We start from the raw sequence: 51,973 nt of genomic DNA on the forward strand, positions 1-51,973 counted from the left end.
CATCGCTAACAAGCATTCGCATTTCCGCCGTGTTTCTCACGGCTTCATGCTCATTCTTGTTGTCGTCGCTATTGTCTTTGCCCTACGGTGAGTAAACTCCCCGCGGGCAAATCCATTGCGACTGGACTTATACATTAAAGTAGCGCTCGGAGGCGGATTTGAAATCGCGCCACCGAAAGATCAGGATTCCCAGGAAAAACAATATTTCCGCGACGATGCTGCAGACCGCAAATACGGGATTGGTATTCCATCCCAGGCAGAGGAACAGGATCTGGACTGCGGAGAGCAGGGTATCCAGCAGAATATACAGTACAAAATCCTGCAGCGCTGCCCGAAGGATCAGTCCTGTCAGGATCGTCCCCGCGATCAGACCGAGGAATATCGCCGGCACGGCCCAGGTGACGGACCAGCGGTGCCACCCGGTAAATTTATCCACGATCAGGCAGACAAAAATTCCGAGATAAAGCTGGACATGAATCGTCTTTAACGCATTGTTTCTGTAATACAAGGTAAAACTGATATCCGCAAAGCCGATCACCGCGCTTATCATGGCCAGCGGAACCCAGGGCAGAGGCCGTCCGGCAAAATATTGCATGACCGGCAGAATAATCAGAACCGCAATCATCAAAAAAAGAGCAGTGCGCAGGATCAGCAGCCTTGTAAATATTCTTTTTTTCAGAATCGGGAACGGACTCTTTTCCGGCGTCCCGGAGAGCGGGCTTCCGCAGAGCGGGCACACCCGTTTGTCGCCCCGGATCTGAACGTGGCATCTCTTGCAAGTCTGCATTTATTCCGCCTCCCTGTCCCAGTCATTGGTCGCGATTTCCACCCGGACACCGAGCTCCGTCAGTCTCCGGAAAAAACTGCAGGCAGTCGGGTGCCTTTCAAAACAGGAGGTTATCCCGAATACCATGTGATCATGAAAGGTACTGATGCATACAAAAATAGTCTTGCACGCCATGAAGCTGCAGAATTTTTCCACATACGGATCCAGCTCTTCCGGGAGAACCACCTTGCCCACATTGGAAACCGAGGTTGTCACCCCGCGGTTCATCATATGAGTGATTCCCATGAGTCCGATTTCCTTCAGCGGAAGAGGTATCAGCTTCACCGCATAATTGTGCTCCAGCTCCGCATAGGAATTCATGGTTGCCTGCACCTTTTCGGGCGTCAGTTCCTTCTGAAACGCAGTATCGATAACGCTCAGAATGCTTTCGAGATTCCCGTCATACTGCCTGGGGTCATACGCAACATTGATGACTCCGAAGAAATTTCTGGCGGTCTCTGACGGGAAAAACTGGCGCAGATTGACCGGAACACTGACAACAACCGGCTTCTCGTACTCTGAATGACGCATCTGTTTCAGAATTGCTTCCACCCAGAGAGAGGTAACCAGGACTCCCACCGTCACATGAAAACGATGCGCAAGCTCCACGACCTGTGCCGCAGAAACCGTTCCCTCAATCAGATGCTCCTGCAGGTTATCGTCCTCTCTCCCGCGCAGGCGGTATGCCGTTACCGGAAACATCTCCTTGAGAAAATTCCGTTTTTTCGATTTTCCCTTCTCATAAAACTGGCTGAAGGCATCCTGCTGCCTTTCCTCCACGGAGGAGCTTCCTGCCTTGATTCGGGACGGGTCGATATGATGCTTCCGTATCAGATAACATGACACGATATGTTCAAAGAACATAAACCCGCCGGTTCCGTCGGAAAGAACATGAAACATTTCCAGGACAATCCTTCTGTCCAGATAGCACAGCCTGTACAGAAGATTCTTTCTCCCGGACCGGTAGAGCGCCTGCAGCGCCGGCTGGGAATCCTTCTGGACAACAGCCTTCGTCTTCAGCTCGTCCAGGTAATACCAGAATACGCCCTTTCTCATGCAGCAGTTCATATAAGGGTACTCCCGGAGAGAATCCTCCAGCGCCTCCTGAAGAACGTCAGGATCGACTTCCTCCTTCAGCTCACATACCAGACGAAACACGCGGGTATCTGCGCCAGTCATTGTGGCCGGAATAATTTTCGCCGCATTATCCAGCCTGTACCACTCTTTTTCCTCTGCCATGAAAATCCCCTCTAAAATACTGATAAAAAAAGACACATAAGCGACCATCTGACCACCTATGTGCCTACAAAAGCGACCCGGATCGGGATCGAACCGACGACCTCCGCCGTGACAGGGCGGCGCTCTAACCAGCTGAGCCACCGGGCCATTAGTCAGCAGATCCCTGACCTGCTGACTCGTCAAGTATAAAGCATTTTCCCCAAATGCGCAAGTTTTTTAGGCTATGTAAAATAAGTGGTTGAAAAGACCGCAAACAGAGGTTTTGTAACAAAACCATCAGGAATGCCATTTGGTTGAAAAATAAAATCCGTTCAGAATATTTTGTAAAATATTTGGTTGAAAATTCCTGGCTACATGCTATAATGTAGTCAGGGATTTTTTGTATAATTTTTGGTTGAAAGCCTGACCGTTACGGCAGCCAAAAAATACCGAAGGAGAACTGAAATGTCTGACGCAACCAACAATAATTCATTCGACTATGTAAATGAGATCTGGAACATTGCTGACTATGTTCGCGATGTTATTAAGCGTTCTGAATACAATAGGGTTATCCTGCCGTTCACACTGCTCCGCAGACTGGAATGTGCTCTGGAGCCAACAAGAGATGCCGTACTTGACGCATTTGCCCAGCATGAGGCCGAGTGGGGCCGCGAAAGCGATAACTACTGCCAATCTTCCCGAAAAGCGTTTTACAATATTACAAATTTCCGTCTGAACAATCTTGGGGCGTCCAATACACTCGATGCTCTTACTGAATACATCAACGGTTTCAGTCCAAATGCCCGGGAGATCCTTGTTAAGTTCAAGATGGAAGAAACTTGCAAGACACTTCAGGAACACGGAATGCTTTACATGGTCTGCCAGAAGTTCAGTGCCTTTGATCTCTCACCGGAAACGGTCTCTGACCGAATGATGTCTGATATCTACGAACATTTGATCCAGCGATATGGTGAAGAGATCGCGGAGGACGCGGAGGATTTCATGACTCCGAAGGATATTGTCCGCCTGGCAGTGGGCTGTGTGTTCGCTAATGATGATGAGTTAATGAACAGCGACAAAGGCATTATCCGCACCTTGTACGACGGCTGCGCCGGAACGGGTGGGTTCATTACTGATGCTCTGGAACAGTTGGACGAATGGCATGCCGACAAGAAAATGAAAGCTCCCGCCCTTATCGTTCCGTATGGTCAGGAGATTGAAGCTGAGTCATGGGCACTCTGTAAAGCATCTTTGCTTCTGCGAAATATCGACAATGCTGACTCTGACATTTATGACTCCATCAAAGACTTATCAGCACATATTGCATACGGGGATACTCTTTCTGACGATAAGTACCCGTCCTCAACGTTCAACTTTCAGCTAACTAATCCGCCATACGGTAAAAAATTCGAGAAAGAAAAGGAGGATGTTGAGGAAGAAAGCAATCGTCTTGGGTTTAATGGACGCTTTGGCGCAGGGCTGCCTCCTATCAGTGACGGCTCTATGCTCTTCCTTCAGAATGTCTGCAGCAAGTTCGCACCTGTATCTGAAGGCGGTGGACGTGCAGGTATCGTACTGTCGGCCTCTCCTCTCTTCACAGGAGACGCTGGGTCCGGATGTTCCAATATCCGCCGTTGGCTCTTTGAAAAAGATTACATCGACTGCATCATCAAGCTCGGGACGCAAGAATTTTTCCGGACCGGCATCAACACGTATCTGTGGGTACTAACGAACAATAAGCCGGAGAACCGCAAAGGCTATATTCAGCTGATCGACGCTTCAGAGATGAAAGTACCGATGCGGAAAAGCCTCGGAAACAAACGTTACGAGATCTCAGAGGAACAGCGGGACTGGATCATCGATACTTACGTCAATGGAAAGGTCAACGAACACAGCGTGATCGTTCCGTATACCGACTTTATGTACCGTAAGGTGACTACACAGCAGCCTCTTCATATGAAGATTGTGCTGACATCAGACAAGATCGACGCATTTCTGAAAAACCTGCCAAAGGGTCTGGCAAAGCTGTCTGATGACAACAAACGAGTTCTGGAGAGTGAACTGACAGCAGCAATGTCTCAGCATTCCGAGAACGCCTATGGATGGCAGGATAAGTTCGCGAAGGACGCCCGCAAAGCTATGACCTCTCCGAATGTAACCGCCGGTGTGCTGTCAAAAGCCATCGTTGATGCCTTCGGTGTAAGAGATCCGAAATTCCCGGCAGTAAAAGACAGGAACGGCAATTATATCCCTGATCCTGAACTGAAGGATACAGAGAATATTCCATTCCTGCAGTCGTTTGATAACTATATGCAGACGGAAGTCCTGCCGTATGCCCCTGAGACCTGGATAGATGAGTCTGTACGTGACAGTGGTCCGTTGCAAGATGGCAAGATTGGAGTTGTAGGAACGAACATTTCCTTCAATAACTACTTCTATCATTATGAAGAGCCTCGTAAGCCGGAAGAAATTGCAAAAGAGATCATCGAGCTGGAAAAAGGGCTTGGATCATTTGAGGAGGAATTTCTTAAATGACGAGAAAAATGAAAAACAGTCGTTTAGGATGGGCGGGCATGATCCCCAAAGAGTGGATATGTAACAAAGCGAAATTTCATGTTCGTATAAACAATGGATCTGACCCTAAAGCAGAAGGGGATGTGCCAGTGTATGGAAGTGGAAATAAAAGTTTCCGAACATGTGGCGAATATAAACTTGGGCCTGCCGTTCTTTTAGGTAGAAAAGGAAGTATTTCAAATCCACGTTACATTGAAGGGAAGTTTTGGAACGTCGATACCGCATTCGATGCATCTGTAATTTCAAACGATTTGCTTCCAAAATATTATTATTACTTGGCTCAAAATTTCGACTATGCACGATATGTTACACAAACAACTCTGCCAAGCATGACACAAACTGATTATCGCAATATGAAAATACCGGTTCCTCCTGTTGAGGAACAACAAAACATCATTGCATTTATTGATAAAATCAGCACTAATATTGATGCTACCATTTCCCTCCATCAGCAGATTATTGAAAAACTGGAAGAATACAGGAAATCCGTGATTACGCAGGCGGTGACGAAGGGGTTAAATCCAAATGTGGAGATGGCAATGACTGGAAATAACAGATTGCCGATTATTCCTAAAGAATGGAAATTAATAAGATTGCCACATATTGTCGACACTCGCCATCCTTATGCTTTGGGCGATGGCGACCACGGTATTATAAAAACAGATATGTATAAAAATCATGGTATTCCTTATATTCGAGTGCAAAATCTGGGATGGGGTACTCCACTAAGTATCGATAATGTCGTTTATATTTCTGAGAACGACAATATGAAAATAGTGAATAGCACTTTACAACCAAATGATGTTTTATTCGCAAAAACTGGAGCAACGATTGGTAAGACAGCTATTGTGCCAGAGACAATTCCTATGTCTAATACAACATCCCATGTGGGCAAAATTACAGTATCACCAAGATATAATCCAAAATATATTTTCTATGTTTTGAGTTCTGAATATGGCTATCATCAGATGTGGATTTATGCTTCACAGAAGGCAACTAGACCCGAATTATCTCTGGATGATATTAAAAATTTTGTACTGCCTATTCCTAAAGAGAGGCAAGAACAAAATAATATTGTACAATACCTTGATAATGTATGCGAAAAGATTTTAGAAAGTATTGCACAACATAAAGTTATTATTGAAAAACTTCAGGAATACAAACAATCTCTTATTTACAATGCAGTTACAGGAAAGATCGACTGCAGAACTGAAGGAGGTGAAGTACAATGAGTAAAGGTGGCATATCCGGATACACACACACGCAGGCACAGCTTGATGATTATGCGAACCAGAATAACCCGAACAATGATGCTTATCAGGCTAATCTGAACAATCACGCCGACCAGTGCAATCCGAACAATGACGAGTACGCAGGCAACAAGGACGATAAATAACTTTGTGGTTGCCGTCTGAGTAGCGGAGCCGGTATCCCGGCTCCCTTGCTGAAACGGTAACCGCCGAAAACCATTAGATTATTGGAGCTAGATCATGAAAGAGACAATTCATCTTGAAGCAAACTTCGAAGATTATATTGCAAGAAAACTGCAGGAACTGGGTAGCACGGACGGCTGGCGTGTCAGCAAAGACGATACAGGCTTCGACCCGAACACAGCCCTGTATATGTCAGATTTCATCGAATACCTTACTGCTACTGCCCCCGATAAGGTGTCAAAGATGCAGAAAAACATGGGAGCCAATTGGGAGAATAACCTTCGGCTTGCCCTTGTCAAATCCCTGGAAAACGACGGAACGGTACTGACGCTGCGTGACGGATTTCCGATGGCAGGATATCAGACCATCGTCTGTTCCGGTCATTATCCGGATGATCCGCGCCTTCCGAAACAGAAGGAACTGTATGATAAGAACATCCTTCGTGTGATGCACCAGGTCCACTATCAGACCGCAGGAAACAAGTCTCTTGACCTTGTATTCTTTATCAACGGCATCCCTGTCGCTACGGCAGAGATCAAGACAGACTTCACGCAGAGCGTGCAGGATGCCATTCTGGAGTATCAGAAGGAACGCCGCCCCATCGAGCCGGGAACAAACCGCAGGAATTATTTGCTGATGTACAAGCGCGGCGCTGTGGTCCACTTCGCCATTTCTGAGAGCGAGATCTACATGTGTACCAATCTGGAACCACAGACTCCGAAGTTTCTTCCGTTTAACAAAGGAAACGACGGACATGCAGGAAACCCGCCGATGCAGAAAGATGATACGGATTATCCGACCGGATACTTCTGGAATGAGATCTGCAGGAAAGAACACTGGATCCGCATCTTCCATAACTTCGTATTTGAGGAAGTTTCCAAAAAAGAAGACCTTTCAGGAAGAATCAGGGAAGTTCGCACACAGATCTTCCCTCGTTTCCACCAGTGGGACTGTGTGACAAAGTGCATCGATGATGTGAAGAAGAATGGTCCCGGACAGCGGTATCTCATTGAGCATTCCGCAGGTTCCGGAAAAACTGAGACGATCACATGGATCGCCCACGAGCTGATCCGTCTGATGACAGATAAGGGAGACCGTGAGTTTTCCTCTGTTATTGTAGTAACTGACCGTGTCGGTCTGGATACAAATATCAAAAAGACCATCAAGCAGCTGAAAAAGACTGTCGGCCTTATTGAAATGGTGGGCGGTGACGGTACGAAGAAGACCGATGGGGCAAAGTCTAAGCAGCTTATGCAGGCAATGCATGAGAAACGCGAGATCATCGTCGTGACCCTTCAGACGTTCCCGTTTGCGATGGACGCGATCGCCAATGACAAGGATCTGATCGGTTCCAATTTCGCCGTACTGATCGACGAGGCGCACTCTTCCCAGGGAGGGACATTCTCTGCAAAGATGCGCGCAGCACTGAAGTTCGCGGCTGATGCCGACAAACAGAAACTCACCAAGGATACCCTTGAAGAGATGACGGATGAAGATGCCATTGACGCGTACTTCCGTCAGATGCAGTCCGGCAGAGAGATGCCTGCCAATGTATCCTTCTTCGCCTTTACAGCCACTCCGAAAGCTGAAACAAAGACGATCTTCGGACGTCCTGGTGACCAGATGGATGACAAGACCGGGCTTCCTATCCCGGAGAGCTTCCATCTTTATCCGATGCGGCAGGCTATTGAAGAGGGATATATCGTTGACGTACTGCGTGGATATATGCCTTACAAGACCGCTTACAGGCTCAAGGAAGAGGTCGTGCCGGACACCCTTGTAGATGAACGTGCGGCTGTCAGGACCATCGCCAGATGGCAGTCTCTGCACCCCACCAACGTCATGAGTAAGGCTGAATTTATCGTGGAGCACTTCATCAAAAATGTGGCAGCTATGCTTGACGGACAGGCAAAGGCAATGGTCGTGACCTCTTCCAGGGCCTCTGTTATTCGTTACAAATATGCTATTGAGGCGTATCTGAATACCCATCCGGAATATGACCGCGACAAGATCGAACCACATCTTCAGTTCAAGGTTCCAGGTGAACCGCTCGTAGCCTTTTCCGGTAAGGTAAAAGGTGAAAAGGCCATCACGAAAGACGATGAGTCTGTCGTAGATGAATTTGACTATCTGAAAGAGAACCCGTTTGCGCTGATCAAACGGGATTATGACTACACAGAAGACAACATGAATGACCTCGGCTATCAGACAGTCGAGAATGCTTTTGATGAAGCGAAGAACCGTATCCTTATCGTCGCGAACAAGTTCCAGACGGGCTTCAACCAGCCAAAGCTGTGCGCCATGTACATCGATAAGAAGATCGCCAACGATATCGAGATCGTGCAAACCTACAGCCGTCTGAACCGCACTTTCCCGGGAAAGGATCACGTATATATCATCGACTTTGTCAACGACCCTGAGACCGTCCTGCGTGCATTTAAGAAGTACGACAACGGGGCGACTATGGAGCACGCTCAGAGCCTCGAAGTCATCTACGAGATCAAGAAGAAACTGGATAATGCGGGTATTTATACGGACAGTGAGTTTCAGGATTATAAGACAGAGCGTGTTAAAGCCGTGGTGTCCATCAGCAAAAATCAGGACAGTTACAGAAAAACTCTTCTCAGCGTTGTATCCGCCCCGGCTGACAGATGGAACGACAGCGTAAAGGCACAGCAGGCGGCTTATTCTACATGGAGCAGCGTCAGAAAGAAAGCTGAACAGGATGGGAACGCCGAACTTTTCAAGCAGGCTGATGTAAAGCTGAAAGATATCGGTGAAGCGCTTGATGAGCTGATGGGCTTCCGCAAAGACCTTCGGAAGTATTGCTCCGCGTATAATTACATCTCTCAGATCGTTGACCTTGATGATCCGGATCTGGAGGCATTTGAGGGCTTTGCAAAGCTCCTGCGCCATCGTATTGCAGGAACTCCGCTCGGTGACATCGACGTAAGCAGCCTTGTCCTTTCTGATTACCGTATCAATGCGCTGGATGTACAGAAAGACGATCCTGAAGGTGCAGCCCTGAAACCGATGCGGGCAGGCGGTACGGGACACAGTTCAAAACAGGAGTCTCTGAAAGAGATCGTATCCCGTATCAACGAAGTATGGGGCGAGGATGTCTCTCCTGTCACCGGAGCGCGTACCATCAACGCCATTGCCGACTATGTATCAGCTGATGACGTCAGCCGTATACAGATCCGCAACAGCACGAATTCAAAGGAAGCCATCATTGCTGACGGCCGTCTTGAAAGTATTATCAAACTGGCGGCCATTGCCCTGAAACAGAACGATATGGGTGCGCTTGCCGATAAGATCGTCAAGGATCCGCAGGCATGGAAACCTCTTGCAGACATCATTTATGACCTTGTGGATACGAACAGGAGACTGGATTTGCCGGATCTCTTAAAGTATCTGGAAGCTCATCCAAAGAAAAAATAAGTCCGTTGCAGAGTACATATACATTGAGAAAAGGGCTTGAAATACAGCCTTTTTCTTGACTGGAGGAAAAGTAATGGCAAGTATGACAACGCCTTTCCAGTTGGAGAACACGAACATCATAGCGATGGAACCCAAGTTCAAAGACGGCATAGAATACAACCAGATAACATGCGGATACACAGGGCCGCTCCAACAGGTCTGTCCGAAATGCGGCGGGAAGATGTATAAACATGGGAGCCGGAAACTGAACATTACGGATACGCCAGTGATCGGAAAGCCTGCCAAATGGACGATCATTCTTCCGAGAATGCGCTGTTCCCAATGCAAGGAAATATGGCAGCCGGAACTGTCCGATATAGATGAAAACCACAAAATGACCAAGCGGGCTTATCTTGATATAGCACAGAGGTCTCTGAAGACAACATTCAGTTCCGTCGCAGAGGATTACCTGCTGACCAAGATGACCATACGGAACATTTTTACCGATTTCATGCAGGAAAAGGAAGGCACGATGCACTTCCGAACTCCTACATTCATTGGTATCGATGAGATCAAGATCAAGAAGATCGGTGAAGTGACCGTCATCACAGACCTTGAACACCATACCCTTTACGACATGCTGAACGGCAGAAATCAGAAGACACTTACCGAATATTTCATGAATATGCCAGACAGAGACAAAGTCCTGTGGGTGTGCTCCGATATGTACCGCCCATTCCAGAAAACTATAGGAGACGCGATGCCGAACGCCAGATGGGCGATCGACCACTTCCATGTAGTCATGAAGGCAAATGAGGCAGTCGATGAAGTGCGTAAACGTGTGCAGGACAGCATGAGTAAGCGCGAACGCATCGATACCAAGAAAGGCCTTGCATACACGCTGAAAATGCGTGAAAGAGACCTGGCGCCGGAAGACGCATCAAAGCTGCGTGCATGCCGAAAGGCCGAGCGCTATAAGCCTATGATGCAGGCTTATGACCTGAAGGAAGAGTTTTTTGAGATCTATGACGAAAATCCAACATCTAAGGAGAACGCTCAGAAAGCGTTCGCAGAATGGGAAAAAAAAGTCCCTGACGATGAATTATTCCATAAATTCAAGGAACTTGCGGGGACGGTACATCACTTCTACGAGCAGATATTCAACTATTGGGATTGTCCTATTGCGATCAGCAACGGTTTTACAGAATGTACGAACCGGCTGATACGTGAGAACAATCTGTCTGGACGAGGCTACTCATTCGATGTCCTTCGGGCGCGTACATTGTATCGAAAAGCTAACCTGAATGCGCTGATGAAGAGTGGAAACCTGCTGATTGGACCTGTCATTCCGGAGAACGGCCCTGTATTCCATATGGACAGCGCCGACGGTACAGAAGGTACTGCGTTCGATCCGGAAACCGGAGAAATCTTAGATTGATACGCGGAGAAGCGAATGGATGATTTCGAGATCTGTTTGAATAAACTGAACAAAGAACAACGGTCTGCCTATGCTATGGCAATGTCAGGAAAGCCGCTGTTCATTACAGGCGGGGCAGGGACAGGTAAAAGCCATACTCTTCGTATGATTGTCGAAGGCTTAAAAAGAAACGGGAAAGCCGTTATCGTCTGCTCGTATACCGGGACAGCTGCGTCTCTAATAGGCGGCTCTACGATACACAAAGTCTTCCGCTTCCCTACCAGTGCATGTATTACCCCGAAAAACAGGAGTATCGTCAAGCGTGCTCCAGCTGAAGTCCAGCTTGCTGACGTGATCATTATTGACGAAGTGTCCATGTGCAGGATGGATCTGTTTGACTCTGTCGTTGCCTCGATCCACAAGGCTGAAGAAAAATCCGGCAGGAAGAAACAGCTTATCGTCTGCGGAGATTTCGGACAGCTGCCTCCGATCCTGAATAACGACCATGGAGAGCGCGATGTGCTGGAGGATTACTATAAAAAGACGATCCGTATCCCATTCGCTTTTATGGGAGAATACTGGTATAAATGCAATTTCCAGACAGCAAAGCTGACTGAAATCGTCCGGCAGGGGGACACAGACTTTCAGGAACACCTGAATGAGTGCAGAATGGGCGATACATCCTGCCTCGCTTATTTTAACAGTAAATCAGCAAGGCAGCACTTCCCGAATGCCGTGCATCTGTACTGCACAAATAAAGCTGTCGATGAAGAGAATATGCGTCATCTCGAGCAGCTCTCGGGCGATATGTACAGATTTGATACCCTCTTTGATGACTCGCTCAGGCGCATGGATATCAAAGACGTACCAAAATCCCTGTATCTCAAGGAACAGGCCAGGGTCATCATCACCATTAACGACAATGACACTGACGTTTCCGAGGATCCGGAGTCGTTCCGAAGGTTTATCACTGACCGAAGGCCGCAATATCACAACGGAAGTACGGGAACGATTGTGTCTATTCAACACGATGAGGAACATCCGGAAAAGGACTATGTTGCTGTCAAGCTCGATGAAGGAGGTTCCCAGATCTTCTACCGGCAGACCTACAATATCTATGAATATGTCGTAGAGAACGACGTTCTGAAACGTCACATCCTGGGAACTTATCGGCAGTTTCCTGTTCGACCTGCATATGCGGTGACTATTCACAAGAGTCAGGGACAGACATACGACTATGTAAACCTCGATCCATACTGCAAGGCCTCCGGGCAGCTTTACGTTGCTCTGTCCCGCGTAAGGAGCATTGATCACTTATATCTTGACCATCGTATTCAGAAATTCAATCTGATGGTGGACCCGTTGGTCATCGAGTTCTATGACCGTCTGGACCATCCCGAAAAGTATCTTCCGGAAACAGAACCGGAGAAATCGGAAAAGACTGCCGAAAAACCTGTCACTGAGGCAAACCTGGTAGTTCCAGAAGCGGAACAGCGACAGCCACAAAAGGTCGTTAAAGTAAAGGCTGCCAAGAAGGAAAAACAGCCGTCAAGAGCTCCGACACCGAAGGGCGGCAGACCGCCGCGCTTTCCATCCGGCAGTCGAAGCATGCGGGTCCCAAATGAGATCAGCGATGTGCTCAATGGTGTGATTGACACACTGTATCCGAAAATCGGTCAGGGGCAGGCTGAGATCGAAAAAGTGAAACAGCTGAAAGAATATCTACAATCACTCATCAATGATGAATAAAGGAGGCGCCATGAGCAGAGTTCACAGTGACCAAAAGTTTGTAAATATGCCAAAACGTGACAGCTCCGTTACAGGCCCATCAAAAATGGTGCGGATCCACTGTGAGGGAGAAGACTACCATAAGGCCGGGACACTGTCATCCTGGCTGTTCATGAAGTACGACATGTCCTATAAGACGTATTCCAGAAAATCCAAGAACAGGAGGGCCGAGCTCCGAAAGGAATATATGCAGGATACGGGTAATAGAGATCCGAGAAATATCGCATTGCCAAATGATGATTTTGATGAAACCGATGCGATGGCATTATTGGCGGAGATCGGCGTCCCGTTCTCCCCGGATGGAACACCGATCGGAATAGGATGGGATGATTAAAAATCGGTATCCGGGCATCATTAAGGCTTCTGCTATGCGGCAGGAGCCTTGTTATTAAGTTGCTTGAGTGTTGGTGTTAGTGCCCGAAATGGGTGTAATGACAAGACCGCCATTGCTGACAGTGATTTTATAATGGTCTCCGGCATGGAAACCGAGCTGCTCTAACCATTTGCCTTGCATATGCAGTACAGGAACTTCGCTGGTGACAGTCCAGCCTGGAGAACGGTATATTTTGAGAATTTTGTCTTTCATCGGTGTGCCCTCCATGATAAAGGACCCGGATACCGATGAAACTATTATATCCTGTCAGCGCGGCAGGCTCAATACTGCGATTATTTTCAACCATATTTTATACAAAAAACAGCGCCGAGATCAGTTCTTGCCAACCTCAGCGCTTGTGAAATTTCAACCAGTTATTTTACAAAAATCACTGAATGAATTTTGACTTTCAACCAATAATTTTACAAAGGCTGTTTTGGCTAGGTTTTGTTACAAAACCATTTTCAACCAGTAAATTTACATAGCCGTTTTTTAAGCCGATTTTATAACGCGTTTCCGATTCCGATTTCCGATTTTTCTTCCACTTCCATTCACAGCCGGGGGATTGCTGTCCGGGCGCTGTCGGATATTATCTGTTCCGGTGTGACCGTGCTTTCCTCCGGACCCATTAAAGATCCTAGTTGGAGAGAATCTTTTTCTTTAAGCCAGTCATTTACTGCCACCTCCCTGTAAGCAGGATAACAATCCGGGGAGATTTTCAGAAGCAAGGGTATGCAAAAGAAAAATCAATCCTTCGTAAACAGCAGATGATTCCGATAAGATTCAGGATTCTCTGTGACATGGAACGAGAGTCAGAAACCGCCTGCCATGCCCCGGATGCCGGCCCAGACAAACAGAGCCAGCAGCAGCGCCGTAAGTATTCTTCCTGCAGTTTTTCCCGGCTTCTTCCTCATTCGCCCTCCTTTTTTATCCGTTCTCTGTTTTCTTTCTTTTCTTATAAAGTATCAGGAATGCCGCAGCAGATGCAGAGAGCATCAGGACATACAGCGGGGGTGCCGACATATCGCCGGTCTTCGGGGCTGAGCCCGGCCCGGATGACGGATTTGCCTTCTTCTCCACAATCGTTACCGACTGATCCGCGGAATTCAGATCCGCATGCGAAGCGACAAGAACATCCTCCTGATACAGATCTTCAAACACGACGACCGTCTGTCCTCCCAGCGCCAGAGAATCAAAGGAAAATGCCATGTCCACCACGCACTCTTCCGCTGAGGCGGTAAAGGTCTTTTCCGCGGTAACCTCCTTGCCGTTCTCCTTCAGTACGGTTCCGTCCGTCTTTTTGTACAGGTGTCCCGTCAGGCGGTAAGTATTTCCGGGAACAAGATTCCTGCAGGTAATATGATCGGTCAGCGTCGTCTTTCCGGAGGCTTCCGCCTGCTTTTTCCCGCCGATATCAGCCTTCGTGCTGACAGACGGATACGATACGGTCTGATCCGCATCATTCAGATCCGCATGCGTGTTCACCTCTGTCTGCTCCAGATAAAGCGTCTCAAATGCGACCACAGATTTTCCCGCCAGCAGTTTTGATGAGAAGGAAAAGACAAGATCCACCTCCATCTCTTTTTTATCTGCCCGGAAGGATGTCTGTGCCGTCACCTCTGTTCCGTCCTCATTCTGCAGCGGCTTCCCCGTATCTTTCCGCACAAGTGTTCCCTTTACCGTGTAGTCTTTCCCTTCCAGAAGATTGCTGCAGACGACATGATCTCTGACGGCCGCCTTTTCTGCCACCATGCCTGTGTGCGTATCCGTCTGGCCGTCTGCCGCTGTAGTCTTGACCCCGGGCAGCCGGACGGTCTGCGCTTCCTCCTCGATATTTTCGTGGGAAACGACCTCCCTTCCGGACTGATAGAGCTTTTCAAATACAACAAGACTCTTTCCCTCCAGCGCTGCCGCGGAAAACGTGAAGGACATCTCCTCCGTTCCCTCCGGCGAAGCCGGTGTAAACGTTTTTTCCGCGGATACAGACCTGCCGTTTACCTTAACCGGTTTTCCGGTTTCCCTGTCGACCAGGGTTCCTTTCAAGGTATATGCGGTATCCGCAACAAGATTGCGATAGCGCACCCGGTCGACGATCTCCGTCTTTTCACTTACCGCCGCCAGCTTTCCTCCCGTTGTACGGTCCGCCGCTTCGGTCCGGATATCCGGGTAGTGCACCGTCTGTTTCTCGTCCTTTATATCTGCGTGAACAGCTGCCGTAATTTCTCCGTCCTTCACGGTTTCAAAGGCAACCGCCGACTTTCCCGCAAACAGGGAGGAATCCAGCGAGAAGGAAAGAACCACCTCTCCGTCCGGTGCCTCCGGCCGGAATACCCGCTTTGCGGTGACCGGTTTCCCCGCGCTGTCCTTCAGTGCTTCGCCCGTCTCTTTGTCCATCAGAGTTCCTGTCAGCGTGTATTTTCTATGCGGATCCAGCCCCCGGTATACAACCCGGTCTGCGACCGTTGTCTTTTCCGCTACAGTTCCCGTGTGTGTACCTGTCCCGCCGTCCGCTGCTACGGTTTTTAGCTCCGGAACACGGATTGTCTGGGATTCATCCGTAAGGTCCGCGTGTTCCGCAACTTCCAGCCCGTCCCAGTACAGTTTTTCCACAACAGCCAGCTCCGTGCCTTCCAGACCGGCGGTATCCAGTGCGAAATTTACCGTTACCGTCCCTTTGGATTTTTCAGGCCGGAACGTTTTTATAGCTGACGCGACAACCTGATCCCTGTCGTCCTTTCTGACCAGTTTTCCCTGCAGCGTATAGGTTCTTCCCGGTGTCAGCCTGCTGTAAGAGACGGAATCCTCAATCGTAACCGAGGCGTCCGCAGGTGCCGTATGTGAGCCTGTGGTTTTTTCCAATGCCGTGGTTTTCAGCACAATGTCCGGATTCATAGCCGGATCCAGCCACACGGTCCCGTTGTTGTCCCGGATATCTGCAGTGGCAAGAACCAGCTCTTTTCCTTTATTTGCCCGGCACTGCAGCTCCCGGATCTCATAACTGTCATACAGAAGCGCTCCTCTCTGGTCATCCAGCGCCTTTTCGCTTCCGAACCAGATTCCCGCTGTGCCGTCGAGCTTTGCTTCCTCGGTAAATGTTTTTCCGTCTGTGTACTTGTCCATGCTGTTCGTGCGGAAGGAGTGCTTCCGGTACCGGGAACTGGTGCTGACCACCCCGTTTTCATCCGAAACAACCACATGGCGCTCCCCGGTCGTCCGGGAGGTAATCAGGAACGGGATTCCCGCCATCAGCTTTCCGTTTTCATCAATCTTCTTAAACTGCAGATCTCCCCGTATAACATCGTCCGCTGCCGTAATTCCGTTTTCGCTGATGGCCTGGTTTTCATAGGTAAGGATGCCCGACAAAGCCCCGCCTCCATCCGTACCCGGCCGGATCTGTGCCAGACATTTCCCGTCTGCCTGTACTTCCCGGCCGCCCTGCCCGGAGCTGCTGAGCGTATAATGATTTCCTAACAGATACCCTTTTGCCGCCCTGGTCTCCTCTACCGTAATGGTTCCCAGCGGAAGCACCACCCGGCCGTCCAGGATAAAAAATCCGTCGCCGGACAGCCTGTAGTTTCTTTGATCGGAGATGGCTGTACGATAGGTTCCGTCCGGCTGCCGCAATGTCTGCAGCACCCAGGTCCTGTCCGGACTCTGCGGCAGATCCTTCTTTGTAAACCAGCCCTTGTAATAGCAGACGGTAAAAAGAGTGCCCTCCAGGGAAGCGCCGCCCTGCGCGTCCTTCCCCTCGCTGTCCTTTTTTTTCACTTCGACCGCCGCCGTATCACTGCAGGGAATTTCCCGCGCCTGCAGGACATACGGATTCTTCTCGGTATACTCCGCCGACAGCTTTACCGGATAAATGGTATCATCCAAAAGGTAACCCGGCGATGCCTGAAGCTCTTTTACATAATACGTTCCAATAGAAGGAACCCTGCAGGAACCTGTATTTCCCTCCTGATCCGTGGTGAGCCTCCCCACCTCCTGTGTGCACTTTTCATCTGAAAAGACTCCGTAAACAGCTCCTTTCAGGGAGTAGCAGGGATTGGACTCCGTCAGATCAGGCCCGGAACTCTGTTTTTTCAGACGAATCCAGGACGGCGGAACAATTTTTACATCCGCCCTGGCCGGATTCGGGTTGGTGATGTCCGCTCCAAGCGCGTGGGAAAATGCCTGCAGCCCGGATGACAGGCGGTACAGCTTTGCCGTGTACTGCGTCTGCCCGGCTCCGGCCTGTACCTGGAAGGAATAGCCTCTGGCCAGCGCTTTGGCGGCAGCCGCGGGAAGAACAATGCGGAAGGTATAGCCGGATCCGTTCTCCTGAAGCTTCTGCACCGTGGCCCCGGCAGGAACATCCCCTGTCAGGGTGACATCGGGCGCCGCCCCGTATCTGGCTGTCAATGTATAGGCATCCGTTGCGTAAAAATTTCCGCTCCCGTCCGCCTTCATGGAGATATCCGCCGGAGAAGCCAGAGTTACCTCCGGCGTGACATAAGACGCCGCGTCCGGATGCGCGTCCGCGTACGCGATGGCGTCCTGAAACAGCTGCATCGCCTTATCCTTTACCCCGTGTCCCGTGGTCAGCTCACGATAATTGATGCTGAAGCCGGCATTGCGGTCGCCGGCGATTCCCTCGGTGTCTACCAGCACCCCGTACTTGTCCAGAACACCCCAGACAGCCATCTGCGTCACGGCGTAATCATAATTTCCATCCCCTGTAGAATAAGCGGCATTCCGTGTTTTTTGCCCCAGCCTGTACTGGCCGTTTCCCAGAACATAGGAACAGGCTGCTTCCGCCCGGCTGTTCCCCCAGTAGTTGGAGGCAAGCGTGTATGTGCCGTCCCTGGAGCTCTTTACCCTTTCCATACAGTAGACAGAGTCCCCGTCTGTCGTTGCGTGTTTTTTCAGATAGCCTCCGTAATACCGGTAGTATGAGGGATCATCCGTGATCCGCACACGAATGGTCCGGTCTCCCGCCGCTATCCTGCGGATGCCCGGAAGCTTCGCCCCGGCAGACGGATCCCGCATTTCCACAAGATCCGTTTCCTCTGTCGTTATTTCCGCGGTTTCTTCTTCCGGGACGCCTGCGGGTGCCTGTTCAACAGAAGAGGATTCTGCCTGCTGCACCTCCGCTTCCGGTCTGGCCACGGTTCCGCTCTCCGCTCCGCCTTCGTCTTCCGGATTCTCTCCGGAAGTCTCTTCTCCGGCTCCGCCCTGTTCTACGGACATTTCTTCCGTATTGACCTGTTCCTCCGCCTCGTCCGTACCGGATGAGGAACGGATGTCCTCTGTCTGCTCCCCTGCAGACGACATGGTACGGACCGGCTCTTCCGCCGCCCATACCGGCGCCGGTGAAACGGTCGTCAGACAGATCACCGCCGCCGCCAGGAAAGCAATTACTTTGTTTCTCATAAATTCTCCTTTCCGCTGCTTAAAATCCAGCCGTTTTTGTACCCACAGAGGCAGTCAGGGGCCTGCCCTCTGCAGGGGAAATTTCGTTTTCCGCATGTCTCCTCCCCTCTGTCTGACATTCCGGACAGCACGACAGGACCCCGCAGACGGGCTCTGTCCCTGTGTGTCATTCCACCGCACTTACGCCGTGCCCGGTATGTATCTTTGGTAACTTTCCGCAGAACTGCGGATCGGATTCAGAAATGACCGCCTTTTGCAGAGAGTGGCGGAGTTCCGCACTCGTCTGCAAACCAAAAAGAAATGCTGCAAGAGCAGTAAAAAATGCGCCTGAATATCCCGGCCGATACCGGAAAAAATAGTAAGTAAAGAGAACCCGAAAAAAACAGGTCAAGAAAAAATAAGAACTAAAAAGAAAAAACAAGAAAAGAAAATAAAAGAAACGACAGGAAACAATTCTCCAGACAGAATCCCGATTTAAGAATTATGTCACCTGCATCTACATCATACCGCTATCCCGCCTGGGATTGCAAGACCGGAGCTGAAAAAAACTAACAATTTGCTAACCACCGGCATAGAAAAATCCCCGGAACCCGCATAAATAAAGGGTATTCCGGGGATATTCCAATGGATCTTCGGGGACTCGAACCCAGGACCGATCGGTTATGAGCCGACTGCTCTAACCAACTGAGCTAAAGATCCGTAGAGCCGATGATCGGACTCGAACCGATAACCTGCTGATTACAAATCAGCTGCTCTGCCAATTGAGCCACATCGGCGTGCAGCACGCCTATTCGCAGCAAACAAAATCTTAACACACATTTTTTTCAAAGGCAAGCAGATTGTATTCCCTCTTTGAAAATGCTATACTTTTGAGAAACGCGGCACGCAGTTTAGATGCCCCGCAACCCTGTCTGTCACAGTGTCTGGGACTGCCTTTGTTACCGCCGGGTTAACGCTTTGCCGGCCGGCCAGTCCGGAATGGAGAATTTAATGTCAAACCCTAATATTACTTTGATGACTGACCTCTATGAGCTTACCATGATGCAGGGCTACTATAAGAACCCTACGGATCAGATCGTGGTTTTCGACGCCTTTTACCGGGTGAACCCCTGCGACGGCGGCTATGCGATATGCGCCGGACTGGAGCAGGTTATAGACTATATCCGGGATCTGCATTTTGATCCGGACGATATTGATTACCTGCGCAGCCTCCATCTCTTTGAGGATGATTTTCTGGAATATCTCCGAGGATTTCATTTTACAGGCGATATTTACGCCATTCCCGAAGGAACGGTTGTCTTTCCGCGGGAACCGCTGGTAAAGGTAATCGCCCCGCTGATGGAAGCCCAGCTGATCGAACCGGCCCTCCTGAATCTGATCAACCACCAGTCCCTGATCGCCACCCGTGCGTCCCGTGTCGTACACGCCGCAAAGGGCGACGGAATCATGGAATTCGGCCTGCGCCGCGCGCAGGGTCCGGATGCGGGAACTCTGGGAGCCAGGGCCGCTGTCATCGGCGGCTGTATCGGGACCTCTAACGTGCTGACCGGAAAGCTGTTCCATGTACCGGTCAAGGGAACCCATGCGCACAGCTGGATTATGAGCTTTCCGGATGAGCTGACCGCTTTCCGCACCTACGCAAAGCTGTATCCCAATGCCTGTATTCTTCTGGTGGACACCTATGACGTGCTGAAATCCGGTGTGCCGAATGCCATCCGGGTATTTCAGGAAATGCGTGACGCAGGCATCCCGTTAAAGGGATACGGCATTCGCATTGATTCCGGAGATCTGGCTTATTTGTCCAAAATGGCCTACCGCATGCTGGACGAAGCCGGGTTCGGAGACGCCATCATATCCGCCTCCAGCGACCTGGATGAATACCTGATTAACTCCCTGAAGGAGCAGGGGGCGAAGATCAATTCCTGGGGCGTGGGAACCAATCTGATTACCTCGAACGGGTGGTCCGCCTTCGGCGGCGTCTATAAGATGGCGGCCATAAAAAATAAAAACGACCGGGAATTCACGCCGAAGATCAAGCTCTCGGAAAACACGGAAAAGGTGACGAATCCCGGCAATAAAACGGTCTTCCGGCTCTATTCCAAAACCACCGGAAAGATCAAGGCGGATCTGATCGCCCTGGAGGGCGAATCCTTTGATCCGGAAAAGGATCTGACCATTTTTGACCCTATCAGCACCTGGAAAAAAACAACGCTCCGCGGCGGCAGCTATTCCGTCCGGGAGCTTCTGGTTCCGGTCTTCAAAAACGGGCTCTGTGTGTACCACTCCCCGGAGGTCATGGAGATCCAGAAGGTCTGCAAAAGAGAACTGGACACCCTATGGGAAGAATCCAGGCGCCTGATGAATCCTCACCAGGTCTATGTGGATCTGTCTGACAAGCTGTATGATATGAAGAAACAGCTTTTTGAGGAAATGAGCCTGAAGGAGCAGCAGGCACACAGAGCTTCTGAAGATTCTGCAGAAAAGCAGAAATAGAGACGTCTGTGTGCCGCGGCTCCCGGCGGTTGCAGGGAGTTACTGTCCGACCGAGAAGGAATCCGTCGCGACGCTCTCCACAATGCTTTCAAAGAACATACTGGATTTTCCCGCCGCACTGCGAATCTGGTGTACGCTGGTCCTGATTTCCGGACGCCCGGAGGCTCCCTGCCTCCGGGCTTTTTCCAGCACCTTCTCTGCCGTCAGCCGTCTGGCAAAGGCTTCCGCCTCGTCGTAATCCTCGAACATCCGGCGGACTTCCCCTTCATAGACCGAATAGCCCTTCAGCTCCGCGCCCTCATATTCCGCCTTCACTCGGGACTGCACGCTGGTTACAATCCGGCTGGCAATGGCTCCCAGGGCGTTCGCCACCGGCGCGTAATTGCCGATCACCGCCCGTGTTCCAAGCAATTCGGCTACCTTCGGAAGAAAAATGTGCACCGGAGCCCCCACACCGATGATGGGAAGATCTGTCCGAATCTGAAAATCCATCCAATCCGGCTTCCTTCCGGCGTAAACCTCCTCAAAGGTACTCTCAATCAGCTTCCGTACTCCCTCCTGCCGGAGCAGACGTTTCTGCTTCGGGTATTTTTGCTCCAGAAGAATTCTGGCAAGGTTGCAGTACATGCGCCGGATTACCATTTTATAGATGGCGTCCGGAATTTCCTCCGCGATTTCCTTTACATTTTCCGCCAGAAAACGGATGGACTCCAGCGCCGCCCGCGGATCATAAACAGGGAAATCCCCCTTGATGACCATCATATCTGTCGGGGTCAGGCCGCTTCTCATCACAATTCCCTCGTCCTCCAGACGTTCTGTCTTCAGGGTGTACATATCCATTCCGAGAACCGACGCCAGTTCCTCCGGCATAAGCGGGCCTTTCTGCAGGGCGCCGCAGATCTGCATCTCCTCGTCCGAATAATTGTCCGGATGTTCCGGATACTTCTGCAGCACATAAAACTCATTCAGCATGCGGGTATGTCTCCGCTCCGCCTCGGCAAGCGTATGGAGCCGGTCCGCAATTCCCGGGTACACCGATGCAAGGACAGAGACCGGAATAACGCGCCGCCCGTCCAGGATCAGTTTTTCATCCCGAAAACGGACCGCAGAATCCCCCCCGAGAAGGAAAGTGTCGATATACATTCCCTGCACCGTCGTCTGCCACTGTCCGATGGAAATCCCGCGCTTATCGGTCACAGGATGCCCGTCACGGATCAGGGCGACATCGGTAGTCGTTCCTCCCATATCCACAATCAACGCGTCGCTTTCCCCCGCCAGGACACTTCCGCCGATCGCGCTTGCCGCCGGTCCGGAGAGAAGGGTTTCCACCGGCACATCCCTTGTCATGACTTCCGACATCAGGCTGCCGTCGCTTCTTACAATGGCAATCGGGATATCCAGATCTCTTTCCTTCAGGACGTTCTTAACCGCCTCCAGGAACTGTGCGATCAGCGGGACAAGCCTGGCATTGAGCAGCGTCCCGGCTCCTCTGCGGAGGACATCCACCTCGTCAAACAGCTCATACGCGGTTGTCACGGAAAAATGCATGGTATCCCTGATGATCTCAGCCGCTTTATTCTCCAGACTTCCCCCGTCTGCCTGCGGGAATACCTGTGTCACACCGACTGCCCCGCAGTCCCGGAACCAGTCCCGGCAGTGTTTGGAGAGCAGATTCCAATCCGGTTCTTTTTCATCCGGAAACATCTGTCTTGGCTTTCCGTCCAGAAAAACCAGCTGGTCCAGATCCCGGAATCCATAGGATGCATAGACCTGTTCCAGATTCCGCATGCGGTCGGGATCCATGCCAATCATCAGGCATCTGGCCCGGCTCCCCTTGTTTTCCAGGCACGCATTGGTAGCCAGAGTGGTGGAAAGCGCCAGAAGCTTCGCCTGCTTCACCAGGTTCTGATCCATCGCGTCCAGCACTCTTGCGATGCAGAGCTCCAGATTGTCCCTTGTTGTCAGTGTCTTGCCGGAGCAGAGCACCTTCCTTGCGTCGCAGTCGTAGACAACTGCGTCTGTATAGGTTCCTCCGGTATCAATACCTATTCCGATCATCGTACACTCCATTCCGCCGCCTTTGGCAGACGGCATAAACTTTGATTAAACTGTGAGAAAAGCCTGCTCTCTTTTTTCTGTTTTCAGAGTAATACACAGACGGCCACAGATCCATTGCTGACGCAACAAATCTGTGACCGTCTGTAAACCCCGGGCCGCCTGAAACCGGCAGACCGGGCGGAAATGCCGCTATTCAGGCCGCCGCATTTTTCTGCCTTTTCTTCATCATCAGCAGAACCGCCAGCAGAATGACAAGGCCGCAGGGAAGGGAAATCCACGCGGACTTCGTCAGCCCGGCAATAATATAAGTGACAAAGGAAACCGCGGCACAGGTCATGGCATAGGGAAGCTGCGTCGTCACATGATTCAGGTGATTACACTGCGCTCCCGCCGAGGACATGATGGTGGTATCGGAAATGGGCGAGCAGTGGTCGCCGCAGACCGCGCCTGCCATGCAGGCAGACATGGCGATAATCATCATGCGGTAGTCCCCGTTTTCAAACACATGGACTACAATCGGAATCAGGATGCCGAAGGTTCCCCAGGAAGTCCCTGTCGCAAAAGACAGGAAAACAGCAATCAGGAAAATAATGCAGGGCAGGAAGTTCATGAAACCGGAAGCGGAGTGCTGCACCAGTCCCGCCACATATTCCTTGGCACCCAGGCTGTCCGTCATTGCCTTCAGCGACCAGGCAAAGGTCAGAATCAGAATCGGGGAAACCATCGCCTTAAAGCCCTCCGGAACGCAATCCATGCAGTCCTTAAAGGAAAGCACCCCGCGGACCAGGTAAATGACAATCGTAATCACAAGTCCGAAAAAGGAACCGAACACCAGGCCGACAGAGGCGTCGCTGCCCGCAAACGCGTCGACAAAATCGGTCCCGGAGAAAAATCCTCCGGTGTAGATCATCCCGATGACGCAGCAGACCACAAGGGCGGCAACCGGAATAACCAGGTCAAAAACCGTGCCCTTTGCGCTTACCTTTTTTTCTGATTCATTTGCATAAGGGCGGTCCGGCGTTGTGTACAGATCTCCGCGTATAGCATTCTTCTCATGCAGCGCCATAGGACCGTAGTCCACATTCAGAGCTACCAGCATAATCATCATAGCAATGGTTAAAAGGGCATAAAAATTGTACGGGATCGTCTGCACAAACAATGCAATTCCGTTTTTTCCCTCCACAAAGCCGGAGACAGCGGCAGCCCACGAGGAGATCGGCGCAATGATGCAGACCGGGGCCGCCGTGGCGTCGATCAGATAGGCCAGCTTCGCGCGGGACACCTGATGCTTGTCCGTCACCGGACGCATGACACTTCCCACTGTCAGGCAGTTAAAATAATCGTCAATAAAAATCAGGATTCCCAGAACAATCGTCGCAAACTGCGCGCCCGCCCTTGTCTTAATATGTCTGGAAGCCCACTGGCCAAACGCCGCGGAACCTCCGGCGCGGTTCATCATGGCGACCATGATACCCAGAATAACCAGAAATACCAGAATACCGACATTGTAAGAATCCGAAAGAACAGAGATCACGCCGTCCTGAAACGTATGGGTCAGCGTACCCTCAAAGCTGAAGCCGGAATACAGCATCGCGCCGGAAAGGATTCCGATAAACAGGGAACTGTAAACCTCCTTGGTCACAAGCGCCAGCGCAATGGCAATAATCGGCGGGACCAGCGCCCAGAAAGATTCCTGGACCGTATCCTGATTGGTGGTCACCGCCCCGGTTACAAGGACAGCGATCACACAGACGACAGCAATCAGCAGGGCGATTCTGTCTCTTTTCACCCGTTTGGCTTCTTTTTCATTCATTTTTCCATCTTCTCCCTCATTTTTTCAGGCTGCAGTGAACATCTGTCTGCCCGGAATTGTAAAAAACATATAAAGTGATTTTATGGCAGACACCCCGGCATGTCAACAAACCCTTCCCTATTTATCCGAAAGTCCGAGCTTTTTCCTCTCTCGTTTCGAGTACATGAAGGCCGGAAGCGGTTTGCCCTCCTTCTGCCAGGCACAGAACTCCGCGGTCGCCGCAAACATGACATCACCGGAAGAATTCAGCATAGTCTCCACACTGTCCTGGACAACGCCGATAATAAAGCCTACTCCCACCACCTGCATGGCAATATCATTGGAGATCCCAAACAGCGAACATGCCATCGGAATCAGCAGCAGCGATCCGCCTGCCACACCGGAAGCGCCGCAGGCGGCAAGCGTAGACAGCACACTCAGGACCAGTGCCGTCGGAATATCCACGGAAATTCCCAGGGTATGTGCCGCCGCCAGGGTCATAACCGTTATGGTTACCGCGGCGCCGTCCATATTGATGGTGGCTCCCAGCGGTATGGAAACGGAATACATATCCTTATCCAGACCCATTCTTTCACACAGCGCCATATTGATCGGAATATTTGCCGCGGAGCTTCTGGTAAAGAAGGCAGTGAGCCCGCTTTCCCGCAGGCATTTGAAAACCAGCGGATAAGGATTCCGCCGCAGATGCAGCGCCGCGATCAGCGGGTCCACAGCCAGAGAGACGACCATCATACATCCCACCAGAAGAAGCAGAAGTTTCCCGTAGACGGTAAAGACAGACAGGCCGTTTGTGGAGACCGTATTGAACACCAGTCCCATGATCCCGAACGGAGCCAGATTGATAATCCACCGTACCACCTGGGAGATGGCATCCGACACATTTGCCATAAAAGTCCTGCTGTTATCCGAGGCGAATTTTTTCATGCCGAGCCCGAACATAACAGCCCAGAACAAAATGCCGATGTAATTGGCATTGATAAACGCGGAAAACGGATTGGCGATGATGTTCATCAGGACATTCTGGAGTACCTCGCCGATTCCCTGCGGTATGGCATCCGCCTGCGCCGCCTCGGTAAAAACAAGGGTCTGCGGAAACGTAAAACTCCCGATCACCGCAACGACTGCGGCCAAAAACGTGCTGAGCATGTACAGCCAGAGAACCATCCCGAAACGCCTGTCCAGACGGCTGCCGCCCTGCGCCAGCGCGCCGGCTACCAGAACGAAGACAAGAACCGGGGCGATCGCCTTCAGCGCGCCGACAAACAGATCTCCGAATACGGCAATCCAGGCCGCTCCTGGAACCAGAAGAGCCAGCACGATTCCGATGCCCATGCCGATAACAATTCGCAGAATGAGACTCATGGAATTGTATTTTTTAACTACACTTTTGAAAAAAATAAGAACAGCCATACCTTTCTCCTCCCTCTGCGGACATTTGTCCGTATATGGAAATATCCTACCACACACGGGAGAAAGAATACAGCATTTCTGTTTGTTTAATCTTCTTTTTGTTCCAGAAGATACGCCAGAATGCCTGCCACCGTCTTGGAATCCTGGATCTCTCCGCTCTCAATCCTCCGTTTCAGTTCCTCCGGCGAATAGCTCTCCAGGCTGATTTCCTCCGCCTCATCCAGTTGCTGCGCACCCTTTTTTTCTACCGGTTTTGCCAGATAAACCGCCGTACTTTCATCACACCAGGCAGTGGCGGTCTGCAGCTTCAGCAGCGGGGTCAGCTGGTCGCAGGTATAGCCGGTTTCCTCCTCCAGTTCGCGCAGAGCCGTTACCTCCGTATCCTCTTCATAGGAATTCTTCGCCCCGGCGGGAAGCTCCAGCGTTTCCCTGCCGATGGCGGGGCGGAACTGGCGGATCAGAAGGATTTTTTCATCCGGCAGAACCGGGACAACGCAGGCTCCGCCCTTTTTCCTGTGCGCGACAAAATCCCAGATCTCCTTTTTTCCGTCCGGAAGCTCCATGACATCATGATAAAAGTCCAGAACATGTCCGCTGGAGACCAGCTTCCTGTCCAGACGGCGCAGATGCCCCTTCCTGTCCTTTTGTTCTTCCTCAACAGGTGCCGGGCACTGTTCTTCCTTTTTTTCCGTGCCTTTGTCCTCTGTTTTTCCGCCCTGTCCGGATTCCTTGTCCTGTTCTGACAAATTCTCTGTTTCCGTTTTTTCTTCGGGAAGCGGAGCATCCTCTTCCACCGGTACGGTCTTCACAGGTTTCCCGTTCTTATCTACGGCACGTACAATCAGGTTTTCGGCAATCTTTGCGTAACGGGCAGGATTTCTTCCCGCTTTCTTCAGGTACCGGTAGCCGAACAGGCTGAAGACCAGCGCGCCGATAAAATTCACCATGAGATCCTTCATGGTATCCAGAATTCCGATATCCAGATAGCCGCCGGAAATGGTGTAGGTTTTCCCGGAGGCTGTGTAAATCACCGTTTTTTCGATGTCTTTTACCGCGATCGGAATCTGGGAATGGGTGGGATCCAGGGTGACAGACTGAAACTGCCTGACAATAAAGTCCTTCTGCATATCCTGTCCGAAGAAAAGATCTCCCGCGCACTCGATGAACTCCCAGCAGACCCCGACTGTCATAGAGAAACAGAAGGCCACCAGACACAGATAGAGCGGGGAGAGCTGAATCCTTTTGCTGTGCCGGTTCAGCAGATCGATCAGGGAAAATCCTACCGCTGCGCAGAGAAACCCGTTAATCGTATGCAGCATGGTGTCCCATCCCGGAAGATTAATGTAAAAGTTATCCACCTCTCCCAGAATTTCCGCGGCGAAAATAAAAAGATAGATGATTCCCTCAAACAGCGGGGGGATTTCTATTTCCAGATTGTCCTCCATGAAGCTTGGAGCAAGAAAAAGGAGCAGGGATAGCAGACAGATCCCCACTCCCTCATAATTCCGCACAAAAATCTGCCGGATCATGCAGAAAAGAACCAGCGCGCGCAGAACCGTATACAGAATAAATGTCCGCCTGTCCAGACGGATCCGGTTTTTCAGATACCTGATATATCTGGCCATTGTTTTACCCCTCTGAAAAATTTATGTGCAGGACCATCTCCTCAAACGCGCAGATCTTATCCGCCAGTGTCACAATCCATGCCTCTTTGCATCTCGGAAGATGCGTAAGGTTCAGCGGCCACATATGGCTGTAGATGATATTCTTCTCCGTCTCGTTCAGATTGAATTTTTCCTCCGCGTTTTTAAGCGCCGTGCCGGCGTGGGAGGTTCCGTGCCGGTAAGCGCCCATGGGATGATCCCGGAAATCGTACAGATAATAATCGTGCAGGACAGCTCCCCGCAGCAGGGATTTCTCATCGACCTTAACGTGAAGCCTTTTTTCTATTTTGTGGCTCATCCTGGCCACATGGCACACATGATTAAAGGTATTGCTGACCGTGTGCTGCCTGAACTGCCTCATGACCCGGATATCCGGATCGTTCTTCATAGCCTCCAGGGCTTCTGTATAGGTATCGTTTTCTTCTTCTTTTTCGTTTTTAACAGATATCGTCATAATCGAAAGCCTTCCTTCTGTTATCTCCGGAACTTTCTGCCGCACATCACCCGGAGGCTGCCGGCAGACTGTTCCGAAAACATATTATACTATGCTTTTTCAGGAAAAACCACATTTCCGGCATTTTCAGCCCGGTTGTCCTGAGGCGGACGTTGTGTTAGACTAACCGGTAGAAAATAAACATTGGAATAGAGCCTTCGGAGAAATGGCATATTCTCCCCAAAACGGCTCTGATCTTCTTCAATGGAGGGATTTGCAGCAGTGATACAACAGAATAATACCCTGACCGGCCTTGACATCGGGGAATCCGGCATTATTACAGCAGTTGGCGGGGAGGGTGCTTTGCGGCAGCACTTTCTGGACATGGGTCTGATCCCCGGTGTAGAAGTCTCGCTTGAAAAATATGCCCCCATGGGCGATCCCATGCAGCTGAAGGTGGCAGGCTATGAACTGACCCTGCGGGTCGCGGACGGCGAAAAAATATCCGTCCGTCCCCTGACCGCGGACGAAAAAAAGGCATCCGCCGCCAGGACGGCGGCGGGAATTCTTTCCTCCGAAGGAACATCCCCAAAAGGGGAGAATCCGGCCGAACCGGGTTCCGCACTGCTGGAGCATCCCGGTCTTGGCGAGGGTGGCCGGTATCATGTAAAAAAAGGGGAGCATCCGCTTCCGGACGACGCCCGGCTGACCTTTGCCCTTGCAGGCAACCAAAACTGCGGAAAAACAACCCTGTTTAACCAGCTGACAGGCGCCAACCAGCACGTCGGCAATTTCCCCGGCGTGACGGTTGACCGGAAGAGCGGAGCCATCAAGGGACATCCCAACACGGAGATCACCGACCTGCCCGGCATCTATTCCATGTCCCCCTACACGGATGAGGAAATCGTCACCCGTCAGTTTATCATCGGAGAAAAACCGACAGCCATTATCAATATCGTGGACGCCACGAATATCGAGCGCAACCTTTACCTGACGATGCAGCTGATGGAGCTGGACCGCCCGGTTGTCCTTGCCCTGAATATGATGGACGAACTGCGCGGGAACGGCGGCTCTGTCCGGGTAAACCTGATGGAGTCCATGCTGGGAATCCCTGTCGTCCCGATTTCCGCGGTAAAGGGGGAAGGGGTCGAGGAGCTGGTCAAGCATGCCCTGCATATCGCGCACTACCAGGAGTGCCCCGGCCGCACCGATTTCTGCGATAAAAATGACCACGGAGGGGCTGTACACCGCTGTCTGCACGCGATTATGCACCTGATTGAAGACCATGCGCTGGCAGCTGACATACCGGTCCGCTTTGCGGCGACCAAGCTGTGTGAAAACGACAAGCTTGTCATGGACGCGCTGAAGCTGGACCAGAATGAAAAAGAGATGATTGAGCACATTATCGTGCAGATGGAGGAAGAGCGCGGGCTGGACCGCACCGCAGCCATTGCCGACATGCGCTTCCAATTTATAAAGAAACTGGTCGCCGCAACCGTTGTAAGGCCGCATGAGAGCAAAGAACATCTCCGGAGCCTGAAGATCGACAAAATCCTGACGGGGAAATATACGGCCATACCGTCCTTTATTCTGATTATGGGACTGGTTTTCTGGCTTACCTTCGGCGTGATCGGCCTTGCCCTGCAGAATCTGATGGCCGCGGGCATCAGCGCTTTGACCGCGCTTACCGACCAGGCGCTGACTGCCGCGAATGTCAATACCGTCCTGCACTCGCTGATTATTGACGGCATTTTTACCGGGGTGGGCTCCGTCCTGTCCTTCCTGCCGATTATTGTAACGCTGTTCTTCTTCCTCTCGCTGCTGGAGGATACCGGCTATATGGCACGGATTGCCTTTGTCATGGACAAGCTTCTCCGGAGAATCGGCCTTTCCGGAAGATCCATTGTGCCCATGCTGATCGGCTTCGGATGCTCCGTGCCGAGCATTATGGCTTCGCGCACGCTTCCCTCGGAGCGTGACCGGAAAATGACGATCATGCTGACTCCTTTTATGAGCTGCACCGCAAAATATCCGATTTACGGCTTCTTTGTCGCCGCCTTTTTCCCGAAATACGCATGGCAGATTGTCATCGGCCTCTACGCACTGGGCGTTCTGGTCGGCATTCTGGTGGCGCGGATTTCCAAGGATACGGTATTCAAGGGAGAGGCTGTCCCCTTTGTCATGGAGCTTCCGAACTACCGGCTGCCCAGCCCGAAAAATGTCGCCCAGCTGCTGTGGGAGAAGGCAAAGGACTTTCTTCAGCGGGCATTTACCATCATCTTTCTGGCATCCATCGTCATCTGGTTCCTGGAAACCTTTGATTTCCATCTGACCATGGTGACCGATTCCCAGAAGTCCATGCTGGCCGTCATCGCAAGCGTCATCGCACCTGTTTTCCGGCCGCTCGGCTTCGGGGACTGGAGAATTTCCACCTCGCTGATCACAGGATTTCTTGCGAAGGAGAGTGTTGTCTCCACCCTGAACGTACTCTTTGGCTCCACCGCCGCCCTCATGGCGTCCCTGGAACCTTCCGCCGCCGTGGCGCTCCTTGTCTTCTGCCTGCTTTACACCCCCTGTGTGGCAGCCATCTCCTCCGTCCGCAATGAGCTCGGAGGAAAATGGGCGGCAGGCATGGTGCTCTTCCAGTGTGTCATTGCCTGGATCTGTTCCTTTGTGGTCCATCTGATCGTCATGGCGGTCATGTAACCTCTTCTGGGGCAGAAAAGAAAAAGCCTGCCGGACACCTTGACGGGCCGGCAGGCAGCAGAAGCGCAGCACTGCTTTATTCTTCCCATTTTTTCCAGGGCGCGTTTCCGGACGCCAAAAGCTTTTCCAGCATATCCATCTCCCGCTTGTTGTCCATGCACTGCCAGAATCCCTTGTGCATGTAGGACATCAGCTCCCCCTCTTCCGCCAGCCGCTCCAGCGGTTCCTTCTCGAAAACTGTATCATCCCCCTCAATATAGTCAAAGATCTCCGGATTCAGGACCATGTATCCCGCGTTGATCGGGGAACTGTCCTGGATATTCTTCTCCCGGAAGGACTTCACCGCGTTGTCTCCCCCGATATTCAGAATCCCCTTCTGCTGTTCCATGATGACAGCGGTAAGCGTCGCGATTTTTCCGTGCTGCTGATGAAATTTCAGAAGATCCCGGATGTTGACATCGCAGACCCCGTCTCCATAGGTCATAAAAAAAGGCTCGTCTCCCACATATTTCCGGATTCGACAGATTCTTCCCCCAGTCATGGTGTGCAGTCCTGTATCCACCACCGTGACCTTCCAGGGCTCACAGTGGGACTCCAGCACCCGCATCTCATTCCTTCCGTTTGTAAAATCAAACTGTACATCCGAACTGTTCAGATAGTAATCCGCGAACCATTTTTTAATAACCTGCTGCTTATAGCCCGCGCAGATAATGAAGTCATTAAATCCATAGTAGAGGTATTCCTTCATGATATGCCAGAGAATCGGTTTTCCTCCGATCTCTACCATCGGCTTCGGCTTAAACTGGGACTCCTCGGATATCCTTGTTCCGAAGCCTCCTGCCAGCAAAACAACCTTCATTTTCCCGTTCCGCCTCCCTGCAAATGCTGATTCCGTCCGAACTTCCGCCTTTTACAGATCCGTCTGCCTGTGATACTCCCGCACCCACAGGTTCAGTGCGGCATCCATATCCTCCGGCACAGACGGCTCCGGAAGAGACCGGATCTGACGCTCCATCTCCTCCCGGTCCGGTTCCCCGACACCCAATTCCTCACATTTCCGCTGAAACGCCTCTTCGCCGTCCTTCATGCGGACGCAGAAAAGATAGCCGTTCCGGGCGGCGGATGTCTGAAGCAGGTCAAACGCCTTTTTCATGCACTCGCACGCTTCCTCCATCTGAAAGAGCCGCGCAAAGACCGCTCCCGCGTTGTAGTACACCGTGCCCCGGAACTGCGCCCCCGTGGAATGCTCCGCGCCTTCCGACAGCTTCAGCGCCTTTTGGTAACAGCTGACCGCCCTGGTGTACTTTTCATATCCGGCAAGCACATCCCCCTTCTGCTTCAGCCGGACCTCCCCCGGCAGTTTTTCCATCTCCTGTATCTTTTCCGACCATGTGTTTTTTTCCGCAGGACTGAGCCAGCCGATTTCCTGAAAAACCGGCAGGATCAGATCCGCAAGCCCCGCGCCTCCGGCTCTCTGCTTTTCCAGCGTCTCCGCCAGGCGGTGCAGACGCAGTTCCCCTCCAAGCCAGTCCGTCATAGCCGGTCCGAAAAAATCACGATCAAGGAGGGCCGGATGTCCCTGCATAAAATAGCAGAGTTCCTCGATGGAATACAGCTTCAGATCGATATCCTCCGCGTAAAAAGGCTGTTCCGCGCGGGGCACCTGACAAAGTATCACTTCACTCATGATTCATGCTCTCCTTTACGGGAATCCTCCCGGATTTTCAGGCTTTCAGTTCCTCTCTCCAGATCTGCCCCGTTCCCGGATACATCTCCCCAAAACCGATATCCTGCACCTCGATCATCATCCGGTGGGCGGACTCAAAGCTGAACCGCAGGTGAAGCCGGTTGGTCTTAGGCGGCCTCTGGGGCAGTCCCGGAAGCTCCATACGTACTTCCCTCCGGTTCCCCCCGTCCATCCCGGTCAGCGTGAAGGTAAGCTCCGGATCCCCGACCAGCAGGATCTCACAGTCCCGTTCCGCCTCATACCAGTTTACGCCGGCACTGATCAGCGGGTAAAACGTCTTTGTCCCCTGCACCGTCATCTGCATGCCGACGTTGTTCCGGATCAGTTCATCTCCCAGGTACAGATAGCCGGCCAGCCGTCTCTCCACCGTCTTTTCTCTTGCGCCGCAGCAGGCTCCCCTGGCAAAAAGGTTGTCTACCACAAAAACCTTCCTGCCTCCCTTGCAGAGCAGGGCGGTGGAGCGGCTCATAGCCGTCTTGTCGAAGGTTTCCCCCATCAGGAAAACAGAGGAGTACAGATTCTGCCGCAGGGAGTCATCCACCATCCGGCAGAACTGGCTGTCCCAGACCGAGGGGTCTCCATTCAGATGAACCGTCATGCCGCTTTCCACGGTTACCGTAACCGGTCTGGTCATGTGGTTGGACGAAAGCGAACAGAAGCTCACATCCCTGTCTTGAAACAGGAAAAAGCCCACATTTCTGGACCAGAGTTCCTTTTTCTGGTAAAGGGTGTGATAGTAAAAGCTCTCCTTGTAATCCTGCAGGAATGCCCGGCTACTGTCCAGCTCCAAGCGCTCATAGACGCCTTGGATCAGATTGACCAGCGCCCGGGACAGAACCGGAACCGTAATCATCATGCCGGATACCTGGCTTCCGGGATCCTCCAGCCCAAGAGTGGCAAGAGCCTGCCGCAGCATTCCGGCCGTTTTATCCGCCAGGATCTCCTGCTCCTGCCGCACGCTCTCTGCGTCCTCGTAAAGATTATCCCCTACCTGCTTCTCACAGGCATCCAGAACTTCCCGGAAGGAGATTTCCTCATTTCCGGCTTTCAGGGGAGCCGTACCGGAATCTCCACGCTCCGTGTCAAAGTAACACAGCTGGGGAGCCGTCCTGTTCAAGTCAATCCCGACTATGAGATTGTGTACACGCATACTCTGCCTCCTGCTTCCTCTCCGGCGCGCCCGGAACAATCATTCCATCAGTGGGAGCAGCTTCCGGACGTATGCATCCTGACTCTGATACTGCCGCAGTGTCCTTGTAAGCTCCGCCTGGTTTCCTTCTGCTCTTGCCTCCAGCATGTGGTTCAGCAGCTTGTACCGGGTAATGCCCCCGGTATCCATCCCGACCAGGGAAACCTGATAGCTATCCGTCTTACGGATTTCTCCGTGTTCCAGAATACTGAGGTAATAGGTCAGCGTCTCTCCGTAGAAAAGAAGAAACTCCCGAACAAAAATCCCTCTGTAGACATTTCGCATCGGCTCTGAGATCCAGCCGCTGTCCCCGCCGTTCTGTTCCTGCAGGCGGTAATGCAGAATCACCCGGCTGTCCGGACGAAACTGTTCCTCTACAAAAACCTTATCCTCGATCTGATAGGCCTGGATCAGCTTCTGGGGCAGTCTGCCGAAAAACTCAAAGCGCATCCCGTTCTCATCCATTTCACGAAGCAGCTGCTCCGCAATTTTTTCCTGTGTCTCTGTCAGAGGGTTTTTCTGACCCGCTGCCGTATTCCCGGTTCCCGGCAGCTCTTCCGCATGCCCTGCTGTTCCGCCCGCATCTTCCGGGGATTCTTTCTCCTTGTCCGGCGCATCTGCCGTTCCGTCCGCAGCCGCGGCAGAACCGGCTGCACCTTGCGGGGATTCTTTCTCCTTGTCCGGCGCATCTGCCATTCCGTCCGCGCAGAGCTCCGAATAGTGCCGGAGCAGCGCAAGCCTGCAGACAATGTCCAGCTGTTCTCCCTGCAGAATCTGCTGCTCGATCCCGGAGAAAGCAAGCTCCGGCGTTTTTCTTCCGCCCAGAAAATACCAGGATGCCAGATAGGTCAGAAAAGCCTGGATAACCCTGCGGCTTCCCTGCTGTCGGATATAAGCCCCCAGGATTTCTTCCCCGCACTCCGGAAACTGCCGGGATGCCATAGAGCGGAGCAGGATTCTCTCTTCCAGGGTATAGGTATCCAGCTGGAAGCCCTCCGCGCGCCTCCACAAACGGCAGAGATGCCGGATGGAACCATCGTAATAATCCCGGAGATAAATCAGAATGACGTCATCATATTTATCCTTGGAAAAGACCTGCCAGGCCAGACTGACCAGAACCGGATTTTCTTCAAAATCATTCTGAAGAATCAGCCGGCTGGTGAGTTTCAGAAGCTGATCCGCGGGAATGCCCTCCGCCCCGTATTTTTCTACAATCCGGAAGGCGTCCTGATACCTTCCGTCACGGATCAGAATGGAAACGGTTCCCGCTTTATCCGCGGAGGCATAGGCTTCCACTTCCTTCGTCGGAACCGCCGACCTGCTGTCCTCCGTGGGGTGATGCAGATAAAACTCCACCAGCTTTCTGCGGATAATATTCCGGTACTCATCCGTGAAGGCCTCGTTTTGGACTGCTTTTCTGTAATCCTCCACACTGGCGCTGTTCACATCCATTTGAAAGGCCTTTTCCCTGCACAGATAAAGCTCCAGGCCGGCGTTCTCCGCGCCCATGGAAAGACATTGCCTGGCACTTTCCCTCTCATCCATCAGGGGCTCCGCCGAATACCGGACCGTTGTGCCGAAACGGCGGTGTCTGTCATCCTCCAGAAGAATGCAGGCGTCTTCCGAATAGATTCTGGGATATGCCACGCCGTCGCGGCAGGGATAGCACTGTTCTTCCTTCAGGGCATTATGGGTGACCACAACCTGGCGGATCCTCCGGTCCGCTGTTATCAGCCTCCTGGCAAACATCACATCCACCAGCTGTTCCGCCTGTTCTCTGGAATCCGGCGTCCGGAAAAATTCCCGGTACAGGACCGCATAATCCCGGTTAATCCGTCCCCTGGCCAGGGACATCTCCGCGAATTCCTTCATATTTCTGCTGTAATTCTCATAACTGGTGAAATCCTCCTCCTTGTGGAGAATGACACTGGCATACAGCCTCGCCCGTTTTTTCTCTCCGAGCGTATTGTTGGTGGCAAAATACATAAGAACCGGAAGCGGCAGCGAAACAGAGGCCGGTTTGTCACAGGTCTCCATGTAATATTCATACAGCCGGGTAATGCGGATCTCCGCTTCCACTGCCCTGGCAAACCACGGAAAGCATTCCTTCCGGAGAGGATCACCCTTAATCAGCTGCTTGCAGATTGCTTCCAGAACGTCCGGGGAAGGATATTTCTCATAACCACTGGTAAGAATCCTCGTTACCGGAGCACTGAAATGCTTGCTGTTTCCGCTGAGAAACGCTGTCCGGAGAAGAAGTCCCTCCGTCAGCATCTGATACCTCTGTGCAAAGCAGAGCACCTGCAGCATAAAGGGCGACAGCCGCCGCAGCAGGGACTCTTCCTGCTTCAGAATATTCCAGGCCTCCAGATACAGGAACGGGCTGGTGCAGCCGGCATTAAAACACGCCTCCAGCTGGGCCAACTGGTCCGCGCGGGAAAACTCCTCGGCATGAATCTCCTTCTGCAACAGATGCAGAATGACATAGCTGTTCGGCTGACGCTCCAGATACCGCTGCAGCGTGCCGGTGATATTGTTTTTTTCCGCAGGAAGCAGGCCTGCCGCCTTTGCGAGAGAGAGGTAAATCGCTCTCTCCTCCCGGTTTTTCAGCTTGATCTTCCCGTCCTTCACCGGCCAGAGGTTTTCCAGCACCCCGGTATTATCTTCCCTGGAAAGATCCAGGTAGGCCGCGTAGAGCAAGGCAAGAGAATCCTCCGGATCCGCCTCCCGCATGTCGTGAACCGTCATCGCGGCGCTTTCCTGCCAGGTGTGGTAATCCAGCCGGTGGAGCAGAAGCCCCAGATAATCCCGCAGCAGCCAGGATATCCTGCGGTTTCTGACCGCGTCCGGGCGGATCTGCGCCTCCCCGTGGCGGGAGACCTCCACCTGATACTCCAGCGTCTGATGAACACTGCGGAGCACAATTTTTCCGAACTGCCTGCCTTCCCCGATTTTATCCGCATGTACGATGTATTCCAGCCCGTATACACGGCCGATAAAATCCTCGGTGGTAATAGTTTTCTTTTCCACCTCCAGGAAATCGCACTCCGTCTCCACCTCGATGCGCACATATCCCCAGGTACTCCGGTACAGATAGAGCGTGTCCTTCTGAGATGCCTCCAGATGAAACACACCCTTCTGCTGCTTATCCAACGAGAGAACAACCGGCTCCTTTTTTCCGGTAGAAACCAGAAATTCCTCCAGATGCTGATACGTGACCGGATTGTGGGACATTCCCTTGTAGAATGCGGTATACGGCCTGTTTTTTCCGTTCAGGATACGGGAAAACTCCGGATTGGTAAACAGGCGGAAGCCTTCCCTGAGGCTCTTCTGGCAGACCTTCGCGAAATCTTCCAGCGTCTGCACCTCCGGATCAAAGCTGTCCTGCCCTTCCACAGAAATTTCCGCGCAGACAGAGACCACCTTTTCCCCCAGGCAGGAAATGATCGTCACCGCCCCCTCAAAGCTCTCCCCCGGCTTCCATCCGGTCAGATCCACGGTTCCGGAGAGCCTGCAGTTTTCCCCTTCAAAATCCGCGGAATCCAGTCGGATTCTTGGCTCATCCGAGGCGGCAAGACCATGAATCCTGCTTCCGTCCGAAGCCGAGACAAAAAACGTAAACGTCCCTGTCTCTCCCTCCGGAACCGTAAGCCGGATTCTCTCCTCCGAAAGCACAAGCTCCGGAAGGTCGTAAACAAACCCAATAGTTGTCCCCTCTTGCTTCGCCATGTATAACCCCTCTTGACTGAAAACCACAGCCGAATTAGACTGAAAATAATTATACCCCACAAGTTAGGCGGATGCAAACAAGGGAAAAGAGGTAATCCAAATGCAGCTGGTATTAAAACACAAAGACCATTTTCACGGCAGCGACCTGGAAAAAATAGAAGAGATCTACGGGATCAAAAAGGAAAAAATTGTCAGCTTCTCGGCCAACATCAACCCGCTTGGTATATCCGGAAAACTGCGCCGCTCTCTCAGTGAGCAGCTGGACGCCATTACCACCTATCCGGACAGGGAATACAAGGAGCTTCGGAAGTGCATCGCCGCCTACGCGGGTACACAGCCGGAAAACGTCGTGGTCGGCAACGGATCCACCGAGCTGATCTCCCTGGTTATCCAGTCCGAACAGCCGAAAAAAGCAATGATTCTCGGCCCGTCCTATTCAGAGTACGAGCGGGAAATCACTCTCACGGGGGGACACACGCTTTACTACCCTCTGCAGGAAAGCAGGGATTTTCAGATGGATGTTTCGGACTTCTGCTCCCATCTGACCGATGACCTGGATCTCCTGATCCTGTGCAATCCGAACAACCCCACCTCCACTTCCATCTGCCGCGACGATATGCGCGTCATCCTGGACGCCTGTCTGCAGCACGGGATTTTTCTGATGGTAGACGAAACCTACGTGGAATTTACGCATCCGGAGGCAAAAATCTCCTCCGTCCCGCTGACCGGCTACTACTCCAACCTTGCCGTACTGCGCGGCACATCCAAATTCTTCGCGGCGCCCGGTCTGCGGCTGGGCTATGCCATCACAGGGAATACCGACCTGATCCGCTCCATCAGTGCCAGACAGAATCCCTGGACCATCAGTTCCCTGGCCGAAATTGCCGGACGGCTGATGTTTACGGATCAGGAGTATATTGACAAAACCAGGGAGCTGATCAATACCGAGCGGGAACGGATCTGCCGCCGGCTGAAAGAATGGCCGTCCGTAAAAGTCTACGATCCTACCGCCAATTTTGTCCTGGTAAAAATTCTGCGCGAGGACACAGACGCGGATCTTCTATTCGACCGCTGCATCCGGAAAGGGCTGATGATCCGCAACTGCTCCACCTTCCCCTTCCTGAGCAGCAAATTTTTCCGCTTCTGTTTCATGACCCCCGAAGAAAATGACCGGCTCCTGGAGGAACTGGACAGCCAGCTGAATCGTCCGGAATCCTGAAACAGTCCTTTTGGTCTATTCACATCCGCAGGGGAGAGCTGCTCCGCATGGCAAAACCGTCCAATAAGGCTCTTGTCATTTTTTCTGGCAGGCCCTGCGGATTTCCTCTGTGACAATCTTCAGCGCTTTGATCCTGGCATATTTCTTATCATTGGATTCCAGAATATGCCAGGGCGCAAAGGCTGTGCTGGTTTTCTGCAGCATCTCATTGACCGCCGTCTCATACTGATCCCACTTCTCCCGGTTTCTCCAGTCCTCGTCCGTGATCTTCCACTGTTTTTCCGGCGTATTCTGCCTCTCGGTGAACCGTTCCAGCTGCGTCTGCTTATCAATCTGCACCCAGAACTTAATGACGACAGCGCCCCATTCGGTCAGCTCCCGCTCAAACTCATTGATCTCGTTATAGGCTCTCTGCCAGTCATTTTCACTGCAGAAGCCTTCCAGGCGTTCCACCATCACCCGGCCGTACCAGGTCCGGTCGAAAATTGCGATATGCCCTGTTTTCGGAAGCCTTGTCCAGAAACGCCAAAGAAAATGGCGTGCCTTTTCATGCGGTTCCGGACTGGCAATCGGATGCACCTCATACCCTCTCGGATCCAGGGCGCCCGCGATTCTTTTAATATTTCCTCCCTTTCCGGCCGCGTCCCAGCCTTCGTAAGCGATAATAACAGGAATCTTCTTCCGGTAGAGCCTGTAGTGCAGCTCCAGAAGTTCCGCCTGCAGGCGGTCCAGTTCCTTTTTGTACGCTTCCTCCGCCATGGTCTTGTCATCCAGCGTGACATCCGCAAGCTTCGGCATGGGAACCAGCGGAAACGTATTCTGAAGCACGGGAACCGCCAGCGCCTGATTTTTCAGGGCCGTCTCGATTCCCTGGTTCAGAAATCTCAGGACCTGCAGCTCCGCCCATTTTCTGTTCTTCGCGTCAATGATATACCAGGGCGATGTAGACCGGTTGGTATCTGTCAGATACCGGTCATACGCATCCAGATATTTATCATAATATTTATTTTCGTGGAGATCCTTCTCCGCTACGCGCCAGCTGGTATTCTCGTCGGCCTTAAGCGCTTCCAGCCGCTTTTTCTGCTCCTTTCTTCCAATCTGGAAAAAGAATTTCATAATCAGATATCCGTTGTCTGTCAGGGAACGCTCTGCTGTCGTAATGCTGCGTATTCTGCGGCGGTACATCTCTTCGTCCAGCGTTCCGTTCATTCTGCCGCAGACAATCTCTTCCATCCAGTAGCTGTCGAAAAAGGTGAACTTTCCCGCTTCCGGAATATCCAGCAGATACCGGTACAGGAAAGGATATCTTTTTTCTTCCGCCGTAGGCTCCGCAGTCGTCTTGACCCGGAAAAACCGCGGATCGATATTCTTAATGACCCGCCCGATCGTACCGCCTTTGCCTGCCGCGCCCCAGCCCTCAAAAATAACCATGACCGGAAGTTTTTTCTCTTTAATCTTCAGCTGATAAACGCCCAGCTTATCCTGTGCGGCCGCCAGCTCCTCTTTCAGCTGCTCTTCCTCCGGCGGAACGGCCTTGACAAAATCCTTCAGCATAGCAACCCCTCCCTTCTTGTCGCTGTACACTGCCGCTGCCTGCTCTGACTGACAGCAGACGCATCCGCTGCTGTCGGATCTGTCCTGTTAAAAATCAATTCGCAGACATGCAATATTTTGTTTATACAATTCAGACTTATTATAACCGATGTGTGAAAAAAGAGAAACACAGATTTAACGTGTCGTAAGCAGGAAATCCTCTGCCTCTATTTCTCATCCATACAAAGTCCTGCCTTTTTTGCAGAATGTGTTGCAAAAGTCCTATGACTTTTGCAGTATTTTTCGCAAATGTCATAGGACTTTTGAAGAGATTCCCAAGCGCCAGATAAGCGCTAAATTTATTTATGATTCCTTGACGATCTTTCCGGTCATCCGCTCTATGGTCATTGCCAGAAGGTTTACCCGGTTTCCGTCTCTCGCTATTTCTTTTTCGATTGCTTCCTCTGTCGGATAGAATTTTCCGGCAAGCTTCCTGCACTGCTCCAAAACTATACCGTGGTCTGTCACGGTTTCAATCCGGCCAAGGCAGACCACACTGCATATATTCAGCGCCCATTCCCCTTCTTTTACAAAACCTTCATCCATCACGGTAAAGCAGGCTTTATTGTTCTGTTTCAGCAGGTCTGCTTTCAGTCCTTCTTTTGCGCCATGAAAATAGAGCTTCCCGTCTTCCGGGTCATAATACTGGTTTAACGGGATGGCATAGGGAAATCCGTTTTCCCCGTGGAGCGCCAGCACCCCTCTGGGCGCGGACTGAAGGATTTCCAAGCACCTTTCTCTGGATAATTCCTGTTTAAATCTTCTCATTTTGCGAAATTCACTCATTCTTTGCCTTCTCTTTCTGATCGGACCAGAAATCTACCGGTTCATAGTCCTGAAGCTGTGCGAGAAATCCGTGTGCGGCAAGCTCCTGCTGAATAATGTCCAGCGTTTCCGCACTGTCCGCCGTAACCGTATGATAGTGATATCCTGCTGTGATGTTGGAAAGAGGGGAGCTCTTGCCTCCGGAAATTTCTGTCTGATAGTGTTTTACGTCCAGACGGGAGCGGATATGCATCGGTGCCCGGATGATCCCGTATACCCTGTGATAGACAAATACATCTTCGATCCTGCCTCCACAGTCCACAATAAGGTTCATCTCTTCACATGCCTGCTCCGGTGTATGTCTGACCTTAAACACGCGGCTGACCGCTGCCTGTCCGTTCTGCGACAGAACATAGCCACGGGCAGCCGAAAGAATCGGACTTCCCTCGGCTCTCAGAAGGGCAATGTCCTGGACGATCACCTGCCTGCTGACCGAGAACTGTCTGGCAAGCGCCCCGCCCGAAATCTGCCGGTCGCTTTTTTTCAGCATATTCAGAATGGCCTCGCGGCGTTCCTTTCCTGTCAACAACTCTTCACCTGCCTTACAGACGAACGGCCTCCCATGCTTATCCTGTTCAGAGCGCATGGAGATGCTTCATCGAAATGTCCAGAATCGGCGCGGAATGTGTCAGCGCCCCGCTTGAGATATAGTTTACACCAAGATCCGTCAGAGCCGCAATCTTTTCACAGGTCACATTTCCGGAAACTTCAACCTTTGCCCTTCCGCCGATAATCTTTATTGCCTCCGCCATGGCAGCATGGTCCATGTTGTCCAGCATGATGATATCTGCTCCGGCATCTGCCGCTTCGCGGACCTCGTCCAGCGTCTCCGTCTCGATTTCTATCTTCCGCACAAACGGAGCATAGTCACGTGCCATCTGCACCGCCTGCCTGACGCCTCCCGCAGCGCCGATATGATTGTCCTTCAGAAGTACCCCGTCTGACAGATTAAAACGGTGATTGTGACCGCCTCCGACACGGACCGCATACTTCTCAAAAATACGATTGTTCGGCGTGGTCTTCCGTGTGTCGAGGAGCCAGATATCTGTTCCCTCCAGCAGTTTCGCCGCCTGATGTGTACAGGTGGCAATTCCGCTCATACGCTGAAGATAGTTCAGCGCGGTGCGCTCTCCGGAGAGAAGGACGCGGATATCGCCGCGCACCACTGCCATCCGCTCGCCTTCGTGCACTTCCTCTCCGTCCTTTACCTCAAAACGCACCTCTGTTTCCGGATCGAGAAGAGTAAAAACTCTCTCAAAAATCTGAAGTCCGCAGATAATCCCCTTTTCTTTTGCAATCAGCTCCACCTCTCCCGCTTTTGCCTCCGGCATCACGCAGTTGGTGCTGACGTCCTCTTCTGTGATATCTTCGCGCAGGGCGCTTTCGATAAGCGGATCGACCTGCAGTTTCATGGTAACAGGATCAAACATAGTGTCTCCTTTCCTCCTCAGACGGCCTGGGCGGCTCCTTCTTCTGTAAATTTACTACGATAGGCAATCCTGGTCGAAGATGGTCCTCCCTCGGCCTCAATCTTATTCCGAATCATCGCCGCGTAATCTTTTTCCAGCGCATCGGCATCCCTGTACCCCGAGAGAGCGGTCTTCGGCATCGGGCTGTGTTCTTCCTGATAGCCGTCAAGCATATCCCGGGCAGCGCGTTTTGCGAACACCAGCGCCTCCAGGAGAGAATTGGAAGCCAGCCGGTTTCTGCCGTGCACGCCGTTGCAGGCACACTCCCCGACCGCATAGAGACGGGGCATAGAAGTTCTGGACTCGTGATTCACCTTTACGCCGCCCATAAAATAATGCTGCGCCGGCACCACCGGTATGCATTCTTTTGTCACATCATATCCGTTTTCGGCGCAGTGCCTGATAATATTCGGAAAGTGACGGACAAGCTCTTCATGGGGAATGGTCCGCAGGTCTTCCCAGACATATTTTGTACCGTCTTTTTTCATCTGTTTCAGGATTTCCATGGTAAGCAGGTCGCGCGGCAGAAGTTCATTGGTAAACCGCTTCATATCTTTTCCGTACAGCTTTGCCCCCTCCCCGCGGACAGATTCCGAAATAAGGAAACTGCGGTCTTCCTCTTGTCCGGAATAGAACGTGGTCGGATGCACCTGGATGTAATTGACATGCTCTGTCTCCACACCGTGTTTCAGGGCAACCGCGACGGCATCCCCGGTCAGCTGCCGGAAATTCGTCGAATGCCGGAACAGGCCGCCGATCCCGCCGGTGGCAAGCACCGTGTAATCCGCCTGAACCGTCCCAAGGCTCCCGTCCCGGAAGCGCAGAACCGCTCCCCGGCAGACCTTTCTTCCCCCGGAGAAACCACTTTGGAGCGCCCGGCTTCTTTTGCCTGCTGTCCCTGCGTCCGAAGCAGAATCGGTTATGATATCCAGCATGGATGTGTATTCCATGATTTTTACGTTCGGAAGGCGTCTCACTGCCTCAAGAAGATGGCTGGTGATCTCCTTTCCGGTGATATCCTCGTGGAATAAGATCCGCTTGCTGCTGTGCGCGCCTTCTCTTGTGAATGCCAGCGCCCCGTTTTCATCCTTCGCAAAACGCACGCCGCAGGCAATCAGATCACGGATCACATCCTGCGAGGACCGGATCATAATATCAACGGAAACCGGATCGTTTTCATTGTGTCCGGCCCGCATAGTGTCCTCATAATAAGACTGGTAGTCGGACTCATCGCGCAGCATGCAGATGCCGCCCTGCGCAAGAAAAGAATCGCTGCTCTCACAATCGGCCTTTGTGATTAAAAGTACCTTCCTGTCCTTTGGGATCTGGAGGGCGAAATACAGGGCAGCACAGCCGCTGCCGACAACCAGTATATCCGTTTTTATCATTTTCCGCTTCCTTTCACGGCCAGCGCCGCACGTATCAATACACAACCATACCAGAAACCGCCAACCTCTTGCATGCAGAGCGCTGCCCATGGCATAAGCTCCACGGCAGGACACAGCAAACTGAAAAATCCCCTGCAGATCATAATTAGCTGTCCCCACACAAAAGGCTTGCTTAAACCAAAAAATGAATCAGTCTGACGAGGAGTATATCACGGGTTTCTCATACTGACAAGACAATATATTTACATATGTCTTGACAGATACAGGATTCGTGCTATACTTTGCCGAAAAGAGCAGAAAAGAAAGGGAGTTTGCGATGAACACCAGAGAAATGCAGGATGAAATTATGCGTCTGAAGCGGGAAAAGAACATCTGTATTCTTGCCCATGCCTATCAGAGCCACGATATCTGGGATGTGGCGGATTATGTCGGGGATTCCTACGGGCTGAGTGTACAGGCTGCAGACGCACCCGCGGACACTCTTCTTATGTGCGGCGTCCGCTTTATGGCGGAAACCTGTAAAATCCTCTCTCCTGAAAAGAAGGTGCTGCTGGCGAATCCGGCGGCCGGCTGCCCGATGGCCATGCAGATGGACCGGGAAAAGGCTCTGGAACTGAAGGAAAAATATCCGGGTCTGCCACTTGTGGCTTACATTAACACCACTGCCAGCTTAAAAACGGTATGTGACGTCGTTGTAACCTCTTCCTCCTCGGTAAAGATTATCCACCGCATGCCGGAAAAAGAAATACTCTTCGTCCCGGACTGCAACCTGGGCGGCTGGATCAGCGATCAGCTCCCGGAAAAAACGCTTCATCTGGTCAAGGGCGGATGCCCGACACACATGCGAATGACTGCCCGCGACGTGCAGGCAGCCAAAGCCATGCATCCCGAAGCCCTTGTCCTGGTCCACCCGGAATGTCTGAAGGAAGTCGTCAGTCTTGCGGACTACGTGGGCAGTACAACAGGTATCCTGCGGTATGCCGAAGAATCTGACGCAAAAGAATTTATTATAGGAACCGAAAGCAGCATCGTTTCACATCTTCAGTTTGCCTGTCCGGAAAAGCGGTTCTACCTGCTTTCCAGGGAATGTGTCTGCCACAATATGAAAATGACAACACTCCCCGATGTTCTCCTGGCTGTCCGCGGCATCGGAGGAGAAGAAATCCATCTCTCCGCTCAGACAATCCGCGACGCCCGCCGGTGCATCGACCGGATGATCGAGCTGGGCGGCTGAACCCGGGGCGAGCAGAACAGCGCTGGCAGACATGCAGGTGCATTGACCGGATAATCAAGTCGGGGCGGCTTAAAAACAGGCTGCCCCGGCAGATAAGATTATTTATGACTGCTTTCACACTTGCGTGGAAAACTCAAAGATGATACTCGGCCAGCTTTGTCAGCTGCTCATCCTTTGCCCGCACAAGAACCGCGAAGTGTTCCCCAGACGGATTGACAAACCGCCATGCCTGCTCTCCAAACGGCGAAGATATCCCTTCCTCGTTTTTATTCAGGCTCATTCCATCTTCCGGCTGGACGATTGTCCCATCTTCCAGAACAAGATTTACGGCATAACCGCAATTCTCCAAATCTATCCCGCCGCAGTTCTGCGGAACCGTCAGATCCACCCACACGCTGGCTGGTGTTCTGGTAACTGTGTTCAGCATCACGTCTCCGCTGGCCTGATTTTCTGCAATAACATGATTTCCGTCGGCTCTGCAGGTTCCCGAAAACGAGACCGCCCAATCTCCCAGGATTTTCCGGCTCTGCAATTCGTTTCCCTCTTCCAAAGGGCCCGCCATTCCGGCTTCCAGCTCAGGAATGGATATACTGACGTCCAGACTGCTGCCGTCCGGGAAGGAACAGCCGTCCCATACCTCATGGTAACGAAGATTGATTTCCTTCAGCGTAACAAAGTTTCCGTCCGCATCCTTCTGGAAATAGAAATCTCCGGGGACGCCCAGTTCCTGACCGTTGATCGTAAGAGATGGATTTCTGCTGCTGTCTTCTCCCATAGCAGCATGAACGTAATCGTAACCCGACAGGACACCATCCTTGTCCTCAATCTCCATGGTAACCGCCAGAATCTTACCGTCGCAGTAATACTCCTTTGCCTGAAGGCTAATATTTTTGGCGTCCGCAGATGTTTGTCTGTTTGCCGTCTGTGCGTCTGCAGGAATCTTCCCAGATTCAGAAGAAGAGACGATCCCGGAGGTCTCCGAACTGCTTCCGGCTGTTATTTCTTCTGCGTTCTCCGCAATGGTCTCTATTTTTCTCTGATTGTAGTCTTTGTTCCCTCCTGTTGCCTCAACAATCCGGGCAAAGGATCTGCTGAACAGATTGTCCGCTCCCACCGCATAGCTCGCTCCTGAAAACGCGATCACTGCCGCGCAGGCGCAGGCCGCAAGGCCGGCAATCCGTGCATAAAGAGAATATCCCGGCCGGTGATGCCTCTTCTGCCCGTCCCGGATTTTCCGGAAAGCCTCTTCCCTTTTCTCCAGGAGTTCTTCGGGAATCTTCACATCCTTCTGCATGGCCGCCCGGACTTCCGGGTCGGCGCTCTCATCTTCAAACAACCCGTATGTAATCTTATCATTCTTCATGGATTAAACTCCTCCTAACCATTTCCCGTCCTCTTTTCAGACGGGTTTTGACCGTATTCTGGTTCAGTCCTGTCAGTTCTGCAATCTCACAGACAGTAAGCTCATCCGCATAGTATAAGGTAAGAATCGTGCTGTATTTTTCTTCCACATCCTGAAGCAGCTCCTGAAAGGAATCCGGCTCCGCTTCCCACATTGAACCGGGAAAATCCGGCACCTCGCCGCTCCTGTCAAAATGCGCCTGGTCCCTCAGAATGTTATAGCAATGATTCAACAGGATTCGGATCATCCAGGTGCGGAAGGCACCCGGTTTTCTCAGCGTGTTTATTTTCTCAAAGCATGTCAGAATCGTTTCCGATACAGCGTCCGCAGCGTCCTCGTTATTCCGGAGAACAGACCATGCTGTCTTGTACAGAATCTGTGTATTCTGCGTCATCAGTTCCAAAAACGCATCTGTATCTCCTTTCATCGCTCTTTTCACAAGATGTTCCAATATGAAGCTCCTTTTTTCTATTCGTTCCTGCCGCAAAACGTCATGTTCCGAAAGCCAAACGGTTCCACGCAAATAAACCGTCACCATATGTATCAATCTCACGCGTGATTCCTTTGAATGTCCATTCATTTATTAGATGCAGATCCGGCGCAAAAAGTTTCATAAAAAGTAGTTTGCCCGTTGACGGTTGTCGCGGCAAGAGTAGGATTCCCGATTAACATCCTAATCATAAAAAATATAGAAATCTACGCAAAAACAGATTATAGGCATTGCTTTTATAAGGTTCACACATTATAATAATCATGAAAGCTGTAGAATACTACAAAAAAGAAGAATATATAATGAAACGGGATAAATACTTAAACAAGCTAATTTCCAATAAGGACAACGGATTCCCAAAGGTCATTACCGGAATCAGACGATGTGGGAAATCCTATTTGCTAAAAGAAATATATAAAGCTTATCTCTTGGAACAAGGTGTAACAGAACAACAAATCCTTTTGCTGGAACTGGATGATGACAGAAATTTCAGGTATCGTGATCCTCTGTATTTGGGCGAATATGTGCGGACATATAGCAAGAATATAGCACGTTGCTACGTTTTTCTGGATGAAATTCAAATGGTTTATTCCATTGTGAACCCAAATCTGACAGAAGGAAGGCATATACCGGCGAAAAAAGGCGATACACAGGTTGTCACATTCGTCGACGTCATACTTGGACTTGCCCGCGAAAAAAATATTGATCTGTATGTCACCGGATCAAACTCAAAAATGTTGTCATCTGATATTATTACAGAATTTAGAGATAAAGCAGTGAATATTCATCTGGCACCGCTTTCCTTTGATGAATTTTATACATATAAAGGCGGCAATGAAACAGAAGCTCTTTATGAATACATGCAATTTGGCGGTATGCCGCAGGCGGTGTTGAAAAATGAGAACGATAAAAAAGAATATCTGAAAGGGTTATTTGACACAACATATTTTAGAGACATCATTGAGAGAAATAAGTTGCGAAAGAGCAGCTCCCTGGATGAGTTATGCAATATCATAAGCACGGCAACAGGAGAGTTATTAAATGCTGAAAAAATCTCTAATACGTTTCGCAGTGTTAGGCATGAAAAAATCGATCCCCTGACAGTAGAAAAATACATTGGGTATTTTGAAGATGCTTTTCTCATCCGGGCGGCCAGACGCTATGATTTAAAAGGACGTGCTGAAATCGGCGCATTAAGGAAGTATTATTTTACTGATCCTGGGCTCAGGAATGCGCGTTTAAATTTTGCATTCCCAGATGAAGGGCAGATGCTGGAAAATATTATTTATAATGAAATGATTTATCAGGGATTTACTGTAAACGTCGGAACATTCGATACAGTAGAAAAGAATCAAAACGGAAAATCTGTAAGAAAAACCAATGAGGTTGATTTTTTTGCACGAAAGGGAATCCGGCAATATTATATTCAAGTTTCAGCCGATATGTCAAATGCCAAAACCAGGATGCGTGAGGTAAGACCGTATTTCATGCTTAAGGATCAGATTCGTAAAATCATTGTGATCAATAAACCTATCAGGGAATGTCTTGACAACAATGGGTTCACGATTATCGGGGCACCTGATTTCTTATTACGCTTTATTAAAGAGTAACAACACTGTAACCTTAAGCCTTACATCGATTAATTCCTTCATCACTAAAAAGGAGAGAAAAGCAAGTCATCCGTGCTTCTCTCCCCTTTTTTGATTTATTCATCCCTGGCCCAGTCGAAGGAGTACCGGACTGCCTTTTTCCAGCCGCGAATCCGGCTGTTTCGGTTTTCCTCTGTGATGCCGGGATTAAACATGGCATCTACACCGTTTTTGCTCTTCAGTTCTCCGGTGCTGTCCCAGAAGCCGACTGCCAGACCGGCAAGATAAGAGGCGCCCTTTGCCGTCGTCTCCACGCAGGTGGGTCGGATGACGCACAGGCCGCTGATATCCGACTGTGTCTGCATCAGGAAGTCGTTCCGGCTGGCCCCGCCGTCCACCATCAGCTTATTGACGCCCTGGCCGGTCTCCTGCTTCATGGTTTCCAGGACATCGTTGACCTCATAGGCAATGGATTCCAGTGTAGCCCGGATAATGTGATACTTATTCACGCCGCGGGTGATGCCCACAATAATCCCCCTCGCGTATTTATTCCAGTAAGGCGCCCCCAGGCCGGTAAACGCCGGCACAACATAGCAGCCGTTCGTGTCCTTTACCTTTTTTGCCATGTACTCGGAATCCTCCGCCGAATCAATCAGACGGAGTTCATCCCGCAGCCATTGGATCGCCGCACCGGCGACAAACACCGAACCTTCCAGCGCATAGGTAACTTTTCCGTCCAGTCCCCATGCGATGGTCGTCAGTAGTCCCTTGTCGGAATACACCGGCTCCTCCCCGGTATTAACCAGAAGGAATCCTCCGGTTCCGTAAGTGTTCTTGACATCTCCCGGATCGAAGCAGATCTGCCCGAACAGTGCGCTCTGCTGATCGCCCGCCGCTCCCGCGATAGGGATCTCTCCCCCGAAAAAAGACGGATCTGTCATTCCCACAATACCACTGGACGGGACAGGCTTTGGCAGAAGGCTGGCCGGTATATTCAGGATTTTAAGAAGCTCCTCGTCCCATTCCAGAGTGTTGATGTTAAACAGCATGGTCCGTGAGGCATTGGAGTAGTCAGTCACATGTACCCGACCCTTAGTCAGTTTCCAAATCAGCCAGGTTTCGATAGTTCCGAAGGCCAGTTCTCCCCTCTCAGCACGCTCCCGGACTCCGGGCACGTTGTCCAGAATCCAGCGGATTTTTGTTCCGGAGAAGTACGGATCAATCAGCAACCCTGTTTTTTTATGGAAAACCTCTCCATATCCCTTCTCCAGAAGCTGATCCGCAAAGGCGGAGGTGCGGCGGCACTGCCACACAATGGCGTGATACACCGGCTCCCCTGTTTTTCTGTCCCAGATAACAGTGGTCTCCCTCTGATTCGTGATGCCGATGGCGGCAATTTCCTCCGCAGAAGCGCCGATCTTACTGAACGCTTCTATGGCGACACCGATCTGGCTGGCCCAGATTTCATCTGCGTCGTGCTCTACCCAGCCCGGATTAGGATAATACTGCCTGAATTCCTTCTGCGCGGAGCTGACAATGTTCCCGTCACGGTCAAAAAGTATACAGCGGTTGCTTGTCGTTCCCGCGTCCAGCGCCATCACATATTTTTTTACTGCCATAACCTGTCTGCTGCCTCCTTCGCCGTTCTCCGGCTAAAATTGATTTTCCATCAGCCGCTCACCATTCTTGCCCGGTATTCCCGGTTGATTTCCGCAATTTCCTTTTCTCCGTCAATATAGGCCTGATACATTCCCCAGGGTTCGCCCCCGCCCAGTCCGCACGCGGAGCAATTTTCACAACCGCCTGCCCCGCAGTCCAGCGAACGGCGGACAATCTCTTCCCTCTCTTCTCTTGTTGTATCCTGAATTAAGATCGATTTCATGATTTCTTCCCGTCCTCTAAAAAATGCAGGAAATAAGCGTCAGTATGGCCAGGCCTCCCTGCATCAGAATGATTTTCGGATTGCTGGTAAAGCTCCCGTAAAGCGCTACAGCCACAATGTAAACCATCAGGCAGATAACCGCCGCCTTGCTGGCAAAGGCAAAAACAGCCAGTAAAATCAGAACGGCAAGGAGCCCGTTATAAACCCCCTGATTTTTGAACAGCGTGTTGACAGAGCTTCGCTTCAGCTCTTCCACGTCCATTCCAAAGACCTTAGACGTCCTCTCGGAAGCGGTTGCCACTGTCTCCAGATAAAAAATAAAGAAAAATTCCGCCGCGACCAGCACAGCCAGTATCTTTGTTATCAGATTCATAATAATCACCCCGCAATCTTCTTCGCAAACGCCGCGGCTGCTTCCAGCTGCTCCTGTCCGGCCTTGTTCTTCACATAAAAGGTTTCCTTCTCCACAGGAATCCCCTTTGCCTCCAGTGCTTTCCGGATCAGGTCAATACTGTGCTTTGAGATCCATGAGGTAGAAAAGATCACAGCTTTTCCGACCTGTCCGGCAGAAAGATTTGCCAGATAGTCCTTCAGGTGCCTGTCCAGCCCATAAGCGTACAGCGCCCCGCCCACAAAAAGGACATCTGCCTTTTCCTTCAGTTCTGCCTCCGGCGCGTCCACGGAAACCGCGGATATTCCCAGCGCTCCGGCAATGGCATCTGCCACCAGCTTTGTATTGCCGGATCTTGAGTAAAACCTTACTGCTGCTTTCATTTTTCCATCCTTTCTCTGGGCATCCGCTCCAGATACCCATATACTTTAAATTAATTTAGAAGAATATTATAACCTTTTCCTTAGAGTAATTCTATCTGTGCTTCCCTTCCGGCAATTCTTTCAGCGTCATAGAAATGAAAGAAAAGCACAATAACATAAGCCTCCGCTTACATTATTGTGCTTTTCTCTGAAATCTCCGCACAAAATATATGAAACATGTATCTATTTTAAGATTATTTTCCCCGGATTTCAACCGGATTTTCCAAAAATCCAAAAAACGGGTTTTCAACAGTTGTAACTGAATAATACGTAACACCAAATGCCTTCCAAGCCGCAGAAATGCGACTTTTTTTGTGCTTAAAACTTGTCAAGCATTGAAAAAAAATGTTGTATATGTTGTGTCGT

The 51,973-nt window shown here is 51.3% G+C and carries 36 protein-coding genes and 3 tRNA genes; 12 read left to right on the forward strand and 27 right to left on the reverse strand.

The annotated features are described in order from the left end of the window. Positions 1 to 127: 127 nt before the first annotated feature. The 3 genes from FYJ60_RS11720 to FYJ60_RS11730 all read right to left on the reverse strand — a co-directional run bounded on the left by FYJ60_RS11720 (position 128) and on the right by FYJ60_RS11730 (position 2,212). Entirely contained in the window at positions 128 to 787 is a 660-nt protein-coding gene (locus tag FYJ60_RS11720; RefSeq protein WP_154458863.1) for a DUF6320 domain-containing protein, read from the reverse strand. After that, entirely contained in the window at positions 788 to 2,065 is a 1,278-nt protein-coding gene (locus FYJ60_RS11725; RefSeq protein ID WP_154458864.1) for a hypothetical protein, read from the reverse strand. It lies immediately after the preceding gene. Between the two features lie 73 nt (positions 2,066 to 2,138). Further along, positions 2,139 to 2,212, reverse strand: a tRNA-Asp gene (locus FYJ60_RS11730). Between the two features lie 297 nt (positions 2,213 to 2,509). Between FYJ60_RS11730 and FYJ60_RS11735 the strand changes: the two genes are divergently transcribed. From FYJ60_RS11735 to FYJ60_RS11760, 7 genes are all read left to right on the forward strand, one after another. After that, positions 2,510 to 4,579: a type I restriction-modification system subunit M gene (locus FYJ60_RS11735; protein ID WP_154458865.1), complete on the forward strand. Its 2,070-nt coding sequence runs from the start codon at positions 2,510 to 2,512 to the stop codon at positions 4,577 to 4,579. Beyond that, positions 4,576 to 5,850: a restriction endonuclease subunit S gene (locus tag FYJ60_RS11740; protein WP_154458866.1), complete on the forward strand. Its 1,275-nt coding sequence runs from the start codon at positions 4,576 to 4,578 to the stop codon at positions 5,848 to 5,850. Before FYJ60_RS11735 ends, FYJ60_RS11740 begins: the two co-directional genes overlap by 4 nt. Then, positions 5,847 to 6,014, forward strand: a complete 168-nt coding sequence (locus FYJ60_RS12500) for a hypothetical protein (RefSeq protein ID WP_205839092.1) — start codon at positions 5,847 to 5,849, stop codon at positions 6,012 to 6,014. The genes FYJ60_RS11740 and FYJ60_RS12500 overlap by 4 nt, the downstream gene beginning before the upstream one ends. Before the next feature lie 94 nt (positions 6,015 to 6,108). Continuing rightward, the gene (locus FYJ60_RS11745) at positions 6,109 to 9,492 is read left to right on the forward strand and encodes a DEAD/DEAH box helicase family protein (RefSeq protein ID WP_154458867.1); all 3,384 of its coding nucleotides are present in this window, start codon (positions 6,109 to 6,111) and stop codon (positions 9,490 to 9,492) included. Positions 9,493 to 9,565: 73 nt separating this feature from the next. After that, positions 9,566 to 10,909, forward strand: a complete 1,344-nt coding sequence (locus FYJ60_RS11750) for an ISL3 family transposase (protein ID WP_154458868.1) — start codon at positions 9,566 to 9,568, stop codon at positions 10,907 to 10,909. 15 nt (positions 10,910 to 10,924) lie between these two features. Next, on the forward strand, positions 10,925 to 12,637 hold the full coding sequence (locus tag FYJ60_RS11755) for an ATP-dependent DNA helicase (protein ID WP_154458869.1): 1,713 nt from the start codon (positions 10,925 to 10,927) through the stop codon (positions 12,635 to 12,637). Between the two features lie 10 nt (positions 12,638 to 12,647). Continuing rightward, the gene (locus FYJ60_RS11760; protein ID WP_154458870.1) at positions 12,648 to 13,010 is read left to right on the forward strand and encodes a hypothetical protein; all 363 of its coding nucleotides are present in this window, start codon (positions 12,648 to 12,650) and stop codon (positions 13,008 to 13,010) included. 54 nt (positions 13,011 to 13,064) lie between these two features. On the opposite strand, the gene FYJ60_RS11765 is transcribed toward FYJ60_RS11760, so the two are convergent. The 4 genes from FYJ60_RS11765 to FYJ60_RS11780 form a co-directional block, all read right to left on the reverse strand. Continuing rightward, a complete protein-coding gene (locus FYJ60_RS11765) occupies positions 13,065 to 13,262 on the reverse strand; it encodes a SymE family type I addiction module toxin (RefSeq protein ID WP_205839093.1) in 198 nt (65 codons plus the stop codon). 714 nt (positions 13,263 to 13,976) lie between these two features. Continuing rightward, positions 13,977 to 18,461 carry a VaFE repeat-containing surface-anchored protein gene (locus FYJ60_RS11770; RefSeq protein ID WP_154458872.1) on the reverse strand — a complete coding sequence of 1,495 codons (4,485 nt, stop codon included), beginning with the start codon at positions 18,459 to 18,461 and terminating at the stop codon, positions 13,977 to 13,979. Positions 18,462 to 19,086: 625 nt separating this feature from the next. Then, positions 19,087 to 19,160: transfer RNA gene (locus FYJ60_RS11775), tRNA-Ile, on the reverse strand. Positions 19,161 to 19,164: 4 nt separating this feature from the next. Next, positions 19,165 to 19,237, reverse strand: a tRNA-Thr gene (locus FYJ60_RS11780). Between the two features lie 214 nt (positions 19,238 to 19,451). Here FYJ60_RS11780 and FYJ60_RS11785 point away from each other — a divergent pair. Then, the gene (locus FYJ60_RS11785) at positions 19,452 to 20,954 is read left to right on the forward strand and encodes a nicotinate phosphoribosyltransferase (protein WP_154458873.1); all 1,503 of its coding nucleotides are present in this window, start codon (positions 19,452 to 19,454) and stop codon (positions 20,952 to 20,954) included. A 39-nt stretch (positions 20,955 to 20,993) separates the two neighbouring features. Here the strand turns inward: FYJ60_RS11785 and FYJ60_RS11790 are convergent, their stop codons facing one another. The 5 genes from FYJ60_RS11790 to FYJ60_RS11810 all read right to left on the reverse strand — a co-directional run bounded on the left by FYJ60_RS11790 (position 20,994) and on the right by FYJ60_RS11810 (position 28,353). After that, entirely contained in the window at positions 20,994 to 23,012 is a 2,019-nt protein-coding gene (locus tag FYJ60_RS11790) for a hydantoinase/oxoprolinase family protein (RefSeq protein ID WP_205839094.1), read from the reverse strand. A gap of 193 nt (positions 23,013 to 23,205) precedes the next feature. Further along, positions 23,206 to 24,825 carry a Na+/H+ antiporter NhaC family protein gene (locus FYJ60_RS11795; RefSeq protein ID WP_154458875.1) on the reverse strand — a complete coding sequence of 540 codons (1,620 nt, stop codon included), beginning with the start codon at positions 24,823 to 24,825 and terminating at the stop codon, positions 23,206 to 23,208. Positions 24,826 to 24,942: 117 nt separating this feature from the next. Then, positions 24,943 to 26,235, reverse strand: coding sequence for a serine/threonine transporter SstT (sstT, locus tag FYJ60_RS11800; RefSeq protein ID WP_154458876.1), 1,293 nt, complete (start codon positions 26,233 to 26,235; stop codon positions 24,943 to 24,945). 86 nt (positions 26,236 to 26,321) lie between these two features. Continuing rightward, positions 26,322 to 27,860, reverse strand: a complete 1,539-nt coding sequence (locus FYJ60_RS12815; RefSeq protein ID WP_154458877.1) for an NUDIX hydrolase — start codon at positions 27,858 to 27,860, stop codon at positions 26,322 to 26,324. Positions 27,861 to 27,864: 4 nt separating this feature from the next. Next, positions 27,865 to 28,353 (reverse strand): HD domain-containing protein, encoded by a 489-nt coding sequence (locus FYJ60_RS11810; RefSeq protein ID WP_154458878.1) that lies wholly within the window; start codon positions 28,351 to 28,353, stop codon positions 27,865 to 27,867. A gap of 261 nt (positions 28,354 to 28,614) precedes the next feature. Between FYJ60_RS11810 and feoB the strand changes: the two genes are divergently transcribed. Beyond that, positions 28,615 to 31,038 (forward strand): ferrous iron transport protein B, encoded by a 2,424-nt coding sequence (gene feoB, locus FYJ60_RS11815; RefSeq protein ID WP_330579209.1) that lies wholly within the window; start codon positions 28,615 to 28,617, stop codon positions 31,036 to 31,038. Between the two features lie 76 nt (positions 31,039 to 31,114). On the opposite strand, the gene rfbF is transcribed toward feoB, so the two are convergent. The 4 genes from rfbF to FYJ60_RS11835 are packed head-to-tail and all read right to left on the reverse strand — an operon-like array spanning position 31,115 to position 37,703. Next, the gene (rfbF, locus tag FYJ60_RS11820) at positions 31,115 to 31,897 is read right to left on the reverse strand and encodes a glucose-1-phosphate cytidylyltransferase (RefSeq protein WP_154458880.1); all 783 of its coding nucleotides are present in this window, start codon (positions 31,895 to 31,897) and stop codon (positions 31,115 to 31,117) included. A gap of 51 nt (positions 31,898 to 31,948) precedes the next feature. Further along, positions 31,949 to 32,725: a hypothetical protein gene (locus FYJ60_RS11825; protein ID WP_154458881.1), complete on the reverse strand. Its 777-nt coding sequence runs from the start codon at positions 32,723 to 32,725 to the stop codon at positions 31,949 to 31,951. Between the two features lie 37 nt (positions 32,726 to 32,762). Then, on the reverse strand, positions 32,763 to 33,935 hold the full coding sequence (locus FYJ60_RS11830) for a DUF5716 family protein (RefSeq protein ID WP_154458882.1): 1,173 nt from the start codon (positions 33,933 to 33,935) through the stop codon (positions 32,763 to 32,765). A gap of 39 nt (positions 33,936 to 33,974) precedes the next feature. Beyond that, positions 33,975 to 37,703: a DUF5717 family protein gene (locus tag FYJ60_RS11835; protein ID WP_154458883.1), complete on the reverse strand. Its 3,729-nt coding sequence runs from the start codon at positions 37,701 to 37,703 to the stop codon at positions 33,975 to 33,977. A 100-nt stretch (positions 37,704 to 37,803) separates the two neighbouring features. On the opposite strand from FYJ60_RS11835, the gene FYJ60_RS11840 reads away from it, so the two are divergent. After that, positions 37,804 to 38,922, forward strand: coding sequence for a pyridoxal phosphate-dependent aminotransferase (locus FYJ60_RS11840; RefSeq protein ID WP_154458884.1), 1,119 nt, complete (start codon positions 37,804 to 37,806; stop codon positions 38,920 to 38,922). Positions 38,923 to 38,997: 75 nt separating this feature from the next. Here the strand turns inward: FYJ60_RS11840 and FYJ60_RS11845 are convergent, their stop codons facing one another. The 5 genes from FYJ60_RS11845 to FYJ60_RS11865 form a co-directional block, all read right to left on the reverse strand. Then, entirely contained in the window at positions 38,998 to 40,476 is a 1,479-nt protein-coding gene (locus FYJ60_RS11845; RefSeq protein ID WP_154458885.1) for a phosphate--AMP phosphotransferase, read from the reverse strand. A 342-nt stretch (positions 40,477 to 40,818) separates the two neighbouring features. Beyond that, the gene (locus FYJ60_RS11850; RefSeq protein WP_154458886.1) at positions 40,819 to 41,301 is read right to left on the reverse strand and encodes a pyridoxamine 5'-phosphate oxidase family protein; all 483 of its coding nucleotides are present in this window, start codon (positions 41,299 to 41,301) and stop codon (positions 40,819 to 40,821) included. Further along, a complete protein-coding gene (locus FYJ60_RS11855; protein ID WP_154458897.1) occupies positions 41,294 to 41,866 on the reverse strand; it encodes a transcription repressor NadR in 573 nt (190 codons plus the stop codon). Before FYJ60_RS11855 ends, FYJ60_RS11850 begins: the two co-directional genes overlap by 8 nt. A 49-nt stretch (positions 41,867 to 41,915) precedes the next feature. Continuing rightward, entirely contained in the window at positions 41,916 to 42,770 is an 855-nt protein-coding gene (gene nadC, locus FYJ60_RS11860; RefSeq protein ID WP_154458887.1) for a carboxylating nicotinate-nucleotide diphosphorylase, read from the reverse strand. A gap of 17 nt (positions 42,771 to 42,787) precedes the next feature. After that, positions 42,788 to 44,197, reverse strand: a complete 1,410-nt coding sequence (locus FYJ60_RS11865) for an FAD-binding protein (protein WP_154458888.1) — start codon at positions 44,195 to 44,197, stop codon at positions 42,788 to 42,790. A 316-nt stretch (positions 44,198 to 44,513) separates the two neighbouring features. Between FYJ60_RS11865 and nadA the strand changes: the two genes are divergently transcribed. Next, the gene (nadA, locus tag FYJ60_RS11870; protein ID WP_154458889.1) at positions 44,514 to 45,431 is read left to right on the forward strand and encodes a quinolinate synthase NadA; all 918 of its coding nucleotides are present in this window, start codon (positions 44,514 to 44,516) and stop codon (positions 45,429 to 45,431) included. Between the two features lie 133 nt (positions 45,432 to 45,564). Here the strand turns inward: nadA and FYJ60_RS11875 are convergent, their stop codons facing one another. After that, on the reverse strand, positions 45,565 to 46,794 hold the full coding sequence (locus tag FYJ60_RS11875; protein WP_154458890.1) for a hypothetical protein: 1,230 nt from the start codon (positions 46,792 to 46,794) through the stop codon (positions 45,565 to 45,567). Further along, positions 46,784 to 47,284 (reverse strand): sigma-70 family RNA polymerase sigma factor, encoded by a 501-nt coding sequence (locus FYJ60_RS11880; RefSeq protein ID WP_205839095.1) that lies wholly within the window; start codon positions 47,282 to 47,284, stop codon positions 46,784 to 46,786. Before FYJ60_RS11880 ends, FYJ60_RS11875 begins: the two co-directional genes overlap by 11 nt. Positions 47,285 to 47,625: 341 nt before the next feature. Between FYJ60_RS11880 and FYJ60_RS11885 the strand changes: the two genes are divergently transcribed. After that, complete coding sequence (locus FYJ60_RS11885; protein WP_205839096.1) at positions 47,626 to 48,933, forward strand: ATP-binding protein; 1,308 nt, start codon at positions 47,626 to 47,628, stop codon at positions 48,931 to 48,933. Between the two features lie 95 nt (positions 48,934 to 49,028). Here the strand turns inward: FYJ60_RS11885 and glpK are convergent, their stop codons facing one another. The 4 genes from glpK to FYJ60_RS11905 are packed head-to-tail and all read right to left on the reverse strand — an operon-like array spanning position 49,029 to position 51,568. Next, on the reverse strand, positions 49,029 to 50,531 hold the full coding sequence (glpK, locus tag FYJ60_RS11890; RefSeq protein WP_154458893.1) for a glycerol kinase GlpK: 1,503 nt from the start codon (positions 50,529 to 50,531) through the stop codon (positions 49,029 to 49,031). A gap of 50 nt (positions 50,532 to 50,581) precedes the next feature. Beyond that, positions 50,582 to 50,794, reverse strand: a complete 213-nt coding sequence (locus FYJ60_RS11895; RefSeq protein ID WP_154458894.1) for a hypothetical protein — start codon at positions 50,792 to 50,794, stop codon at positions 50,582 to 50,584. Positions 50,795 to 50,810: 16 nt separating this feature from the next. Further along, positions 50,811 to 51,167 (reverse strand): DUF1304 domain-containing protein, encoded by a 357-nt coding sequence (locus tag FYJ60_RS11900; RefSeq protein ID WP_154458895.1) that lies wholly within the window; start codon positions 51,165 to 51,167, stop codon positions 50,811 to 50,813. Between the two features lie 5 nt (positions 51,168 to 51,172). Then, positions 51,173 to 51,568, reverse strand: coding sequence for a flavodoxin family protein (locus tag FYJ60_RS11905; protein ID WP_154458896.1), 396 nt, complete (start codon positions 51,566 to 51,568; stop codon positions 51,173 to 51,175). Between the last annotated feature and the right edge of the window lie 405 nt (positions 51,569 to 51,973).

It is taken from the genome of Bilifractor porci, from assembly GCF_009696005.1.
GTDB lineage: Bacteria > Bacillota > Clostridia > Lachnospirales > Lachnospiraceae > Bilifractor > Bilifractor porci.

Coding starts and splice junctions, on each gene's coding strand:
- FYJ60_RS11735 (WP_154458865.1), top strand. CDS start 2,510: ATGTCTGACGCAACCAACAATAATTCATTCGACTATGTAAATGAGATC.
- FYJ60_RS11865 (WP_154458888.1), bottom strand. CDS start 44,197: ATGATAAAAACGGATATACTGGTTGTCGGCAGCGGCTGTGCTGCCCTG.
- FYJ60_RS12500 (WP_205839092.1), top strand. CDS start 5,847: ATGAGTAAAGGTGGCATATCCGGATACACACACACGCAGGCACAGCTT.
- FYJ60_RS11745 (WP_154458867.1), top strand. CDS start 6,109: ATGAAAGAGACAATTCATCTTGAAGCAAACTTCGAAGATTATATTGCA.
- FYJ60_RS11900 (WP_154458895.1), bottom strand. CDS start 51,167: ATGAATCTGATAACAAAGATACTGGCTGTGCTGGTCGCGGCGGAATTT.
- FYJ60_RS11835 (WP_154458883.1), bottom strand. CDS start 37,703: ATGGCGAAGCAAGAGGGGACAACTATTGGGTTTGTTTACGACCTTCCG.
- FYJ60_RS11790 (WP_205839094.1), bottom strand. CDS start 23,012: ATGATCGGAATAGGTATTGATACCGGAGGAACCTATACAGACGCAGTT.
- FYJ60_RS11845 (WP_154458885.1), bottom strand. CDS start 40,476: ATGCTGAAGGATTTTGTCAAGGCCGTTCCGCCGGAGGAAGAGCAGCTG.
- rfbF (WP_154458880.1), bottom strand. CDS start 31,897: ATGAAGGTTGTTTTGCTGGCAGGAGGCTTCGGAACAAGGATATCCGAG.
- FYJ60_RS11850 (WP_154458886.1), bottom strand. CDS start 41,301: ATGAGTGAATTTCGCAAAATGAGAAGATTTAAACAGGAATTATCCAGA.
- FYJ60_RS11795 (WP_154458875.1), bottom strand. CDS start 24,825: ATGAATGAAAAAGAAGCCAAACGGGTGAAAAGAGACAGAATCGCCCTG.
- FYJ60_RS11765 (WP_205839093.1), bottom strand. CDS start 13,262: ATGAAAGACAAAATTCTCAAAATATACCGTTCTCCAGGCTGGACTGTC.
- FYJ60_RS11725 (WP_154458864.1), bottom strand. CDS start 2,065: ATGGCAGAGGAAAAAGAGTGGTACAGGCTGGATAATGCGGCGAAAATT.
- FYJ60_RS11840 (WP_154458884.1), top strand. CDS start 37,804: ATGCAGCTGGTATTAAAACACAAAGACCATTTTCACGGCAGCGACCTG.
- FYJ60_RS11720 (WP_154458863.1), bottom strand. CDS start 787: ATGCAGACTTGCAAGAGATGCCACGTTCAGATCCGGGGCGACAAACGG.
- nadA (WP_154458889.1), top strand. CDS start 44,514: ATGAACACCAGAGAAATGCAGGATGAAATTATGCGTCTGAAGCGGGAA.
- FYJ60_RS11810 (WP_154458878.1), bottom strand. CDS start 28,353: ATGACGATATCTGTTAAAAACGAAAAAGAAGAAGAAAACGATACCTAT.
- FYJ60_RS11885 (WP_205839096.1), top strand. CDS start 47,626: ATGAAACGGGATAAATACTTAAACAAGCTAATTTCCAATAAGGACAAC.
- nadC (WP_154458887.1), bottom strand. CDS start 42,770: ATGTTTGATCCTGTTACCATGAAACTGCAGGTCGATCCGCTTATCGAA.
- glpK (WP_154458893.1), bottom strand. CDS start 50,531: ATGGCAGTAAAAAAATATGTGATGGCGCTGGACGCGGGAACGACAAGC.
- FYJ60_RS11785 (WP_154458873.1), top strand. CDS start 19,452: ATGTCAAACCCTAATATTACTTTGATGACTGACCTCTATGAGCTTACC.
- FYJ60_RS11895 (WP_154458894.1), bottom strand. CDS start 50,794: ATGAAATCGATCTTAATTCAGGATACAACAAGAGAAGAGAGGGAAGAG.
- FYJ60_RS11875 (WP_154458890.1), bottom strand. CDS start 46,794: ATGAAGAATGATAAGATTACATACGGGTTGTTTGAAGATGAGAGCGCC.
- FYJ60_RS11750 (WP_154458868.1), top strand. CDS start 9,566: ATGGCAAGTATGACAACGCCTTTCCAGTTGGAGAACACGAACATCATA.
- FYJ60_RS12815 (WP_154458877.1), bottom strand. CDS start 27,860: ATGGCCAGATATATCAGGTATCTGAAAAACCGGATCCGTCTGGACAGG.
- FYJ60_RS11830 (WP_154458882.1), bottom strand. CDS start 33,935: ATGCGTGTACACAATCTCATAGTCGGGATTGACTTGAACAGGACGGCT.
- FYJ60_RS11755 (WP_154458869.1), top strand. CDS start 10,925: ATGGATGATTTCGAGATCTGTTTGAATAAACTGAACAAAGAACAACGG.
- FYJ60_RS11760 (WP_154458870.1), top strand. CDS start 12,648: ATGAGCAGAGTTCACAGTGACCAAAAGTTTGTAAATATGCCAAAACGT.
- FYJ60_RS11740 (WP_154458866.1), top strand. CDS start 4,576: ATGACGAGAAAAATGAAAAACAGTCGTTTAGGATGGGCGGGCATGATC.
- sstT (WP_154458876.1), bottom strand. CDS start 26,235: ATGGCTGTTCTTATTTTTTTCAAAAGTGTAGTTAAAAAATACAATTCC.
- FYJ60_RS11825 (WP_154458881.1), bottom strand. CDS start 32,725: ATGAGTGAAGTGATACTTTGTCAGGTGCCCCGCGCGGAACAGCCTTTT.
- FYJ60_RS11905 (WP_154458896.1), bottom strand. CDS start 51,568: ATGAAAGCAGCAGTAAGGTTTTACTCAAGATCCGGCAATACAAAGCTG.
- FYJ60_RS11770 (WP_154458872.1), bottom strand. CDS start 18,461: ATGAGAAACAAAGTAATTGCTTTCCTGGCGGCGGCGGTGATCTGTCTG.